The organism is Pseudoflavonifractor phocaeensis, assembly GCF_021531815.1.
GTDB lineage: Bacteria > Bacillota > Clostridia > Oscillospirales > Oscillospiraceae > Lawsonibacter > Lawsonibacter phocaeensis_A.
In genome coordinates, this window is record NZ_JADYUM010000001.1 from 1 (window position 1) to 57671 (window position 57671).

50 protein-coding genes (1 of these 50 running past the window's edge) are annotated in these 57671 nt (G+C 60.4%); 19 read left to right on the forward strand and 31 right to left on the reverse strand.

Translation table 11 applies throughout. The annotated features are described in order from the left end of the window. Positions 1–1396 (forward strand): LTA synthase family protein (locus I6E42_RS00005; RefSeq protein ID WP_235369651.1); only part of this gene is annotated, 1396 nt, incomplete at its 5' end. Positions 1397–2725: 1329 nt separating this feature from the next. On the opposite strand, the gene era is transcribed toward I6E42_RS00005, so the two are convergent. The 4 genes from era to I6E42_RS00025 are packed head-to-tail and all read right to left on the reverse strand — an operon-like array spanning position 2726 to position 5625. After that, positions 2726–3628 carry a GTPase Era gene (gene era, locus I6E42_RS00010; protein ID WP_235369652.1) on the reverse strand — a complete coding sequence of 301 codons (903 nt, stop codon included), beginning with the start codon at positions 3626–3628 and terminating at the stop codon, positions 2726–2728. Positions 3629–3665: 37 nt separating this feature from the next. After that, on the reverse strand, positions 3666–4133 hold the full coding sequence (locus I6E42_RS00015) for a VOC family protein (RefSeq protein ID WP_235369653.1): 468 nt from the start codon (positions 4131–4133) through the stop codon (positions 3666–3668). 8 nt (positions 4134–4141) lie between these two features. Next, positions 4142–4630: an rRNA maturation RNase YbeY gene (gene ybeY / locus I6E42_RS00020; protein ID WP_235369654.1), complete on the reverse strand. Its 489-nt coding sequence runs from the start codon at positions 4628–4630 to the stop codon at positions 4142–4144. After that, a complete protein-coding gene (locus I6E42_RS00025) occupies positions 4627–5625 on the reverse strand; it encodes an RluA family pseudouridine synthase (RefSeq protein WP_235369655.1) in 999 nt (332 codons plus the stop codon). The genes ybeY and I6E42_RS00025 overlap by 4 nt, the downstream gene beginning before the upstream one ends. Positions 5626–5783: 158 nt before the next feature. Between I6E42_RS00025 and I6E42_RS00030 the strand changes: the two genes are divergently transcribed. Together I6E42_RS00030 and rpmF are read left to right on the forward strand one after the other, a co-directional pair. Continuing rightward, positions 5784–6287, forward strand: a complete 504-nt coding sequence (locus I6E42_RS00030; protein WP_235369656.1) for a YceD family protein — start codon at positions 5784–5786, stop codon at positions 6285–6287. A gap of 48 nt (positions 6288–6335) precedes the next feature. Continuing rightward, positions 6336–6521, forward strand: coding sequence for a 50S ribosomal protein L32 (gene rpmF, locus I6E42_RS00035; RefSeq protein WP_235369657.1), 186 nt, complete (start codon positions 6336–6338; stop codon positions 6519–6521). A 118-nt stretch (positions 6522–6639) separates the two neighbouring features. Here the strand turns inward: rpmF and recO are convergent, their stop codons facing one another. The 8 genes from recO to yfmF form a co-directional block, all read right to left on the reverse strand. Continuing rightward, positions 6640–7404, reverse strand: coding sequence for a DNA repair protein RecO (gene recO / locus I6E42_RS00040; protein WP_235369658.1), 765 nt, complete (start codon positions 7402–7404; stop codon positions 6640–6642). A gap of 33 nt (positions 7405–7437) precedes the next feature. Then, complete coding sequence (locus tag I6E42_RS00045; protein WP_235369659.1) at positions 7438–7593, reverse strand: hypothetical protein; 156 nt, start codon at positions 7591–7593, stop codon at positions 7438–7440. Between the two features lie 733 nt (positions 7594–8326). After that, the gene (locus I6E42_RS00050) at positions 8327–9163 is read right to left on the reverse strand and encodes a putative RNA methyltransferase (protein ID WP_235369660.1); all 837 of its coding nucleotides are present in this window, start codon (positions 9161–9163) and stop codon (positions 8327–8329) included. A gap of 35 nt (positions 9164–9198) precedes the next feature. Continuing rightward, on the reverse strand, positions 9199–10827 hold the full coding sequence (locus tag I6E42_RS00055; RefSeq protein ID WP_235369661.1) for a gamma-glutamyltransferase family protein: 1629 nt from the start codon (positions 10825–10827) through the stop codon (positions 9199–9201). Positions 10828–11073: 246 nt separating this feature from the next. Next, on the reverse strand, positions 11074–11916 hold the full coding sequence (folD, locus tag I6E42_RS00060) for a bifunctional methylenetetrahydrofolate dehydrogenase/methenyltetrahydrofolate cyclohydrolase FolD (RefSeq protein WP_235369662.1): 843 nt from the start codon (positions 11914–11916) through the stop codon (positions 11074–11076). Positions 11917–11919: 3 nt separating this feature from the next. Then, entirely contained in the window at positions 11920–12945 is a 1026-nt protein-coding gene (gene lgt, locus I6E42_RS00065; protein WP_235369663.1) for a prolipoprotein diacylglyceryl transferase, read from the reverse strand. Further along, positions 12942–14225 carry an EF-P 5-aminopentanol modification-associated protein YfmH gene (gene yfmH / locus I6E42_RS00070; protein ID WP_235369664.1) on the reverse strand — a complete coding sequence of 428 codons (1284 nt, stop codon included), beginning with the start codon at positions 14223–14225 and terminating at the stop codon, positions 12942–12944. Before yfmH ends, lgt begins: the two co-directional genes overlap by 4 nt. A gap of 3 nt (positions 14226–14228) precedes the next feature. Continuing rightward, positions 14229–15512, reverse strand: coding sequence for an EF-P 5-aminopentanol modification-associated protein YfmF (gene yfmF / locus I6E42_RS00075; protein WP_235369665.1), 1284 nt, complete (start codon positions 15510–15512; stop codon positions 14229–14231). Positions 15513–15732: 220 nt separating this feature from the next. Between yfmF and I6E42_RS00080 the strand changes: the two genes are divergently transcribed. Continuing rightward, positions 15733–16359: a class I SAM-dependent methyltransferase gene (locus I6E42_RS00080; RefSeq protein WP_235369666.1), complete on the forward strand. Its 627-nt coding sequence runs from the start codon at positions 15733–15735 to the stop codon at positions 16357–16359. Positions 16360–16405: 46 nt separating this feature from the next. Here the strand turns inward: I6E42_RS00080 and I6E42_RS00085 are convergent, their stop codons facing one another. Further along, a complete protein-coding gene (locus I6E42_RS00085) occupies positions 16406–23575 on the reverse strand; it encodes a GH36-type glycosyl hydrolase domain-containing protein (protein WP_235369667.1) in 7170 nt (2389 codons plus the stop codon). Positions 23576–23759: 184 nt separating this feature from the next. On the opposite strand from I6E42_RS00085, the gene ylxM reads away from it, so the two are divergent. The 6 genes from ylxM to I6E42_RS00115 all read left to right on the forward strand — a co-directional run bounded on the left by ylxM (position 23760) and on the right by I6E42_RS00115 (position 28559). Continuing rightward, complete coding sequence (gene ylxM / locus I6E42_RS00090; RefSeq protein ID WP_235369668.1) at positions 23760–24125, forward strand: YlxM family DNA-binding protein; 366 nt, start codon at positions 23760–23762, stop codon at positions 24123–24125. Positions 24126–24128: 3 nt separating this feature from the next. Next, positions 24129–25514 (forward strand): signal recognition particle protein, encoded by a 1386-nt coding sequence (ffh, locus tag I6E42_RS00095; RefSeq protein ID WP_235369669.1) that lies wholly within the window; start codon positions 24129–24131, stop codon positions 25512–25514. A gap of 82 nt (positions 25515–25596) precedes the next feature. Next, positions 25597–25836: a 30S ribosomal protein S16 gene (gene rpsP, locus I6E42_RS00100; RefSeq protein ID WP_008980139.1), complete on the forward strand. Its 240-nt coding sequence runs from the start codon at positions 25597–25599 to the stop codon at positions 25834–25836. Between the two features lie 20 nt (positions 25837–25856). Further along, on the forward strand, positions 25857–26087 hold the full coding sequence (locus I6E42_RS00105; RefSeq protein WP_235369670.1) for a KH domain-containing protein: 231 nt from the start codon (positions 25857–25859) through the stop codon (positions 26085–26087). A 775-nt stretch (positions 26088–26862) separates the two neighbouring features. Further along, on the forward strand, positions 26863–27360 hold the full coding sequence (gene rimM, locus I6E42_RS00110; RefSeq protein WP_235369671.1) for a ribosome maturation factor RimM: 498 nt from the start codon (positions 26863–26865) through the stop codon (positions 27358–27360). Between the two features lie 41 nt (positions 27361–27401). Continuing rightward, positions 27402–28559, forward strand: a complete 1158-nt coding sequence (locus tag I6E42_RS00115) for an AI-2E family transporter (RefSeq protein ID WP_235369672.1) — start codon at positions 27402–27404, stop codon at positions 28557–28559. A 48-nt stretch (positions 28560–28607) separates the two neighbouring features. On the opposite strand, the gene I6E42_RS00120 is transcribed toward I6E42_RS00115, so the two are convergent. The 5 genes from I6E42_RS00120 to I6E42_RS12950 all read right to left on the reverse strand — a co-directional run bounded on the left by I6E42_RS00120 (position 28608) and on the right by I6E42_RS12950 (position 32801). Beyond that, entirely contained in the window at positions 28608–29531 is a 924-nt protein-coding gene (locus tag I6E42_RS00120) for a DMT family transporter (protein ID WP_235369673.1), read from the reverse strand. Between the two features lie 165 nt (positions 29532–29696). Then, complete coding sequence (locus I6E42_RS00125; protein WP_235369674.1) at positions 29697–30320, reverse strand: cytidylate kinase-like family protein; 624 nt, start codon at positions 30318–30320, stop codon at positions 29697–29699. 29 nt (positions 30321–30349) lie between these two features. After that, the gene (locus tag I6E42_RS00130) at positions 30350–30850 is read right to left on the reverse strand and encodes a CarD family transcriptional regulator (RefSeq protein ID WP_235369675.1); all 501 of its coding nucleotides are present in this window, start codon (positions 30848–30850) and stop codon (positions 30350–30352) included. 162 nt (positions 30851–31012) lie between these two features. Beyond that, positions 31013–32398, reverse strand: coding sequence for an MATE family efflux transporter (locus tag I6E42_RS00135; RefSeq protein WP_235369676.1), 1386 nt, complete (start codon positions 32396–32398; stop codon positions 31013–31015). Between the two features lie 244 nt (positions 32399–32642). Next, on the reverse strand, positions 32643–32801 hold the full coding sequence (locus tag I6E42_RS12950; RefSeq protein ID WP_328284064.1) for a helix-turn-helix transcriptional regulator: 159 nt from the start codon (positions 32799–32801) through the stop codon (positions 32643–32645). A 544-nt stretch (positions 32802–33345) separates the two neighbouring features. Here I6E42_RS12950 and I6E42_RS00145 point away from each other — a divergent pair. Both I6E42_RS00145 and I6E42_RS00150 read left to right on the forward strand, forming a co-directional pair. Beyond that, a complete protein-coding gene (locus I6E42_RS00145; RefSeq protein WP_235369677.1) occupies positions 33346–33789 on the forward strand; it encodes an HAD family hydrolase in 444 nt (147 codons plus the stop codon). A 120-nt stretch (positions 33790–33909) separates the two neighbouring features. Beyond that, on the forward strand, positions 33910–34875 hold the full coding sequence (locus tag I6E42_RS00150; RefSeq protein WP_235369678.1) for a P1 family peptidase: 966 nt from the start codon (positions 33910–33912) through the stop codon (positions 34873–34875). A gap of 114 nt (positions 34876–34989) precedes the next feature. On the opposite strand, the gene I6E42_RS00155 is transcribed toward I6E42_RS00150, so the two are convergent. The 6 genes from I6E42_RS00155 to I6E42_RS00180 all read right to left on the reverse strand — a co-directional run bounded on the left by I6E42_RS00155 (position 34990) and on the right by I6E42_RS00180 (position 42138). Continuing rightward, complete coding sequence (locus I6E42_RS00155) at positions 34990–36606, reverse strand: putative manganese-dependent inorganic diphosphatase (protein ID WP_235369679.1); 1617 nt, start codon at positions 36604–36606, stop codon at positions 34990–34992. Positions 36607–36784: 178 nt separating this feature from the next. Continuing rightward, positions 36785–37912 (reverse strand): 2-hydroxyacyl-CoA dehydratase subunit D, encoded by a 1128-nt coding sequence (locus I6E42_RS00160; RefSeq protein WP_235369680.1) that lies wholly within the window; start codon positions 37910–37912, stop codon positions 36785–36787. Further along, a complete protein-coding gene (locus I6E42_RS00165; protein WP_268841820.1) occupies positions 37905–39200 on the reverse strand; it encodes a 2-hydroxyacyl-CoA dehydratase subunit D in 1296 nt (431 codons plus the stop codon). The genes I6E42_RS00160 and I6E42_RS00165 overlap by 8 nt, the downstream gene beginning before the upstream one ends. A gap of 48 nt (positions 39201–39248) precedes the next feature. After that, positions 39249–40451 carry a CaiB/BaiF CoA transferase family protein gene (locus I6E42_RS00170; RefSeq protein WP_235369681.1) on the reverse strand — a complete coding sequence of 401 codons (1203 nt, stop codon included), beginning with the start codon at positions 40449–40451 and terminating at the stop codon, positions 39249–39251. A 56-nt stretch (positions 40452–40507) separates the two neighbouring features. After that, complete coding sequence (locus tag I6E42_RS00175) at positions 40508–41290, reverse strand: enoyl-CoA hydratase/isomerase family protein (RefSeq protein WP_235369682.1); 783 nt, start codon at positions 41288–41290, stop codon at positions 40508–40510. Positions 41291–41610: 320 nt separating this feature from the next. After that, the gene (locus I6E42_RS00180) at positions 41611–42138 is read right to left on the reverse strand and encodes a hypothetical protein (protein WP_235369683.1); all 528 of its coding nucleotides are present in this window, start codon (positions 42136–42138) and stop codon (positions 41611–41613) included. Between the two features lie 159 nt (positions 42139–42297). Here I6E42_RS00180 and I6E42_RS00185 point away from each other — a divergent pair, with 159 nt between their 5' ends. The 7 genes from I6E42_RS00185 (at position 42298) to nhaC (ending at position 50667) form a co-directional block, all read left to right on the forward strand. After that, positions 42298–43488 (forward strand): thiolase family protein, encoded by a 1191-nt coding sequence (locus I6E42_RS00185; RefSeq protein WP_235369684.1) that lies wholly within the window; start codon positions 42298–42300, stop codon positions 43486–43488. A 37-nt stretch (positions 43489–43525) separates the two neighbouring features. Continuing rightward, the gene (locus I6E42_RS00190) at positions 43526–44416 is read left to right on the forward strand and encodes a 3-hydroxyacyl-CoA dehydrogenase family protein (protein WP_235369685.1); all 891 of its coding nucleotides are present in this window, start codon (positions 43526–43528) and stop codon (positions 44414–44416) included. A gap of 44 nt (positions 44417–44460) precedes the next feature. Continuing rightward, a complete protein-coding gene (locus tag I6E42_RS00195; protein ID WP_235369686.1) occupies positions 44461–45435 on the forward strand; it encodes a hydroxyacid dehydrogenase in 975 nt (324 codons plus the stop codon). 49 nt (positions 45436–45484) lie between these two features. Next, on the forward strand, positions 45485–46690 hold the full coding sequence (locus I6E42_RS00200; RefSeq protein ID WP_235369687.1) for a pyridoxal phosphate-dependent aminotransferase: 1206 nt from the start codon (positions 45485–45487) through the stop codon (positions 46688–46690). A 310-nt stretch (positions 46691–47000) separates the two neighbouring features. After that, entirely contained in the window at positions 47001–47747 is a 747-nt protein-coding gene (locus I6E42_RS00205; protein ID WP_235369688.1) for a M20 metallopeptidase family protein, read from the forward strand. A gap of 78 nt (positions 47748–47825) precedes the next feature. Further along, positions 47826–48989: an alanine racemase gene (gene alr, locus I6E42_RS00210; protein ID WP_235369689.1), complete on the forward strand. Its 1164-nt coding sequence runs from the start codon at positions 47826–47828 to the stop codon at positions 48987–48989. A gap of 226 nt (positions 48990–49215) precedes the next feature. Continuing rightward, the gene (gene nhaC / locus I6E42_RS00215) at positions 49216–50667 is read left to right on the forward strand and encodes a Na+/H+ antiporter NhaC (protein WP_235369690.1); all 1452 of its coding nucleotides are present in this window, start codon (positions 49216–49218) and stop codon (positions 50665–50667) included. Positions 50668–51014: 347 nt separating this feature from the next. On the opposite strand, the gene I6E42_RS00220 is transcribed toward nhaC, so the two are convergent. The 7 genes from I6E42_RS00220 to I6E42_RS00250 all read right to left on the reverse strand — a co-directional run. Further along, positions 51015–51680 carry a GntR family transcriptional regulator gene (locus I6E42_RS00220; protein ID WP_235369691.1) on the reverse strand — a complete coding sequence of 222 codons (666 nt, stop codon included), beginning with the start codon at positions 51678–51680 and terminating at the stop codon, positions 51015–51017. A 60-nt stretch (positions 51681–51740) separates the two neighbouring features. Further along, positions 51741–52799 carry a 1-aminocyclopropane-1-carboxylate deaminase/D-cysteine desulfhydrase gene (locus I6E42_RS00225; RefSeq protein ID WP_235369692.1) on the reverse strand — a complete coding sequence of 353 codons (1059 nt, stop codon included), beginning with the start codon at positions 52797–52799 and terminating at the stop codon, positions 51741–51743. A 69-nt stretch (positions 52800–52868) separates the two neighbouring features. Further along, positions 52869–54047 carry a UxaA family hydrolase gene (locus I6E42_RS00230; RefSeq protein ID WP_235369693.1) on the reverse strand — a complete coding sequence of 393 codons (1179 nt, stop codon included), beginning with the start codon at positions 54045–54047 and terminating at the stop codon, positions 52869–52871. Positions 54048–54060: 13 nt separating this feature from the next. Beyond that, positions 54061–54360, reverse strand: coding sequence for a UxaA family hydrolase (locus I6E42_RS00235; protein WP_235369694.1), 300 nt, complete (start codon positions 54358–54360; stop codon positions 54061–54063). Positions 54361–54377: 17 nt separating this feature from the next. Beyond that, a complete protein-coding gene (gene larA, locus I6E42_RS00240) occupies positions 54378–55652 on the reverse strand; it encodes a nickel-dependent lactate racemase (RefSeq protein ID WP_235369695.1) in 1275 nt (424 codons plus the stop codon). Positions 55653–55887: 235 nt separating this feature from the next. Next, positions 55888–57318, reverse strand: a complete 1431-nt coding sequence (locus I6E42_RS00245; RefSeq protein ID WP_235369696.1) for a sigma-54 interaction domain-containing protein — start codon at positions 57316–57318, stop codon at positions 55888–55890. A 109-nt stretch (positions 57319–57427) separates the two neighbouring features. Then, positions 57428–57671: the 3' portion of a hypothetical protein gene (locus I6E42_RS00250; RefSeq protein ID WP_235369697.1), read on the reverse strand. The gene runs 35 nt beyond the window's last position; the window shows 244 of its 279 coding nt (coding positions 36–279); its start codon lies beyond the right edge, outside the window; the stop codon is at positions 57428–57430.

The window sequence follows — 57671 nt, forward strand, 5'->3', positions numbered from 1 at the left end:
CCCCTACATCCACTCTCCCGCCTCCCCCCGCTACTCCCCCGAGGAATACAATGTGATGGAGATCGATTTTGACGCTCTCATCCGCGGGGAGGAAAACGAGGAGCTGCTGGCCGCCCACCGCTGGTTCGCCCAGCGGCAGCCCAGTAAAAAGAACCGGTGGACCGGCCGCTTCGCGGGGAAAAATCTGGTTTGGGTGGTGGCGGAGGGCTTCTCCCCCCAGGCCATGGACCCGGTGCGTACCCCCACCCTCTGGCAGCTCTCCCATCAAGGCTTCGTGTTCCAGAATTTCTACACGCCCCTCTGGGGCGTCTCCACCTCCGACGGTGAGTATGTCACCACCACCGGGCTGATTCCCAAATCCGGCGTGTGGAGCTACTCCCAGTCTTCCTCCAACTACATGCCCTTTGCCCTGGGCACCCAGTTCCGCAAACAGGGCTACCGCACCATGGCCTTTCACGATTATCTCTACGACTATTATGACCGCAACCTCTCCCACCCCAATATGGGCTATGATTACGTGGCTCTTGGCCAGGGGTTGGAGGAGGAGGACATCATTCCCCAGCAGTTCCTGGAGGCGGAGAACGCCTTCCCTCCCTCTGACCGGATGATGATGGAGAAAATCGTCCCCATGTTCGTCAACGAGGACCGCTTTATGGTCTATTGCCTGACGGTGAGCGGACACCTGAATTATACCCTGGAGGAGAACGCCATGTCCGTCCTCCACTGGGATGAGGTGAAGGACCTGCCGTACAGCGACGCCGTCAAGTGCTACCTGGCCAGCCAGATGGAGCTGGAGCTGGCCATGGAGAGCCTGGTGTCCCAGCTGGAGGCGGCCGGTAAACTGGAGGACACAGTCATTGTCCTGTCCGCCGACCACTACCCCTACGGCCTCACCGACGAGGAGTACAGCGAACTGCTGGGCCACCCGGTGGACCCGGTGTTCGAGATCTACGAAAACACCTTGATCCTCTGGAGCGCCGATATGGAGGAGACGGTGTATGTGGACAAATACTGCTCCAGCCTGGACGTAATGCCCACTCTGTCCAACCTGTTCGGCCTGGAGTATGACTCCCGGCTGGTCATGGGCACAGACATTCTGTCCGACACCCCCGGGCTGGTCATATGCTCCAATTACAGCTTTCTCAACCAGGAGGGGACCTACAACTCCGTCACGGACCAGTTTACCCGCTGGGACGGACAGGACCCCGACCTGGAACGGGTGACCTCCCTGGTGGCTGATGTTCAGAACCGGGTAGCCTACTCGGCACTGATCCTAGACCAGGATTATTACCGCCTCGCTTTGGACGGGCCGCCCAAGGAAGACCACTCCGCCTTTTCCCTCCTGAATCCCCACCGGAACAGCTCCGACCGGCCCGAAGACAGCCGGCTGCCGTAATCAGACAGACAAAAGACCGCCCGCCGGCTGATTGCCGGCGGGCGGTCTTCATGAGAGGGAGAAAGAGAATATCATATCTATCATTACCGCCGGAGCGGGTATCTTTGGTCTGCCTCCCCGGGGCGCTGCCGGCAGGGAGGCAGTAACTGGTCCCTGGTCTATCATGTACCGGACCGCCCGCCCAGAGACACGGCGGGCGGCAGGTGCCGGTCTTCCCGGCCTTGGCAATTGGTTTTCTCTGTTCCCAGGACGCCTGCAGTATACCATCCTTTTTCCCACGATTCTTCACCAAAGGAAGAACGTTCCATGAACATTTTGTGAACCTTATCCCCACCCGCCGTTCGTTTTTCGGACAAAATGGCCAAATTCATCCAATGATGTAAATTTTAGTTTATTGTTCTATAGAACCTAAAACCTATGTGATGTAGGGCAAGGGCTCTGCCCTTGCCTTTCCAGGTGCACCAAATACTGGGAGAGATTTTTGCACTTGAACACTTCGCCTGCGGGCGGGACGGGGGATGGAGATATTTCGCCCCCGGGCGAGGTACTTTTGTAGAGATACAAAAGTACCCAAAAAATCTCCGGGGCTTCGGCCCCGGCCCCCAAGGGGCGTCCTACAAAAAAGCCTGCCTCACGTCCGGCGCCCATTCCCTGGTTTTGCTGCCTCACCTTCCGGGCCTTCGGCCCTGAGTGAAACGAATTTGGATAAGAACAGCCACCGGATGTCAGCGCCTGGGGCTCCGAATTGTGCGGCGTGGTTCCTGACTGCGCTGCCCCGCCCCGCTGTGCAAAACTAGATTCAGTGGCACGTCCCACCGGGCGGCCCCGGCGGGCCACGGAAGTAAGAAGCATCAAGAACAGGTTTTGCCTGTATCGAGGCGGGCTATATTGCTGATCCCCCGTAAAACCTCCGAATTTTGTGAAGCAAAAAGGCGGTGTGCTCCAAATCAAATTTTGCGGCTTGGGTTTCGCGCAGGGCAGCTGGGCTCCCGTAGTGGGGTCCGGGGTAAGGCCGTTGGCGGCGGAGGGCGCAGCCCGAAGCCGGCCTGGCCGTCCCCCGGCCATCTTTTGGTGACTTTTGGATGGCTCCAAAAGTCACTCGCCGCCGCAGCGGTGAAATCTCCTAACCCTATAAACTAAAATTTTATGGATTCATCAGCTTCCGAACCCCTTGATTTTACTCGCTTTTCTCCCATCCAAGGCATAGAAAAGAGAGCCCCGGGCTAAAATCCAAGACTCTCTCAGAGTACGATGTGATTGCTGATTTGAAGGTGAGCAGGGGGGGAATATTGAGAACAGGTTTCGTGGGATTATGCACCTGTTTTTCCATTAGTTGTCACAGCGGTAACCAAAATTCTGAATGGCCGCCGGATTATCCCGCCAGTTTTCCTTCACTTTCACCCAAGTCTGAAGGAACACTTTGGTCCCCATGAACCGCTCCATGTCCTGCCGAGCCAGGGTGGACACCTTTTTCAGCATGGCGCCCCCCTTGCCGATGATGATCCCCTTGTGGCTGTTCTTCTCGCAGTAGATGGTGGCATCCACCTCCACCACCTCATCGTCCCGCTCGGAAAACCGGGTGATCTCCACGGCGGTCCCGTGGGGGATCTCCTTGTCCAGACAGAGGAGCAGCTTCTCCCGCAGGATCTCGGCCATCATCTGCCGCTCTGGCTGGTCGGAGGTCATATCCTCCGGAAACAGCTGGGGGCCCTCGGGCAGGAAGCCCTCCAGCACGTTCAGCAGCTCCTCCACTCCCTCGCCGGTCTTGGCGGAGATGGGGACCACTGCGGTAAAGTCACAGGCCTGCTGGTACAGTGAAATGACCTCCAGCAGTTTTTCTTTCTGCTCCAGGGTGTCAACTTTATTGATGACCAGTACCGAGGGGCAGTTCAGCGTTCTGATCCGGTCCAGAAGCTGCTGCTCCGGAGCGCCGATGTTGGGGATGGGCTCCACCAGCAGCATGATCCCGTCCACGTCGGCCACGGACTCCTTGACCACGTTGACCATATAGTCCCCCAGCCGGGTACGGGCCTTGTGAAGACCCGGGGTATCCACAAAGACGAACTGGCACTCTCCCCGGTTCTTGATGCCGCAGATGCGGTTCCGGGTGGTCTGGGGCTTGTTGGTGACAATGGCCACCTTCTCCCCCACCAGGGCGTTGGTCAGAGTGGACTTGCCCACGTTGGGCCGCCCGCAGATGGTGATGATTCCGGATTTTTTGATGGTAGACATAACAGATGATCCTCAACTTTCTTTGAGCGTTCTTGATTCAGCGCATACAGGAGCGGACAAATTTCAGGGGGACGTCCATGCGGCACGCGGTCTGCTCAGGCGTCATGCCGCTGTCCAGAAAACGCCGGCACACAGTCTTCATGTTTTCCCCCACCTCGAGGATGTGCCCGTCCGGGTCGTACAGGCGGACCACCCGCTGGCCCCAGCGGTGCTCCTTGGGCGGATGGACATAGGAAATTCCCGGACATGCCGACAGTTTAGCCAGGAAGCCGTCAAAGTCATCCTCCTCAAAATACAGCTCTGCCGCCCGGCCGCCAAACCGGATGTCCCCGGGTCCGGCCCCAAGGAACTCCTGCCAGCTGTCCAGGGTCTGGAGGCAGACGCCGCCCGTCAGAGTGACGTTGGCCCCGAAGTCCTGGATCACCCGCAGACCCAGCACCTCCCGGTAAAACCGGATGGACCGCTTCAGGTCGGTCACCGCCAAAAGAGGATTCTGAAATTTCATTGCTCCTCCTATTCCCGGGTGATGCCCAGTGTCCCCAAAATAGCCTCTTCCCTAGCCCGCATCTGTGCCTTCATAGGGCCCTCGTCCAGGTGGTCATAGCCCAGCAGGTGGAGCACCGAGTGGACGGTGAGGTAGCACACCTCCCGCTCCAGGCTGTGGCCGAACTCCGCCGCCTGGGACTCCGCCCGCTCCAGGGAGATGCACATGTCCCCCAGGGGGCACAGCTCCGTGGCCGGGTCCAGATATTCCTCCCCCTGGGGAGGCGCCCCGGGCTCCAGCTCAAACATGGGGAAAGACAGCACGTCGGTGGGGCGGTCCACCTCCCGCATGTCCAGGTTGACCTGGTGAATGCCCTCGTCATCGGTGAGCAGGACGTTGATCTCACAGGGCAGCTCCACGCCCTCCGCCTCCAGGGCGGCGAAGATCACTTCCTCCATCCGGCCGGTCAGCCCCTCCGGGACCTCCACGTCCGCGTCAAACAGGATCTCATGGTTCATGGCTCTCTCTCCTCCCCCGGCCCGGTCACCCCCGGGACGGAACCGAAATATTCTTCCACAAAGTCCACGTTCTCCACCTGGAAGGTCCGGCCGTTGAGATGCTCCAAGGGGCCGGCGTCGGTGGTGAACCGGAAGGTCAGCTTATAGGAATACAGGGCCTGGCCGTGGCGGCCGTATTTCCGGTTGTCCCGCTCGCTGCCGTACTTACCGTCTCCGATAAGGGGGTGTCCGGCGGCGGCGAACTGGGCCCGGATCTGGTGGGTCCTGCCGGTAATCAGGTCACATTCCACCAGGGACAGGCCGTTTTTCACCGCCAAGGTCTTATATAAGGTGACGGCGGTCTTGGCCCCCGGCTCGGGCCGGGACCGGACGTAGACCTGTTTTTTCACCTCGTCCTTAAAAAGATAGCCCTCCAGCTTTCCCTCCCGGGGCTCCAGCTTCCCCCGGACAGCGCAGAGGTAGTATTTGTTCAGTTCCCGGTCCTTGATCTTCTGGTTCATCACCCGCAGGCCCTCGGCGGTCTTGGCGGCGATGACGATGCCCCCGGTGTTCCGGTCGATGCGGTTGCACAGGGCGGGGGCAAAGGAGTTCTCCCAGTAGGGGGACCACTCCTTCTTCTGGTACAAATAGGCCTGGATGTGGGTGAGCAGGGTGTTCACCCGCTCGTTCTCGTCGGGATGGACCACCAGCCCGGGCCGCTTGTCCAGGAGCATGATGTGTTCGTCCTCATAGAGGATGTTCAGCTTGGGCTGGTACAGGGACAGAAAGGCGTTTTCCGGGGTGGGCTTGTCAAAAAACTCGTCGTTGATATATAATTGCAGCACATCCCCCACATTGAGCCGCACGTCCCGCTTGGAGCCCTTTCCGTTCACCTTCACCCGCTTCAGGCGGATATACTTCTGGGCCAGTGGGGCGGGCAGCAGGGGCAGGGTCTTGGCAAGCCAGCGGTCCAGCCGCTGCCCGGCGTCGTTTTTTCCAATGGTGAATTCCTTCATTCCGCCAACCGTCCTTTGGTATGAGCTACCATAGATTGCAACACAAAAAAATGTTTTTGTCAATATATGAAAAAAAGGTTTGACAAGTCTGGGAAATGTCTTTATAATACTCTCCGTACCATTATGCGAGTACGGGGCAAACCCCGGGGAGGAAGGCCATGCGTCTGGAACTGAAAGACATTATCCACGTCCCGGACGCAAAGAAAACCTTCCAATTTCAGGTAGACCTGTCTGACCTGGAGTTCTATGGGCGCAAGCCCATCACCCGGCCCGTCCTGGCCGAGGGCAGCGTGACCAACCACGCCGGCGCTCTGGTTCTGGAGGGGGCGGCCCGTTCCGTGCTGGACTTGGCCTGCGACCGCTGCGGGAAGGAGTTTTCCCGGGAAAAGGCGGTCCAACTGGACAGTCTGGTGGCTCAGACCCTGGAGGATGAGGAAAACGACGAGATCATCCTGCTGGAAGGGACCGAGTTAGACCTGGACGACGTGGTGACCACGGCCTTCGTCCTCGCGATGGATACCAAAAACCTTTGCTCAGACGACTGCAAAGGGCTGTGCGCCGGGTGCGGAGTCAACCTCAACGAGGAACCCTGCCGGTGCAGACCTGAAGTAGATCCAAGACTGGCAGCCCTTGCGCAGCTGTTGGATAAAGATGCTGAGTGAGTAGTCGAAGTGCCTTGATGGGCACGAAAACCGAAGGAGGTGTCACCCATGGCGGTTCCTAAGAGAAAAGTGTCTAAGGCCCGGCGCGATAAGCGGCGCAGCTCCGTTTGGAAGCTGGAGACTCCCGGTATCGTGACCTGCCCCAAGTGCGGGGCTTACCGGCTGCCTCACCGGATGTGCAAAAATTGCCTGACCTACAATGGCCATACCTTTGGCCAGGCCGAGGCCCAGTAAGTGAATTTTGCGAAAAAGACTGCTGTACGCCGTACAGCAGTCTTTTTTATATGGTTCGCGGCCTTCTTTCTCCCGCGCAGGACGTGGGAAGGCGCACTTTATTCCGCCGAAACGGACTTCACGTCCCTCCCGGCGCCATCCGCATCTGCTTATAAAAATCCAGGGTGCGGAAACCCCGTTCCAACTGGGTGTAGAGGTAGGCCTCGGTCAGGTCGGCCAGCTGCCGCAGGATCTCCCCCTCCGCCCGGAAAGAGAACAGCCGCTTGGGGTCCCCGTAGGCGATATGCCGCATGGCCTCCAGGGCCTGGCTGTCCAAGGGCATGGAGATGCCCTCCCCCACTTCATCCCGGCACCGGGCGCAGTGGAGGACTCCCTCCTTCAAATGGAACCGGGGGTCCTCCGGCGGCTCGGTCCCGCAGACGGCACAGCCGTCCAGCAGAGGCTCATACCCCGCCAGACACATAGCCTTTAATTCAAAGGCCGCCTTCACCAGCTCCAGGGGCTTGGACAGCTTGTCCAGGGCATGAAGGCTGTTCAAAATCAGGGACAGCAGATCCGGGCTGGGCATATCCTCCACCGCCAGCAGCTCGGTGACCTCGGCGAAATAGCAGGCCAGGGCCAGTTTGTCCAGGTCGTCCCGGACGCCCCGGAACTGGCGCTCCGTGGCCGCCTCCTTCACCGTCCAGCGGCCCTGGTAGTCGTAAAGCACCATCTCCGACCAGCACAGCAGCTGGCAGCCGGCGGCGAGTGGGCTGCCCTTCTTCCGGCTGCCCCGGGCGGAGGCGGTGACCTTGCCCAGGTCCTGGGTCAAAAGGGTCAGGATCTTATCCGATTCTTTGTAGTCCACGGACCGGAGGACCAAGGCCTTTGTGGTGGTGTGCATGGGCACCCTCCTATGTATGGGGCCGCTGGCCCCTCAGATTTGACGCGGACTGCGCACGCCTCCGCTGAACGCCGTCTTGGACGGCAGATCCGGGAGGGCTTTTTTCGCGTCCCGCTCTCCCCGGATGGCCAGGTAGGCCTCCGGCAGTCCGGTGATAAAAAACAGTCTCCACAAACCCCGTTCATCCATGACCCAGCCTCCCGTTTTCTCTGTACCGTTAGGCTGGCTGCTGAAACGGCGCGTTATAAGCGGTAAATTTTAGTTTTCTGAGGATTTCGCCTGCGGGCGGGACGGGAGATAGGGGTGTTTCGCCCCCGGGCGAGGTTCTTTTGTAGAGATACAAAAGTACCCAAAAAATCTCCGGGGCTTCGGCCCCGGTCCCCAAGGGGCGTCCTTCAAAAAAGCCTGCCTCACGTCCGGCGCACATTCCCTGGTTTTGCTGCCCTGCCTTCCGGGCCTTCGGCCCTGAGCGGAGTGAATTTGAATACAGGCAACCGCTGAATACCGGCGCCTACGTTTCCGAATTGTGTGGCGTAGTGCTTGGCCGCGCTGCCCCGCCCCGTTGTGCAAAACTTGATTCAGTGGCACGTCCCACCGGGCGGCCCCGGCGGGCCACGGAAGTAAGACACAACAAGCACAGGTTTTGCCTGTATCGAGGCGGACTGTATTGCATATCCCCCGTAAAACCTCCGAATTTTGCGAAGCAAAAAGGCGGTGTGTTCCAAATCAATTTTGCGGCTTGAGTTTCACGCAGGGCCGCTGGGCTCCCGTAGTGGGGTCCGGGGGTAAGGCCGTTGGCGGCGGAGGGCGCAGCCCGAGGCCGGCCTGGCCGTCCCCCGGCCATCTTTTGGTGACTTTTGGATGGCTCCAAAAGTCACTCGCCGCCGCAGCGGCGAAATCTCCTAACCCTATAAACTAAAATTTAGTCATCCTTTCTGCGGTACCAATGAATGTCAAACCCGATCCCTGTCTCCAGCTGATGCAGTTCTTTCAGCCGTTCCACCCCTGCCTTTGGAGTCTTCCAGGCGTAGGGTGTCATTCCGAACAGGGCCATGATGTCCGCCCCATTCTCCAGCGTGATCCGCCCCCGCACCTGCTCCACCCCCTGCCAGAGGAAGCCGGGGTAGTCCTCCCGCTTGGCCGGGTTCTCATAGGGCTGCTCGTATAAAACTTCCTTCATCTCCCACAGGTGCCGCGGGGCCGGGACCACATAGCAGTACAGTCCCCCGGGTTTCAGGACCCGGGCGAACTCCTCCGCCGCCAGGGGAGAAAACACGTTGGTCAGGATGTCCACGCTCCGGTCCGCCAAGGGCAGGCGGTAGACCGAGGCCACGGCAAACTCCCCCTGGGGCAGCCGCCTGGCCGCCCGGCGCAGGGCAAATTTGGACAGGTCCACCCCGGCCATCCCGGGTTTCTTCCCCGCCCCGGTGAGGGCATGGAACAGTCCCTCGGTATAGTACCCCTGGCCGCAGCCGCTGTCCAGCAGCACCGGGCTCTGCTCCTCCCCCGACTCCCGGACCACCAGATGGCACAGGGCATCCCGCAGAGGGGCATAATACCCCTTCTCCAGAAAGGCCGACCGGGCGGCCACCATCTCCTTGTCGTCCCCCGGGTTCTGAGAGTGCTTCCGGTTGGCCGGGAGCAGATGGGTGTATCCGGCGGCGGCAATATCAAAACAGTGTCCGGCAGGACAGCGGTATTGATGCTCCTCCCTCTCCAGCGGCCCGGCGCACAGGGGACAGCAAAACAGGCTTTTCAAACACTTCACCTCATTGTCTCAGGTCAGCCGGGCCGTTACCAGGCCGCCACGGTGCCGTCACACCTGGGTTCGGTCCCGCCCACCAGCAGGCCGTTGTCCGTCCGCCAGATGATCTCGCCCCGGCCCATGTCGATGTTGCTGTTTACTACCTCCACCTCGTGGCCCATCTCCGCCAGCTTCTTTCCCACATGGGCGGGAACTTCCCGCTCCAGCTGGATGTGCTTGCCGCCTATCCACTGCATCCGCGGCGCGTCCAGGGCCTCCTGGGGGTTCATATGGTAATCAATGGTGTTCACCGCCACCAGAACGTGGCCCTGGGGCTGCATGAAGGCTCCCATGACGCCGAAGGGGCCCACCGCCTCCCCGTCCTCGAGCATAAAGCCGGGGATGATGGTGTGGTAGGACTTCTTGCCCCCGGCCAGACAGTTGTCGCTGTTGGGGTCCAGGGAGAAGTTGGCGCCCCGGTTTTGCAGGGAGATGCCGGTACCGGGAATGGCAACGCCCGCGCCGAAGGTGGTGTAGTTGCTCTGGATGAAGGACACCATGTTGCCGAAGGGGTCGGCGGTACACAGGTAAATGGTGCCGCCGCAGGAGGGGTCTCCCGCTTCGGGCATCAGGGCTTTGCCGGTGACCAGGGCACGGCGGCGGGCGGCGTACTCCTCGGAGAGCATATCCTCCACCCTAGTCCTCATGTAACGGGGGTCGGCCACATAGGTCTTGGTGTCGGCGAAGGCCAGCTTGATGGACTCCAGAATTTTGTGGTATGTATCAGCGCACTCCTTCTCCCCGGACAGCTCCAACCCCTTCAGGATGTTCAAGGCCATAAGGACTGTGATGCCGTGGCCGTTGGGCGGGATCTCACAAATGGTGTAGCCCTTGTAGTCGGCGGTGATGGGTTCCACCCACGCCGGATGGTAATTTCTGAAATCGTCCTCGCAGAAATATCCCCCGGTCTCCCGGCTGAAGGCGACGATCTTCTCCATCAACGGCCCCCGGTAGTAGCTCTCGCAGTCGGTGGCCGCCAGCTCCTCCAGGGTCTGGGCGTACTCCTCCCAGCGGAACAGGTCGCCCGCCCGGTAAGGGGAGCCGTCCTCCTTCATAAAGGACTTCCACCAGTAGGCGTGGGGAGCCGGGTCCTTCTCCATGGCCGCGGCGATGCGGGCGGAGTCCTTGACCCACTGGGGCTCCAGGTTGACAGACACCGGGCAGCCCTCCCGGGCGTAGGAGATGGCGGGGGCGAACAGCTCAGACAGGGGCTTGGTTCCGAAGCGGCGGTTCAGCTCCGCCCAGCCGGCGGGAGCGCCGGGGACCATGGTGGGCACCCAGCCCGCCCTGGGCATCTCCGTATAGCCCAGGTCCCGCACCGTCCGGGCGTCCAGCGCCATGGGGGCCACGCCGCTGGCGTTGAGGCCGTAGAGCTTCTTCTCCTTCTCCACCCACACCAGGGCGAAACAGTCGGACCCCAGGCCGTTTCCCGTGGGCTCCAGCAGGGGCATGGCAGAGGCCATGGCCACGGCGGCGTCCATGGCGTTGCCCCCGGCTTTCATCACGTCCAGGCCGATCTGGGCCCCCAGAGGCACCGACGTGCAGGCCATGGCATGGCGGGCGTAAACCACATTCCGGTGGGAGGGATAGGCGTATTTCTGGGGATCAAACTGAGGCATGGCGCATTTCTCCTTTTCCCTTTCACTGATTTTATTACGATTATCCATCCTGAACAAGGTTATATGTCTTTTGCTGGGATCGTGCGGCGGCCGCCGCACGAACAAACCGCAATGGGGTCGATCCAGCAGACATTATTATACTAAAAACCGATCTCTTTGAACAGCGGGACGGAGAAATTTTATCTCCGCCCGCCGGTGGAAACAGAAGCGCCCGCTCACTGGAGCGGGCGCTTTTTCGTATGTATCTTATTTCCCGTGACGCCGGGCAGCCCGGAGGGTATTCTCCATCAGCATGGCCCGGGTCACCGGGCCCACGCCGCCGGGGACAGGGGTGATATAGGAGACCTTTTCCAGCGCCTCCTCAAAGACCACGTCGCCGCAGAGCTTGCCTTCGGTGTTCCGGTTCACGGCCACGTCCACAACCACGGCCCCCGGCTTGATCATATCGCCGGTGACCAGGCCCGTATGGCCGGCGGCAGACACCAGAATATCCGCCTGACGGCACTCCGCCGCCAGGTCCGGCGTCTTGGTGTGGCAGACGGTGACGGTGGCGTCTCCCCACAGCATGAGCATTGCCTGAGGCTTGCCCACGATGTTGGACCGGCCCACCACCACGCAGCGTTTGCCGCTGGGGTCGATCTCATACTCGCTCAGCAGGCGCATCACCCCCGCTGGGGTGCAGGGCCAGAGGGTCTCCTCCCCCATCATCAGATAGCCCATGTTAGCCGGGTGGACGCAGTCCACGTCCTTGTCCGGTCGGATGGCCAGTTCCACCGCCTTGCCGTCCAGATGTCCCGGCAGGGGGAACTGCACCAGCAGGCCGTCGATGTCCTCCCGCTGGTTCAGCGCCCCGATCAGGTCCAGCAGTTCCTCCTGTGTGGTCTCGCCAGGGAGCACATACTCCTCACTGTAAATGCCGCACTGGCTGCAGTCCTTCTTCTTTCCGTTGACATAGACCTTGGAGGCGGGGTTCTCCCCCACCAGCACCACGGCGAGGCCTGGCTTCCGGTCCATTTTCTCCACCTGCTCCCGCACGTGGTCCTTGATCTTGGCCGCCAGGGCCTTTCCGTCCATGATCACAGCAGACATGGCTCATTCCTCCTTGCCGTCATCCGCAGGAGGCTTTCTGTTCTCGTCTGCCGGATGCTCGCTTTGATTGTCGGCCGTTTCCGGGGCGGCCTCCCCATTTTCCGCCTTCTGGCGGGCGGCCAGCCGGCCCACATAGAGCACCGACGGGCTGCGCAGGTTCCTCCGCCACATCCAGACCATGGCCACCGCCGCGGCCACCGCCGTGAGGACGGCAAACATCTGGGAGGTGCGGATGGGAGCGCCGAACAGTTCCAGGCCGAAGAAGTACAGGCTGTCGGTACGCAGGCCCTCGATCCAGGCCCGGCCCAGGCCGTACCAGAAGAAATAAAACAGGAAGCACTGGCCGTCAAATTTCCGCTTTTTCCCGATCCAGTAGACCGCAATCAAGCCCACCAGGTTCCAGGCCGACTCATAGAAAAAGGTGGGGTGCACGCCCAAATTGCCGGACAGGATGGCCTGGGCCCCCGCCTCGTCCACGTAGCCGTGGGCCAGCGTGTATTCCGCGATGGAGGGGGAACACATCCGCCAGGGCAGGGTAGTAACGTCGCCGAAGGCCTCCACATTCATGAAGTTGCCCCACCGGCCGATGAGCTGGCCGATGAACAGGCCGTGGACCCCCAGGTCGGCATAGGCCAGGAAGCTGATCTTCCGCACGCGGCAGAAGATCAGCAGCACAATGGCCGAGGAGATGATGGCCCCATAGATGGCCAAGCCGCCGTCACTGTACCGGAAAATAGCCCCCCAGTCCAGGGAGCCGTCCTCCAGCCGGTACAGGTCCAGGTTGAACACCACATAGTAGACCCGGATGGCCACCAGGGCGGCTGGGACGGCGAAGAGCATCATGTCGATGATCTGGTCCTCATTGATGCCGAAGCGGGGGGCCCACCTGATGCACAGGAAGACCGCCAGCAGCAGCCCGGAGGCGATGATGACTCCATACCAGTAGATGGGCCGGCCCAGAATGGTGAGGGCCACCCGGTTCAGGGTAAACTCCAGCCCCAGTCCGGGGAAGGAGACCACGTTCGTCATGCTTCCTTCCCCCTCTTGGGCGTCACCAGGGACAGGGCGGTCCGTTCGTCGGTCACCCAGTTCTCGATCAGCTTCTCCGCGTCCTCCTTGGTGACGGAGGCGAACAGGTCGGCGAAGCGCAGGTAGTCAAATCCGGCGAAGAAAGCCTGGGCCTGCCCCACACAGAGGTTCTCAAAAGAGTTCAAGCCCCGGACCTTGGCCCCGTAGAGGCCCTTTTTCAGCCGCTCCCACAGCTGGGGATCGATGCCCTCCCGGCCGATCCGGGCGGCCTCGCCGGCGATCGCCTTGCGGACGGCGTAGGGATCCTTTGACTCTCCTCCGGCGTACAGGAAGGAGCAGCCGGGGTAGCTCTCATAGCCGTAAGCGAAGTTCTGGTTGATGAGGCCCTCCCGGTACAGCTTGGCGTACAAGGGGCTGGAGTTGCCCGTCAGGGCCTCCATGGCCAGTTCGGCCACCAGCTGCTGCTTCAAGTCCCCCTCCCCCTTCTCGGGGGCGGCGCCCTTATAGCCCAGCTGGAAAATGGGGGTGGACACCTCCATGGCGGTCTCGATGACGCTCTGGGCCGCCCGATCACTCTCCTTCTCCCCGTAGTCCTTGAGGGCGATGGGGCCGGCCTCCCTGGGCAGGATCTCCCGGGCCACGTCACAGATGTGCTCCGGGTCCACATTGCCCGCCACGCACAGGGTCATGTTGGCCGGGTCGTAAAATGCCTTGTGGCAGGCGTAGAGGGTATCGGCGGTGATATGGGAGATGGACTCCACGCTGCCCGCCACGCTGACCCGGATGGGATGGCGCTTGTACAGGGCGGCCATCAGGTTCATAAACACCTTCCAGTCGGGGTTGTCCTGGATCATGCCGATCTCCTGGCCGATGATGCCCTGCTCCTTGTCCACGCTCTCCTGGGTGAACCAGGGAACGGAGACGAAGGACAGGAGGATACGCAGGTTTTCCTCAAACTTTTCGGTGGACTCAAAGTAGTAGCCGGTGATGGCGGAGCTGGTGAAGGCGTTGGGACTGGCCCCGTTGGCCGCCAGCTCCTGTAGGGCGTTGCCCTCCTTGGTATCGAACATCTTATGCTCCAGGTAGTGGGCCACTCCGGCGGGGGTATCGTGCCACTCCCCATCCAGGAAGAAGCGCATATCCATGCCGCCGTAGTTGGTGGCGAAGAAGGCATAGCCCTTCTGGAACTCAGGCTTGGGGAACACAAAGACATTCAGGCCGTTTTCCAGCACCTGGTGGTACATCTTCTCCCCCACCCGGGAAAAATTCACCTGTTCCATGGGTCAGTCCTCCTTTCCCTTCAGGAAGTAGATGGTGTCCAGCTCCAGCCGCTGGGCCGCCGCCATGACCTGCTCCCGGGTCACGGCCTCAAACCGGGCGGCCAATTCCTCCGGGGTGTCGTCCAGCCCGGCCGCCGCCTGACCCAGCCAGAATTCCTCCTGGCGGGCCTGGTCGTCCAGCGCGGCCAGGTGGCTGCTGACCACGGTACGGCGGGCCCCCTCCAGCTCCCAGTCCTCGATCTTGCCCGCACGGATGTTGTCCAGCTGGGTCATGATCTCATCCCGGGCCTGCTGGTACTTGTCAAACTCGATGCCGGAGGACACCAGCACCAGCCCCTTCATCTTCTCCAGCATGGAGCTGGCGTAGTAGCACAGGGACAGCTTCTCCCGCACGTTGAGGAACAGCTTGGACAGGGTTGTGCCGCCGAAGATGGCGTTGCACAGGACCAAGGCGGGATAGTCCTCCTCCCAGCAGGTCTGGCCGCCGGTGCGGAAGCCCATGGCCAGCTTGCCCTGGGTCACGTCCATGGCCTCCTCGATCACCCGGGGCTCAGGTCCGGCGGAGATGCGCACCTCGCAGTCCGGGTCCAGCCGGTCCTCATTCACCGGCAGGCCCGCCAGAGCGGAGCGCATGGCCTCCTCCACCCGGCCGGGCGCGGCGGAGCCGCAGTAGTAGACTTCCACAGCGGCCTCATGCATCAGCTCCTGATACCGCCGCCACAGGGAGGCGGGGGCGATGGCCTCCACATGGGCCTCGTCCCCCAGCTTGTCCACCCCAAAGGACTCCTCTCCGCACATGAGCTGGGTCAGGCGGTGGGTGGCGTAGGTCCTCTTGTCATTGATCTGGCCCCGGATGCGGTCCAGCAGATTGGCCTTTTCCCCCGCAGTGTAGTCGGGATCAAAGGCGCCGTCCCGGGTGTAGGGCTTCAGCAGCACCTCACCCAGAAGGTTGGCGGCGGGCTCCAGGATCTTTTCCCCCTCCAGGGCGTAGGCGTCGTCCAGGAAGCTGGCCACGAAGCCCACGCACTGGGTCTCCCCCTTCTTCCGGACCACCGGCTCGATGGCGCCGCCGTACAGCTGGTCCAGGGCGGCGGACAGGGACTCCATGTCCGGATGGACCCCGGTGCCCCGGCGCAGGACCGAGGGGACCAGGGCGTTGGCCGCCGCCGTCTTGGGGTCCAGGGGGGCCATCAGCGTAATGGACAGGTAAGCGCTTTTAAATTTATCCGTGTGGACTGTACGCAGCCACACGCCGGGGAACAGCTCCCGGCGTTCCGTTTGTGACATATAAGGATGTTCCTTTCTCCGGGAAAATGGCAAAATTCGCAGATGGACATATCATACCACGACTGGTGGCAAAAAGTAAAGTGTGATAGTTGGTTGATGTCACCGAAATAGGGTATACCCGGTCCAAAAAATTTTTAAAAAAGCCCCGCTTGGTATGGTTTTGAAGTCCGCCCCATTGTATAATGGTGCCAGCCGAATTTGGAAAGGAAGGACCAGCCCCATGACTGACCCCAGAGAGTTTTGGAATATGCGCTCCCGCAATTACGACGACCAGGTGGGCCCCCTCTATGAGGACGCCTATACCCGGACGGCAAACAACACATTAAAATACCTCAAGCCCGGGGACCAGGTGCTGGACTTCGCCTGCGGCACCGGGATCGTCACCCTGCAGCTTGCCCCCCATGTGGCCCACATCCGGGCCATCGACATCTCCGACGAGATGGTGGCCCAGGCCAGCAAGAAGCTGGAGGGCGGGCAGTTCCCCAACGTGGAAATTACCCAGACCGACCTGTTTGACCCCTGTCTGGAGCCGGAGACCTTTGACGCAGTCACCGCCTTCAACGTGTTGTGTTATGTGGACGACCCGGCCAGGGTCTTCGCCCGCATCCGGGAGCTGCTCAAGCCCGGCGGCATGTTCCTCTCCGCCACCGACTGTCTGGGCCAGAAGCCGACAAAAGCGGGCCTCAAGAAGTTCTGGAAGAGCCGCACCGGCTCCATGCCCTATGTGGCCTTCTACACCATGAAGGGGCTGGAGCGGACCATTGCCCAAAACGGCTTTGCTGTTCTAGACCGGGAAAACCTGTTTCCCGCTCCCCCCAACCTGTTCGTGGCCGCGCAAAAGGAATGATGTTCTGCCGCCCGCCGGTTTTCCGGCGGGCGGTTTTTTTCCGTCTTTACAGGGTGACCTCCAGCCCGTGTTCTCCTTTCAGCTCCGACAGGAGAACACCGTTTGGGACAGGGGCCCCGTCCAGCAGGACGGAGGAGCTGCCCGTCCGCCGCACCCGGATGCGGAGCAGCCCGGCGTGCAAAGTCCACTGGGCAGAATATCCGGGCCAATCCGGGGGCAGGTTTGGCTTCACAAACAGGCGGCCCTCCCGGACCTTCAGGCCCAGCAGCTCCCCCACCGCCACCTGCCAGTACCAGCCCGCCGCACCGGTGTACCAGCTCCAGCCCGCCCGGCCCTCCCGGCCGGGTGCAGAGGACACATCGGCGGCAATGACGTAGGGCTCTGCCCGGTATTCCCGGGTGGGATGGTGCTCAGGCAGCAGGGCCCGCAGCACCTCCCAGCCCTCCCCTGCCCGGTCCAGCCGGAAGCAGGCCAGGGCCAGCCAGAGGGCGGCATGGGTATACTGTCCCCCGTTCTCCCGGACCCCGGCGGGATAGCCCTTGATATAGCCCGGGTCCCGGTCCTCCCCGCCGTCAAAGGCCGGGTCAAAGAGCCGGACCACCTGGTGTTCCCGGTCGAACAGCCGGTCCAGGGCGGCGGACACCGCCCGGTCTGCCTGTTCCCGGTCCGCGCCTTGGGGCAGGGCGGCGAAGGATTGGGCGATGGAGTCGATCTGGCACCGGCGGCTTTGGGCGGAGCCCAGCGGGGTCCCATCATCATAGTAGCCCCGGCGGTACCATGCTCCGTCCCAGGCACGGTGGGCGGCGGACAGATATTCCGACGCCCGTTTCAGCAGCTCTTCCGCCCTCTTCTCCTCCCCCACGCGGCGGCAGAGGGGGGCGAATTCCTGCAGGACCACCACCAGAAACCAGGTGAGCCACACCGACTCCCCCTTTCCTCCGGCCCCCACCCGGTTCATGCCGTCGTTCCAGTCTCCGCCTCCCATGAGGGTCAGGCCGTGGGGGCCGGGTCCCCGTTCCAGGACACAGCGGACAGCGGCCAGGGCGTGGCGGTACAGGCTGTCCTCCTTTTCGCTGGCCCGGGGGACCTCGTACCGCTCCATCTCTCTGTCGGCCAAGGGAGGAGAGGCGAGATAGGGCGCCCGCTCATCCAGAACCGACCAATCCCCTGTGACGGCGCAGTAGCGGCTCAGGACCCAGGGCAGCCAAAGCAGGTCGTCGCTGATCCGGGTGCGGACTCCGGCTCCGTGGGGCGGGTGCCACCAGTGCTGGACGTCCCCCTCCTCAAACTGGCGGGACGCGGCCAGCAGAAGCTGTTCCCTCGTCCGCTCCGGCCAAGTCCAGAGCAGAGCGGCCGCGTCCTGGAGCTGGTCCCGGAAGCCGTAGGCTCCGCCGTTCTGGTACTGGGAGGTCCGGGCCATCAGGCGGCAGGCCGCCACCTGGTACAGGCACCAGCCGCCCAGATAGCGGTCCAGGGCGGGGTCCGGGGTATTCACCCGCAGTGCCGACACCTTGTTCTTCCACCAGTCCGCCGTCTCCTCCCGGGCACCGTCCAGCCGCCTGGGAGTAAAGCGGTACTCCGGCCCGTTCTTCCCGGGGGTGGCCAGCAGCGTCAGCGGCAAGTCTTGGGCCAAAGGATGGGACAGAAGCTCCCGTCCTTTCAGACATACTCTCAGCACGCCGGAGGTTCCGGTCAGGATAAAGGTCAGCGTGCGGTAATTCTCCCCCGTGGGGACAAAACCCCGGGTAAGCAGCGTGCCGTTTTTGAGCCGCTTCTCCCACCGGGCCGCGCCGGGAGCGTAGGTGACGGTACAGGGCAGGCCGTCTCCCGCCGCGAACACGGAGACCTCTCCCCCTTCCAGGTCCAGCAGGATACGCTCCGGGCCACCCACCGCCAGGGGATCGTTGGTCCAGGGCGTCAGCCTGCCCTCCCGGGCGTTGCCGCCGGTCCACAGGAAGCCCGCCCCCGTCTCGTCCGTGAGCCAGCCGAATTCCGGATTACATAATAGTTGGCTCCACCCCACCGGGGGCAGCCGGTCCCCTGTCTGAATGGAGACTGTGTCACCCTCCAGCCGCCAGGGGGCGGGACCGGGAGCCACCTCTACCGGAGTCGGCGGGACGATTTTCTCCTGCCGGGCAGGTTCCGTCTCCCGGGGCAGGGGCAGCACCGCCTTGGCCCAGGCCAGCACCGCAGGTGCCCCCTCCTTGCCCACCAGATGGACGCCTCCCTTGGCCCCCAGGGCCGACTCCGCTCCCAACTCCTTCAGCCCCTCCAGAATGGCGGTGCGCAGGGGACGGCGGTAGTCGCCTCCCTCCTCCACCACCAGGACCAGGTCAAAGGGATACCCGGACCGGGTCAGCAGCTGGTGCCAGCGGCACCACAGCAGGGCCTGTTCCTGCTCCTCTTGTCCCGCCACAGGACCGGCGGCGATGGGCAGGTCCCCGGAGATGCCAAAGGGCCACAGAGAGGACTGGGGCGGACGCTCCTTGTCCTCCTCCCGGGCCGCCAGCTTGTCCAGCAGGCGAAAGCCCTCCAGGGCCTGGAGTTCCGTCAGGGACAGCCGCCGTACCAGAGGGGCCAGACTTCCTGGCTCCCCACCCCTGAGGACCCGGCGGGCCTCCTCAGCGGCTACCTCGGGTCTGTCCCCCACCGCCAAGGCCAGGGCGAAGGCGGCCCGTTCTCCCGGCCCCAGGGTGACCGGGAACCGGACCATGAGACAGGGGTCGGTCCCCACTCCTTGGCCCAGGGGGCCCGGTTTGCGCCCGGGCAGAGCCCGCAGCCCGCCCCGGCCCAAAGCCGCCTCCCGGTCCAGAGCCAGGTCAGCCTCCTCACCGTCCCACAGAACGGCCAGCACCGGTTCCCGGCTCCCGCTCCGGGCACGCCGGCAGAACAGGACGCCTCCTTCCGTCCGCTGTCCCTCCAGGAACAGCCGGGAAAAAGCGGGGTGGGCCGCAAAATCCCGCAGGGGGCAGAGCACCGGCTCCAGGTACAGGAGCAGCTCTCCCACCAGCGGCTGCGTCCCCTCCCAGGTCAACTCCACCCTGCGTAATTCCCCGTTTTCCCGCCGCGGGACGGACAACGTGGTACGGGCGGTCAGGCCGCCCCGGCGGAGGGTCCATGCGGCCCCGGCGGCGTAAAACTCCCAGCGGTACTCTCCATCTTGATACAGGGGGGCGGGGGTCAGGCCGAAAAGCTCCCTTTCTCCCTGAAAGAAAAAGGACACGCCCGCCGGGGCGTAGTATTCCCCCGGTCCGGCCAGGGTGACTTGGTCGTCCCACAGTCTGGAGTCGGTCAGGCCGCTGTCCCGGACCAGGACGGACCAGCTGCCGTTGGATACCAAATGGCACCGGGGGTACAGCAGCCCCCAGTCCTCCCCCGTCCGCTCCAGGCCGGGACCGGAAACCGGCTTGGGTTTCTCCGGAATGTCCCGGTCCCGCTGGCGGGTCACCGGCTCCCCCACCGGCACCCGCTCCTGGAGCAGTTCCCGGTAGGCCGCCATGTCCCGGTCCGTCATGAACCGCTTCTGCATGATATTGTCCCGCAGCGCGTTGTCAATGGCCACCAGACTCATGCCCAAATGGTGAGACATATAGGAACGGACCACCTCATAGTCCTCCCGGCCGTGCAGGTGGGAGGGGGTGTAGTCCACCGCCTCGTACAGGCCATAGCGGCCCTCCAGCCCCATATCCCGCAGGCGGCGCAGGTTGGCCAGGGCGCTTCGTGGGGCCAGGAGGAGGGCCAGGAAAGAGGAGTAGGGAGACACCACCAGTTCGGAATCCAGCCCCCGCTTCAGTCCCAGAACCTGGACCCCGTGGGCCTTGTACTGGTAATTCATGGCCGGGTCAAAGGCGTAAAACCCCGACTCGGAGATGCCCCAGGGGGTCTTGGTCTTGACTCCCCGCCGTTTCTGGGCGTAGATGCAGAAGGCCAGCGTCTCATAGAGAAAGGAGTTGGGCTCACAGGGCAGGAGCAGGTTGGGCATGAAGTATTCGAACATGGTCCCCGTCCAGGAGGCCATGCCGCTGTAATCGTTGTCCCCCAGCAGCATCCGCCCCAGCCGCCGCCAGTGCCGGGGCTCCACCTCGCCCCGGGCGATGGCGATATAGCTGGTCTGCCGGGCCTCGCTGGCCATCAGGTCGTAATAGCCGCCGGTGAGCTTCTCCCGCTCCACCTCGTAGCCGATGGAAAACAGCTTCCGGTCCCGGTCATAAAGGGGGGCGCAGTCCATGGCCCCGGCCAAGGCCATGGACCGGCGGGACAGGTCCTCCTCTCCCCACTCCTGCAACCCTTCCCCCAGGGCAATGAGGCAGCCCCGGAGGTTGCCGCTGTCCACGGTGGACACATACCTGGGGTGGAGGGGACACAGGGAAGCCGTGTCGTACCAGTTGTACAGGTGTCCCCTCCATTTATCCAGCCCCTCCACCGTGTCCAGGATATGGGCAATGAGTTCCGCCGCCCGCTGCCGGGACAGCAGGTCCAGGTCAGCCGCCGCCATGGCGGACAGGAGGGCAAGGCCGATATTGGTGGGCGAGGTCCGCCGGGCCAGCACGGGTCCGGGCTGCTCCTGCCAGTTGTCCGGCGGCAGCCAGTGGTCCCCGGGCTGGAGGAAGTCGGCAAAATACCGCCAGATCAGGGTGGCCTCATGGAGCAGGAATGCCCGGTCGGAGGGAGACAGCTTTTTCCCTCCGGCAGAGGGCTGGCTGATGGCCCAGGCCAGTGCGGGGGCCATCAGCCAAAGGAAGCCCACCGCCATGCCCAGGCGCAGCCGGGCAGACACCAGGGTGAACAGCCCCACCGCCACGGAGAACCACAGCTTTTGATAGTAGGACCACAAGCTGTCCTTCCCCTTTTCCGCCTGGTCCGCCGTCACCCAGGCCAACATGTTTTTGTGGGACACCCCCATCCGCCACAGGGCGGTGCAGGCGGCAGAGGCGCAGATATAGGCGTGGTAGGGCAGGAACAGCAGCTGGAAGGCGGTCTGAAGGACCGCCCCCGCCAGTCCGGCGATGACGGTGGAGTGGTAACGGCGGTGCTTGCCGTTCCGCCGCCGGGCAGCCAGCTCCGCCCCGGACAGCAGCAGGTTGGAGGCGGCGGCCACCACAGCCACGCCCCCCGCCCAGGCAAAGGCCGCGTCCCACCGGCAGATGCCCAGCACCAGAGCGGCCAGGGTGAACACCGGAGACAGGGAGCGGCGGAGGTTATCAAAAATCTTCCACCGGGCCAGCAGGGTCAGCGGGTTGTCCTCCTCCCCTCCCTGGCCGTCCGGCACCCGGGAAAACAGCCACGGCAGCAGCTGCCAGTCCCCCCGGACCCAGCGGTGGAGCCGTGCGAAATAGCTGTACACCTTCCAGGGGCAGCCGTCGGTGAGCTCCACCTCCCCCAGCAGCCCCGCCCGGAGGTAGCTGCCCTCCAGCAGGTCGTGGGACAAAATGGCATTCTCCGGGAAACGGCGGTCCAGACAGGTGAAAAAGGCGTCCACCTGGAAAATTCCCTTGCCGGTGTAGGTCCCCTGGTCAAAGAGGTCGTGATATACGTCGCTGGCGGCAGAGCCGTAGGGGTCCACACCCCCCAGTCCCCCGAAGACCCGGGAGAACAAGGAGCGGTTGGCCGCTTCCAGGTCCACCGCCACCCGGGGCTGAAACAGGGCGTGGCCCGACGCCACCACCCGCCGCTTCCGGTCCACCTCCGGCTGGTTCAGCGGGTGGAGCATGGCCCCCACCAGTTCCCGGGCGGTGCCCACGTTCAGGCTGGTGTCTGAGTCCAGGGTGATGACAAACTTGGTTCCCCTCAGGCTCTCCCGGTCCCCGGCCTCCACCTCCAGACCGGTTGGCCGTTCCTTCAGCAGGCGGACCAGCTGGAGCAGGGCGCCCCGTTTCCGCTCCCAGCCCAGGTACTTTTCATCCCGGGGGCTAAATTGGGGGCGGCGGAAGAACAGGTAGAAGCCGCCGCCGTATTTCCGGTTCAGCTGTTCCACTGCCTCCCTGGCGCTTTCCACCCAAGCCCGGCCCGTTTCCCCCATGGGGGGCCCGCTGTCGGGCAGGTCGGCCAGGATCCCGAAGCGCAGTTCCGCCCCCGCGTCCCGGTTGGCCAGCCGGTACCGCTCCAGCAGGCCGGCCAGCTTTGGCCCGCTGTCCGGCCCGGTGAGCAGGGCCACCACCACGCACAGGGTCCGGCCATGGGCGGGGATCCCGCCCTCCAGCTCCATCCGGAACACCGGACGGGGCGGCACCAGCCGCACTAGGGCAAAGTCCAGCACATTTTTCACGATGTCGGACAGGGGCAGCAGCAGGAGCAGAGGGAGCATCCAGGACCTTGCCCATATGCCCATGGCCAGGGCCGCGCCCAGGGACAGGCCGCACACCGCCCACACATAACCCGCGCCGGAGGGCAGGCGCGCCTTTCTGCCCAGAGGCTGGCGGTAGAGGTACCAGCCGATGTGCTGTCGGACCCCAGTCCCCTTTTGGGCCAGGTCCAACGCACGGCGGGCCGCCTGACCCTCCTCCAGCCGGTACTTTCTGGCCAGGCGGCACACCTGCTGGCGGTAGCGGCGACGGCTGTCCTCATCCATGTGGGGATAGTGGCCTGAGGGGTCCTGGCGCAAAATGGCCTCCACCCGGCTGCCCCCCTCCAACACCGGCCCCCAATTGGCCGCGGACAGGGCCCGCAGCGAGGAGAACAGCGCCTCAAAACTCCCCGCGTCCCCCTTGCCCGCTTCCAGAGCTTCCACATCGCCGCACAGCTCTCCCAGCCGCTCCACTGCCGCCCCGGCCAATGCCGGCACGAACAGAGACAGTTCCCGCTCGCTCAAGGGCAGCACAGATTGGAAGGCGGACAGATACCGGGCCACCTGTCCGCTCTCCAGATTCGGCGCCGCCCACAGCAGCCCCTGGGCGCAGTGCCACAACAGACACATGCCATTCTCTGTCCCCCGGAGAGGACGGCCCTTTCGGAAGGAGCGCACGGCCTCCCAGCCCTCCCGCAACGCCAGATAGCGGTTGTCCAACAGCCACTCCACGGCCGGAGGAAGTGTGGTGCGCCCTGCGCTCCATTCGGTCAGGCAGCGGCAGGTACGCTCCATCTTCTCCAACGCGTCTCGAATGGCCCCTTCCAATTTTTTTACAGGGATGAATCCCGAAGGCTTCAATTCCCGGGCGGCATTGACCGCATAGTTGGCCAGATGGGCGTCATCCATTGGGACGTTGGGCGTATTGGACATAAGAATACCTCCAGGGATAAATTTCTGATTTCCATCCAGTTTGCCCCGGCTCTGGGTGAATATACCAAAGAAACCAGCTCTTGTTGTCAAGGAATTTGACTTGACAAACAGGGCAAACTGTGCTATCATTCCGTTTGTAAAGTTAATCAGCTTTACATTTCAGAATATAAGGAGGTCGGGACCCATGAAAAACCAGGCTTACCGCATGGCGATGCTGTTCGATTTTTACGGCGATGTGCTGACGGACCGGCAGAAGGAGTTCTACGACCTCTATTACAACGAGGACCTGTCCCTGGGGGAGATCGCGGAGAATTACAACATCACCCGCCAGGGCGTCCGGGACGTCATCGTCCGGGCCGAGGCCATCCTCACCGATTTGGAGGACAAGACCGGTCTCATCAAGCGTTTCCACACCATGACGGAACAACTCCGGCAGGTCCGGGACGACGCCCAGCGGCTGGCGGACCTGTCCGCCCGGCGGGATGACGAAGAGATGGAAGTCCTCTCCCTCCGCATCCGGGACGCCGCCGACACCCTTTTGAAGGAGTAACCCATGGCATTTGAAGGACTTTCAGAAAAACTGTCCGCAGCCTTCAAAAAGCTGCGGGGCAAGGGCCGGCTGTCCGAGGCCGACGTAAAGGAGGCCATGCGGGAGATCCGCCTGGCTCTGCTGGAGGCCGACGTCAGCTATAAGGTGGTCAAGCAGTTCATCGCCCGGGTCACCGAAAAAGCGGTGGGCGCCGACGTACTGGAGGCCCTCTCCCCTGCCCAGATGATCATCAAGATCGTCAACCAGGAACTGACCGAGCTCATGGGCGGCACCAGCACCAAGCTGACCATCGCCTCCAAGCCCCCCACGGTGGTCATGATGGTGGGCCTTCAGGGCGCCGGCAAAACCACCAACGGCGCCAAGCTGGCCGGCCTGATGAAAAAGCAGAACGGCAAGCGGCCCCTGTTGGCTGCCTGTGACATTTACCGCCCCGCCGCCATCAAGCAGTTGGAGGTAGTGGGCGAGCAGCTGGGGATCCCCGTCTTCCAGATGGGCCAGACCGACCCCGTGGACATCGCCAAAGCCGCTGTGGAGCATGCGATCAAACACGGCAACGACATGGTGTTTCTGGACACCGCAGGCCGGCTCCACGTGGATGAGGAGCTGATGGACGAGCTGCGGAACATCAAAGCCGCCGTCAATCCCACCGAGATCCTGCTGGTGGTGGACGCCATGATCGGTCAGGACGCGGTGAACGCGGCCAAGGCCTTTGACGACGCCCTGGACATCGACGGCGTGGTGCTCACCAAGCTGGACGGCGACGCCCGCGGCGGCGCGGCCCTTTCCATCAAGGCAGTCACCGGCAAGCCCATCAAGTTTGTGGGCATGGGCGAAAAGCTGGACCAGATCGAGGTCTTCCATCCCGACCGGATGGCCAGCCGCATTCTGGGCATGGGCGACATGCTCTCCCTCATTGAGAAGGCGGAGCAGTCCTTTGACCAGAAGAAAGCCCTGGAACTCCAGGAGAAGCTGCGAAAAAACAAATTCACCCTCAACGATTTTTACGACCAGATGACCCAGCTGAAAAACATGGGTTCTCTGTCTGAGATCGCCGGAATGATCCCCGGCGTGAAGGCCTCCGATCTGGAGGGGGCCACCATGGACGAAAAGCTCCTCCAGCGGATGGAGGCCATCATCCTGTCCATGACCCCCTACGAACGGGAAAACCCCGACGTTCTGAATGCCAGCCGCAAACGCCGTATCGCCGCCGGCTGCGGGCTCCAGGTGGTGGACGTCAACCGCCTGCTGAAGCAGTTTGAAATGCTCCAGGCCATGACCAAGCAGTTCTCCGGCGGCAAGATGCCCAAGAATCTGAGAAAGATGATGGGCAAAAAGGGCGGCCGGGGCATGATGCCCGGCATGGGCGGCGGAATGGGACTGCCCTTCTGACCACCGCCGCGCGCTTTGTTGGTAAAACACCCCCGTGTGTTTTCCATATATAACTTACAAATACATTTGGAGGTGAATATAAATGGTTAAAATCAGACTGCGTCGTATGGGCGCCAAGAAGGCTCCCTTCTACCGCATCGTGGTGGCTGACTCCCGCTATCCCCGTGACGGCCGTTTCATCGAGGAGATCGGCACTTACAATCCCGTTGTCAACCCCGCCGAGCTGAAGGTGGACGTGGACCGCGCTCAGGCTTGGATCAAGACCGGAGCTCAGCCCACCGAGACCGTCCGTGACCTGCTGAAAAAGGCCGGCGCGCTGTAAGGCTGGAGGTTTTACACGCAATGAAAGAGCTTCTGACCTACGTGGCCCAGAACCTGGTGGAGCACCCCGAACAGGTCTCCGTCAACGAGGTCGAGGGCGACGGAGAGACCGTTCTGGAGCTGCGGGTAGCCCCCGAGGACATGGGCAAGGTGATCGGCCGCCAGGGCCGTATTGCCAAGGAGATCCGTGTTCTGATCCGCTCTATGGCCCAGCGGTCCGGAAAACGCGTCTCTGTGGAGATCGTAGACTAAAACAAAGGCGCAGGGAGTTTTCCTGCGCCTTTGTTTTATCTGAAAAATGATATTCAGTGTGGTAAATTTTAGTTTATAGGGTTAGGAGATTTCGCCGCTGCGGTGGCGAGTGACTTTTGGAGCCATCCAAAAGTCACCAAAAGATGGCTGGGGGACGGCCAGGCCGGCCTCGGGCTGCGCCCTCCGCCGCCAACGGCCTTACCCCCGGACCCCACTACGGGAGCCCAGCGGCCCTGCGCGAAACCCAAGCCGCAAAATTTGATTTGGAACACACTGCCTTTTGCTTCGCAAAATTCGGAGGTTTTACGGGGGATCAGCAATACAGCCCGCCTCGATACAGGCAAAACCTGTTCTTGATGCTTCTTACTTCCGTGGCCCGCCGGGGCCGCCCGGTGGGCCGTGCCACTGAATCAAGTTTTGCACAACGGGGCGGGGCAGCGCAGCCAAGAATCACGCCGCACAATTCGGAAACTCAGGTGCCGGTATTCAGCGGTTGCCTGTATTCAAATTCACTCCGCTCAGGGCCGAAGGCCCGGATGGCGGGGCAGCAAAACCAGGGGATGGGCGCCGGACGTAAGGAAGGCTTTTTTGTAGGACGCCCCTTGGGGACCGGGGCCGAAGCCCCGGAGATTTTTTGGGTACTTTTGTATCTCTACAAAAGTACCTCGCCCGGGGGCGAAACATCCCTATCCCCCGTCCCGCCCGCAGGCGAAATCCTCAGAAAACTAAACTTTTCCTTTTCTCAATACAATTTACTACAACGGAGGATCACACAATGCCGGAACAATATCTGGAAGTGGGAAAAGTCACCAGCACCCACGGCGTGATGGGTGAGGTACGGGTCCAGCCTTGGGCGGACTCTCCGGAATTTCTGTGTCAATTCAAGACCCTGTACGTCGACCAGGCCCACTGGCCCATCAAGGTGGAGCGGGCCCGGGTCCACAAGAACATGGTCATCCTCAAGTTTGAGGGGATCACCGACGTGCCAAGCGCCCTGTCCATGCGCAACGCCATCCTCTATATTGACCGGGCCGACGCCAAGCTGCCCAAGGGCAGCTTCTTCCTGGCCGACCTGATGGGGCTGGAGGTCCGGGACGCCCAGTCCGGACAGGTGTTGGGCAAGATCGCCGACATCATGAACCTGCCCGCCAACAACGTCTATGTGGTCCGGGGCGGCGAACGGGAGCTGCTGATCCCCGCCGTTCCCCAATTCATTGCCGAAACCAATGTGGAGGACGGTTACCTGCGGGTCAACATGATGGAAGGACTGTAAAGCACTCGCTCGCCTGTTTTCCTATGCGCTTGGAGGTCGCCATGAGACAAGATTGGAAGCTCTTTCTCCGGCTGGGCGTCACCCTGTTTGGGCTGTTCCTGGCCATCCACTACTGGGATCCCCTCTGTCTGGCCCTCTCCCTCATGTCCGGGGCCGCTTTTCCCCTGCTGCTGGGCGGAGTCATCGCCTACGCCGTCAATATTCTGATGAGTTTTTATGAGCGGCACCTCTTTCCCGGAAATGCCGGACCCGCCGTCAAGCTTCGGCGGCCAGTCTGTCTGCTGCTGGCCTTTGCCAGCCTGGCCGCTCTGGTGGTGCTCATTGTCCGGATGATTTTGCCTGAACTGGTCCAGTGCGTGGGTCTGCTGTTTCAAAAGGCCGCTCCCCTGGCGGAGGAGCTGGGGATGCTGCTGAACAAGAATCTGGACCTGTCCCAGCTTCTCAACTCCTACGGCGCCGCTCTCACCGACGGCACCGTGGATTGGAAGGAGGCCCTGTCCACTGCCCTCAAATGGCTGGGCCAGGGGCTGGGAGGCGTCATGGGGTCCGTTCTGTCCCTGTTCTCCTCCCTGTTTTCCGCCGCCTTCACCGCCATCGTCAGCCTGATCTTCTCCATCTACCTGTTGACCGGAAAGGAACGGCTGAGCCGTCAAGCTTCTCTGCTCCTCCGGACCTACCTGAAGCCCCGCTGGTATGAGCGGATGATGTACTTTCTTCAGACACTGGACAACTGCTTCCGCCGGTTCCTGGTGGGCCAGTGCACCGAGGCGGTGATCCTGGGCCTGCTGTGCATGGGCGGCATGCTACTGTTCCGCTTCCCTTACGCCACCATGGTGGGCGCTCTTATCGGCTTTACCGCCCTCATCCCCGTAGCCGGAGCCTACATCGGCGCGGGAGTGGGTGCTTTCATGATCTTTACCGTCTCCCCTGTCCAAGCCCTGCTGTTTTTGGTGTTCATTGTGGTCCTCCAGCAGCTGGAGGGCAACCTAATCTATCCTAAGGTAGTAGGGTCCTCCATCGGCCTGCCCGGCATCTGGGTGCTGGCCGCCGTCACCGTGGGAGGCGGCATCCTGGGCATCTTTGGCATGCTGTTGGCTGTCCCCCTGGCCGCCGCCTGCTACCAGATGGTGCGCGAGGATGTAAAGCGCCGCACCCCTCCGGCGTCCGCCGGAGAGGCCGGCAGCCCGGACCAGGAATAAAAAACGTCCCTTCTCCCGCCGCATTGAGCGGAGGAGAAGGGACATGTTTTATGTATCCTCAGGCGCTTCATCTGGAATTTTTTTCTTCCCGCGCAGGGAATCCCACTGGGAGAGAAGCAGGCCCAGCATGGTAAGTGCCGCGCCGCCCAGGGAGGCCGGCGTCATGGACTCATGGAGGACAAGGGCTGAGCAGATCAGGGTAATGACCGGGGTGAGATAGAGATATACTGCGGTCTTGACCGCTCCCAGAGCGCCCACGGCAAAGCCCCAGGTAACAAAGCACAGGGCGCAGGCCCCAATGCCCAGATAGAGGAAGGTGCCTGTATAGAGGGGGTCCACGAAGCGCTCCAGCCCCCACCGGAAATCCATGAGGGCCGCGGCTGGGACCATGAATACCAGACCGTAGAGGAAGGTACGCCGGGTGGTTTGAAGCACGGAGTAGCCGAAGGTCCCGATATGCCGTACCAGCAGGGAATACACCCCCCACATGGCCGCCGCGCCCAGAGCCAACAGATCTCCCCGCCAGTCCAGGGACACCTCCGCCAGGCTGGGAAAGCTGATCAGGCAGATACCCGCCATGGCGGTCACAAAGCCCAGGAAAAACCAGCCGCTGGGACGGCCATCCTCCCGGCCCGTCCACCAGGCAAACAAGGCGGTGAACAGCGGGGCGGCGGTAACGATGACCCCCACATTGGCAGCTGTGGTATAGGACAGGGCCACATTCTCCATCAGGTAATAGAGGCAGGCTCCGGTCAAGCCGGCGGCGGCAAAGGCCAGTTCCTGCCGCCGGTTCCGCACCCGCAGCAGATGGGGACAGGCCACGAACAAGGCCGCCACCCCCAGCAGGAAACGGAACACCAGGATCTCCACCGGCGCAAAGGCCCGCAGCAGGATCTTGGTGGCAATAAAGGTGGTGCCCCAGTTTAAAACCGTAAACAGGGCGGCCAGATGGCCCAGAGCCCGTTTTTCCATATCGGGATCCTCTCCTAAAGCAAAAAATCAAGGTCCGGACCCGCTTACGCGGTCCGGACCTCCGGTCTCAGATGCGCTCTGTCAGCAGACAAAAGCCAGTATACACGCTTTTTCTGGAAAAAGCTAGGCCCTGTGGAAAAATTGCCCCACGGGCACAGCTCCTCCTCAGCCCTCCTGCTTCGGCGCGGACAGGCCCGCCGCCGCCAGGATCAGGTCGGGACACCGCTCCACCCCCAGGGCCCCGCTGTCCAGGGACAGGTGGTAGTTCTGGCACACGCCCCAGTCCCGCCCGGTGTAGTGCTTATAGTTCACCCGGCGCTTCTTGTCCTTCTCCTGGAGCCGCTGCTCCGGGCTGCGCTCCGACTCTCCGTACAGGCGGACAATGCGCTCCGCCCGGAACGCCATGGGGGCGTGAACAAAGACATGGAAGCTGTCCTCCCGCTCCCTCAGGATATAGTCTGCGCAGCGGCCCACGATCACACAGCTGCCCTTCTCCGCCAGTTCCAGGATCACATCCCGCTGCATGCACCACAAAAAGTCGGAAGCGGACATGCCCCGCATGACTCCCGGCGTCCCCTGCCCCGAAAGGGCATAGGAGAGGATGCTCTTGGTGGCGGCAAACTCACCCCGGTCCTCGATGAATGCGGGATCAAAGCCCGTCTTGGCCGCCACCTCCTTGACCAGTTCCTTGTCGTAATAGCTCCAGCCCAGGCGCTGGGCCAGTTCCTTGGCAATACTCCGGCCGCCGCTGCCAAATTCACGGCTGACGGTGATCACTTTTTTCTCCATAAAAATTCCTCCTTGCCGGCCTTTCCGGCTCAGACTTGCTCCATTGCCTCCACCCGGCGGCAGATATAGTCCTTCACCTGATCCGGCGGGATGTCCAGGGCGGCGGCCAGCTCCCCGTGGAGCATCTCCTCCGCCCGTTTAAAGGTCCGTTCATCTACCTGGCCCAGGCGGCGGCCCCGCCGTCCCTTGGCGTAGATAGCCCGGATCAGCCGTACCAAATCCACACAGTCGTAGCTTTTCAGCAGAGACTGATAGTGTTCGTTGAGCAGCCGGGGATTGTTGTTCTCATAGACCTCCTCCGGAATCTCAGGGATGCGGTCGATCAGCGCCTCCGCCTCCTCCCGGGTCATTACGGGACGAATGGAGACGTTGGTGTCCACCGGGATAAAGATCTTGCCCGCTCCGTACAGGGGCGTCAATGTGTAGTAATCCGTCCCCTTCTGAGCACCCCGCATCTCCAGCGGACCGATGGCCGCCACACGGCAGACGCCCTCCGCGCCATAGACCACCAGTTCTCCTACCTGATACATTCCTGACCGCACCTCCCGCAAGATTTCTCCAATCAATACAGCAGCGCACGGCTCACACAGTTCCCAAAAGAGGGTACGATCCTGCAAACCGCACGCTGTTCCCTCTTAAATATAGCACATTTTCCAGAAAAATGTAAGCAAAATTTTAAAGGTGCACTCCGGTCAGGCCTTTTCCCGGCCGGCTGCGATCTCCCGCTTCAGCTGCCGGTCCGTCTGGACGATGATAATGACCGAGGCGACAAAGGCCACCGCGTCGGACACCGGCATGGAATAGAGGACCCCCATCAGGCCGAATTTTCGGGGCAGCAGCATGACCAGGGGTACCGCCAAAATCACTTCCCGGAACAGAGACAGGAAGGTAGACTGGATCGGCTTACCGAGGGACTGAAGGAAGATAAACGCCGCCTTGTTCACACAGGCCAAAATAATCAGACACAGGTAGATGCGGAAGGTGAGAACGGCGAACTGCTCATACAGCTCGCTCTCGCTGCCGAACAGTCCGATCAGCTGCAGGGGGAAGAGTTCCACCACCGCGAAGGCTGCGACACCCAGGATAGTCTCAGCGGTCAGCAACTTCCACATCAGTTCCCGGACCCGCTCAAAACGCCGGGCACCGAAGTTGAAACCCACCACGGGGATACAGCCGGCTGCCATTCCGATGACGATGGAGATCACGATCTGGAACACCTTCATCACGATGCCCAACACCGTCAGGGGAATATCCTCTCCGTAGATGGACCGGCCTCCGTAGAGCCGCAGCATGTTGTTGGTTGTCGCCATGGCGACCACCAGAGAGATCTGACTGAGAAAGCTGCAGAACCCCAGTGGAATGAACTTGGCCATCAGCGAAGGACGGAGCGTGAAGCTGGGGCGGTCCAACTTTACCAACTTCATCCGGAACAGATACCACAGGGCCAGGGCCGCTGTGATGACCTGCCCCGCCACCGTGGCGATAGCCGCGCCCTTGACCCCCCAGCCCAGCACGAAGATGGCGATGGGGTCCAGGATCACGTTGGCCACTGCGCCCGCCAGGGTGGATGCCATGGCGAAGCGGGGACTGCCGTCAGAGCGGATGATCGGGTTCATGGTCTGGCCGAACATGTAAAAGGGGATGCCCATGCCGATCCAGGTAAAGTAATCCCAGGCGCAGGCGAAGTTACTCTCCGTGGCTCCAAAGAGCCACAAAATAGGCTCCCGGCCCGCCAGGTAGACGGCCGCCAGGATCAGTCCGCTGGCCAGTGCCAGCACCACCGCGTTGCCCACGGTACGGCGGGCGTGCTCCTGGTCTCCCCGTCCCAGGCTGATGCTGACGAAGGAACAGGCGCCGTCCCCGATCATGGTGGCCACGGCCAGCGCCGCCACTGTCAGGGGGAAGACCACGTTGGTGGCCCCGTTGCCCAGCATGCCCACGCCCCAGCCGATGAAGATCTGGTCCACAATGTTGTAAAGGGCAGCCACCAGCAGGGAGATGACGCAGGGGACCGCGAACTTCAGCATCAGCCGTCCCACCCGCTCGGTGGCTAAAAATTGACTGTTTTCTTGTTCCATACTTTGACTTTCCTCCTAAGAACAAAATGCCGCATAAAAAAAGAAATGCGTAAGTCCGGTCTGGACTTACGCATTTCTGCTACGCAACGGTTATATTTTAGGCTGAAAAGTTGGATTTGTCAAGTTTTCTTCTGAAAACTCTCCTTTCCCTTTGCACGGATGTATGTTATTTCTGCACGCCCCCGCCGAAACAGGCTATCTTCTCTGACAGCGCCTTTCCAGCCGTTTGACAAACCGGAATTTGTTATTGTCTCAATTCTCTTAATAACTCTTCTGCAGTTGTCCCAAAGAGTTTTGCCAGTGCAGAGAGATTTGAAGTACTGGGATCAGAAGCACCGCTTTCCCATTTCGAAATGGCCTGTCTGCTAACGCCAAGCGCTTCAGCTACAAACTCTTGAGTCATTTGGCACTCCATTCGGTGTCGCTTTATGACCTCCCCAAGGGATTTTGCAATCTCCGTCTTTTCCTTTCTTACAGTTTCTGATTTGAGATATTTCCGCAATGCCTTTATCAAAAGTAAATTAACGCCAAAATTATTGCAAGATAAACAGGAAACACAAGTAAAATAGGTAATCTAAAAAACATATTTTCAACCTCATTTTTACTGTGATTATACTAATTCTTCTTCAGTTGCTCTACCAACTATTGCGCAACTTTGGGTTACAGGGCAATTTCTACAGAAAAACAACTTTCGATTGATCGAGTTTATCATACCATGCCATGAAACTATGTGTAACAAAGATCGTTGATGAAACCGCCGAAGTTTCCGGCATCCGTTCAAAAGGGAAAAGGCAGTCTGAAGGATCCCGTTGCAAAAGCTTGATTTTTGCTTTCCCTCCCCATGGTCCAGATCCGCATTGTAATTTTCAGGGAATTTGGTATAATATAACCCACAGTTCCCTTGGAAGACCGGGCAACACAGGGTTCCCGGCCGAAGTGGAGGTATTATGAGACTGCAAGGCGCGATCTTTGATCTTGAAGGTGCCGTGTTGGACAGGGAAGGTTCTCCCCTGCCCGGGCTGGAGCCTTTCCTTTCCCTGATGAAGGTGGAGGATGTGTGGATGTACCTGGTCACCGGCGGGCCCTCCGCCCTGGCCCAGCAGACATTGGAGGCCAACGGCCTCTCCGCCTTTTTCCGCGGCATCCTGTCCGCCCCCGAGCAGGGCATCGGCCTCCAGCAGCCCGGCATCTATGAAAAGGCGGTGCGGCGGCTGCGGACCGCTCTGCCCGCCACAGCGGTTTTTACCGCCCGGGGAGACATGGCCGCCGTGTTGAAGGCCGCGGGTTTTCCCGTGGTCCTGGTGGGCACGGGCCACGCCCCAGAGGCCCGGGACCTTGCGGACGAGACGGTACCGGACTACGGCGCCATGGTCCGCAGCTCTGGTAATTGATTTCTCCCGCCAGATTGCCCCTGTCCCGGAGCATGTCAGGCGTCTGACCTTTATCCGCACTCAGGCAATTTTGTCAGCAAGGGAATATACTTTACATTGAAGCGAGGTGCGTTCCATTCTATGAACGAGATCGGTATTATGGAGGTGGGCGGCTTCCGGGTGGGCCACGCCCAGAACGTGGAGGCCGCCACCGGCTGCACTGTGATCCTATGCGACCGGATGAGTCCCGCCGGACTGGACGTCCGGGGCGGCGGCCCCGCTTCCCGGGAGTCCCAGATCCTGAATCCGGTGGCCAATGCCGAGGGCATCAACGCGGTGCTCCTCTCCGGAGGCAGCGCCTTCGGCCTGGACTCCGCCGGCGGAGTGCAGAAATATCTGGAGGAGCGGGACATCGGCTTTGACGTGGGAGTCACCAAGGTCCCTCTGGTCAGCCAGTCCTGCCTCTTTGACCTGTCGGTGGGCAGCAAAGACATCCGTCCCGACGCCGCCATGGCCTATGCCGCCTGCGAAAACGCCAGCGCGGCCGCCCCCGCTGAGGGCAACGTGGGGGCCGGCACCGGCTGCTCCGTGGGCAAGTACCGCGGAATTGACCGGGCCATGAAGTCCGGCTTCGGCACCTACGCCCTCCAGGCCGGGGCCCTGAAGGTGGGCGCCCTGGTGGCTGTCAACGCCCTGGGTGACATCTATGGACCCGACGGCCGGCAGGTGGCCGGACTGCTGGACCCGGAGCGGACCGGCCTGGCCAGCACCTTGGACGAGCTGTTCCGTGACGTCACCCTGGCGGAGAACCTCTTTACCGGGAACACCACCCTTGGCGTGATCGTCACCAACGCCAGGTTCCAGAAAACGCAGCTGACCAAGATCGCCGGCATGACCCACAACGGCTACGCCCGGGCCATCCGCCCGGTCCACACCACCGCCGACGGCGACAGCATCTACGCCCTGTCGGTGGGACAGGTCCCCGGTGACCTCAACGTGGTGGGAGCCATGGCCGCCCTGGCCATGGAGCGGGCCATTCTCCGTGCGGTGCAGTCCGCCCGTTCCGCCTACGGCCTGCCCGGTTGGGAAGCCATTCACGGCGATTGACCTTTTCAATCAACTTATCGCAGGGCCTGTGAGGGGGCAAACTTTCCGGCCCCCTTCCACGAAAACACCCCGGAGACGGCGCAAGCCGTTTCCGGGGTGTTTTTCGCTCTGTATTTAGCCCCACAAACTGGTCAGCATGGGGATGATCTGTTTCTTCCGGGAGAGGATCTTGGGCAGGAAAGCGCAATTGTCCTCCTTGCTGCGGATATTGAACGCCTGACGGACGTTATCCTCATCCCCCACGAACAGCAACTGCGTGCCGTCCAGCAGCACATCGGTGATCATCAGCAGCACCATATCCAGCTTGTTCCTCCGGCGGTTTTCCCGCATGGCCGCCAGGAACTCGTCCCGGCGCTTCAGCAGCCGCTCAGAGTCCATGCAGGTGATCTGGCTCACCGCAAGGTTGTGGCCGGCAATATGGAACTCCTTATAATCGGTGCCCAGCATGGCCTCTACCGTTTTGTCATCGCCGCAGGTGGCGGAGAAGATGGCCTGTCCCAGCTCCTCCAGGGAGACATTGGCGATCCGGGCCATCCGGTTGGCCACGTCGATGTCCCGCTGGGTGCAGGTGGGAGATTTGAACATGACGGTATCGGACACGATGGCCGCCGCCATGAGGCCTGCCATGGTCTCGCTGGGCATCAAGCCTTTCTCCTGATACATCCCGGCCACGATGGTGTTGGTACTGCCCACGGGCTCGTTACGGACGTAGATGGGGTTCTTGGTCTCGATGTCGGCCAGGCGGTGGTGGTCCACGATCTCCAGGATCTCCGCCTGGTCCAGGCCGGCCACCGACTGGGCCAGTTCGTTGTGGTCCATGAGGATGACACGCTTCCGGCGGGGCCGCAGCAGGTGGAACCGTGACAGCATGCCTACCACCCGCTCGTTTTCATCCAGAATGGGGTAGGCACGGAAACGGCTCTCCAACACCTTGTTCTTTACGTCGTCGATGTAATCCTCCAAGTGGAAGTACACTAGGTCCTGGCGCTTGCAGATGCCGCTGATGGGCATGGCCTGACAGATCAGGCGCACCACCCGGTAGGCATCAAAGGGAGTGGAGATGATGCAGGTTTCCGTCTCCATCTCCAACAGCTCCTGGCACACCTCCGCCTGGCAGACGATGACGCAGTTCACATTCAGCTCCAGCGCCCGGCGGATCATATCGGGCTGGTCGCCGCAGACCACGATGCTGTCCCGGCGGGAAAAAATCAGATTCTCCCGGCCGGTGGGCAGGGCAATGGTCACCTCGCCGGCGATGACGTCCCGCATCTCGCCGCTCTTGTTCAGGATCCTGCCCTCCAGCACGGACAGCAGGTTATAGACGGGGATCCCCTTGATGTAGGGGTCGCTCACGGAGGCCACGTCGCTGCTGGCAATGTCGCCCGCTGAGATCATGCCGTACAGGGTGCCGTCCTCGTTGCCTACGGGGAGAACAGAGATCTTATCCGCCTGCATGGTCTGCCAGGCACGGCTGATGGTGGCGCCCGGGGACAACAGCGGCGGCGTATCATAGTCCAGGTCCTGGACCTGGGTGCGCAGGTTGGTGATCAGCTGGGGAGGCTGCACCCCAAACCGTTCCAGAACGGCCTGGGTCTCGTCGCTGATCTGCCCCAACCGTGCCGCCTGGTACCGGCGGTCTCCCAGGGCATTTTTCAGCGCGGCGTAAGCCATGGCCGACACGATGGAATCGGTATCCGGGTTGCGGTGTCCGGTGATATAGATCGTATCCATCAATCTTCTCCTTCAAGTCGTCCGCCGCGGCGAAGCCGGGCCGGAAAAAGCGAACGTGTTTGCTTTAGTATAAATCCTTCTTCCGAACTTGGCAAGGAAAACCTGGAAACCTCTCCGGATTCCTGAAAAGTCTCCGGCAAATAGAAAAGGACCACCGGCAGGCCGGTGGTCCTTCTTTTTACAACATTTCGCAGAAGCTCTGGATGCGGGTGCGGATCTGCTCGAAGCTGCCGACCTGCTGGTCGATGCTGACGGCCACGGTGTGGTACCCGGCGTCATGCAGATCGTTCTCGTACCAGGGCTGGTCGTACTCCTCCGGGTCGCAGAACTTCATCATGCAGGAGATAACGCCCTGGGCGCCGGTCTCCTGGCACATCTTGACCAGCATGGCCCCTCTGGGCTTGCCCAGCTCATGGATCAGGCTGCAGCCGTAGCGCTCATTCCACTGCAGGGCCAGACGCTTCAGACCGCCGCCGCCCTTCTCAGGGGTATCGGCGCGGTACTGGCGGGACTCCTGAGCCAGGTCGTCGGCCACAACGGCCACCTGGTTCTCAGACAGAATGTCCAGGATCTGGTCAGGTTCACAGGTGATGCCGGCCAGCACCACCTTGGGCCCGGTCCAATGGCAGACAGGCAGCTTCTCCAGCTCCTCCACGATCTCGCGGACGATGGCGGTGTGCTCGCCCTTCTCATAGAAGAAGGCGCTCTTGAACACGGCGTGGCGGACCTTGGGGGTGATAACGTCCAGATGGTCGTTGGCCACCTGGGCGAACCGGCGCATGATGGCGTTATGCTCGTTATAGATGTTGATGGACCGGCACAGGGCGGCCTCATTCATCATGTTCCCGGTGATGGTGGTCAGCATGGTCAGCACAGTTTCAAACTCGCTGATCAGGTAGTCCACACTGGCGGGAGACTTGCGGTTCTGGGGGTAGACGATGGGGATCATAGGGATGGACTTCACGCCGAACCGCCAGTTCTGGGTCATGCACCGCAGGGTGTCACAGATGGCGGGAATGATCACAGCGGACAGACCCTCATAGGTCCCGTTCAGCCCGAACTCCATATCAGACTGCATGATGGGACAGGCGAAGGCAGGCAGATAGCTCTTGGCCAGCTTCGGCTCCACCTGGCCGCCCCAAAGCCCCATGGGGATCATGCCGGAAGCGTGGACCAACTCCTCCGGGGTATAGGGCGGGAAGCAGCCCACCACTTTCTTTCCCTGGGCCAGATAGTAGTCCAGACGGGCCTTCGGATTATCACAGGCCGCCTTCAGCAGCGCCAGATTTTCCTTCAGATCAGCCATTGTTCTTCGCCTCCTTGTTCTGCTTCATGACTTCCACCAGGCCCTGGATCCGCGTCTCAAACTGGGCCTCGCTGTAGTTGCGGTAGTCCGCCTGATCGCCGTCGAAGGAGGTGAAGGGTACGCCGGCCAGTTCAGACAGCTGGCGCTGGACCTCCATCATCTGGCAGTCCATGACCTTACAGCTGCGGTTGACGTGGTAGATGGTGCCGTCGCAGTCAAACTGCCGGAGGGCCTCCAGGCGGCGGGACAGCATGGTGGTCAGGTTATCGCCGTTGGTGGAGGCAAAGCAGTAGGCCCGGGCCATGCCGTCCAGGTCCTCGTAGTTGATGGCCCACGCCTTGCCGTAGCTGGAGGCCACCATGTTGATGCCGTACTTCTTCAGGGTGCGCAGGTTATGGCTCAGGAAGGGCCAGCAGGCGATGCCGTCCCAGGAGACACGGTACTCCTGCTCCACAGGGAAAGTGGAAGTCCCATTCTTGATGCTCTCCTCCATCTCGGCGTTCAGCTGCTCCATGATGGCGGTGGTGGATTCCTTGCCCCGGTTGCACACCATGGCGGACATGTAGTTGAACAGCTCGAAGCCGCCGATGGGGGCGGGCTTGTGGTCCAGCAGGCCGTTAGCCCGCTCCCACAGATAGCTGTTGCGCTGGGAGATCTCCATGATCTTCTTGAACCGCTCATCGTCCCAGGTCTTCCCGGTGAACTCACACAGATCCTTGATCAGCTGGTCGATCTGGGCCCGGACATAGCGCACCCGGGTCTCCGTGACGTAGTCGAAGGGGTTATAGCAGGTATCGATGAAGAAAACGGGGATGTCCAGCTGGCGGGCCAGGTTCTCATACCACTTGGTCAGCTGGTTGCAGATGTTGTTGGTCAGCAGCAGGAAGTCGGGCTTGACCATCTTGCCGCCGTCGGGCAGCTCCACCTCACTCTCGCCGTTGAGGACGGCGGCGTAGGCCAGATTCAACTTGGCGTAAGCGCACAGGTCGTTGGAATATCCCAGGGCGCCTTCGCACTCCTGGAGGAAGGGATCGGCCTGGTGGCGGGCGGCAATACCGGCGGCGTGGTTTTCAGGATACAGCACGTTCAGCCCCAGGGTCTCAGCGATCTCCTGGGGGAAGATGGAGGCGGACCAGCCTACCTTCTCTCCCCGCTCTTTGGCCAGACGGGCATTCTCAAACAGGGCGGCGGTCTGTTCCCCGATCATGATCATGGACTTGGGCTTGGGACGCTTGGGCTTTGGCGCGGGAGCGGCGGTGGCTTCCACGTTGGCAACAGGTTCACTCATCAGGTTCTGACCTTCTCTCAAAAAATTTTCAGAATACACGCGGGAGGATCAACGGATCTCCTGCTTTTCGTACATGTCGGCGATCTTCTCCTTGGAATACCCCAGCTCGGCCAGGACCTCGGCGGTGTCGGCGCCGATCTCCCGGGAAGGCTTGTACTCAAACTGCTCCGGGTCCACGGAAGCGAAGTGAACGGGACCATTCACAAACACCGTCTTGGTGCCGTCCGAATACTCATGCTTGTGGACATAGTGGTTGGCAATGGCCTGGGGATCGTCGGGCACGTCCTTGAAGTGCCGCAGCACCTCATGGGGCAGGTCATGCTCCTCCAGTACCTTGTCCCAGTAGGCCACGGGGTGCTGGGCAAACACCTTGTCAAAGATGTGGGTCAGCTCGGTCTTATTGGCGTAATAGGCCGCGGGAGTGGAGTACTTGGGGTCGGTGGCGATCTCTGGCATTCCAATGAGGGCGCAGAACTCGGGGAAGCGGCGGAAGTCGATGACGGCCAGGTAGAGCCACTCGCCGTCGGAGCCCTGGTATGTATTGCTGCCGGCGTGTCCGCAGTCATAGCGGTCACGGGGGAGCTTGCGGCCATTGAAGCCGTTCAGGATACCGGTGCTGCCGATAAAGGCGCCGATCTGGAGCAGGGACACGTCCACCTTATCGCCCACACCGGTCTTCTCCCGGCGGTACAGGGCGGCGGCGATACCGCCGGACATGGCCACGGCCACACTGTGGTCGCCTACGCCGCCGATGGGGACCAGAGGACCGGCGCCTGCGGGGGGCAGGTCGGCCATCAGTCCGGAGCGGGAGAAGAAGGCGGTATAGTCATAGCCGGGGCGGTCCTTATCCGGACCCTTGTCGCCGTATCCCAGCACATGGGCGTGGATCAGGCGGGGGAATCTTTCCTTCACCTGCTCATAGGCCAGGCCCATGCCCTCCAGAGCCTGGGTGCGGTAATTGGTAATCAGAACGTCGGCATTCTCCAGCAGCTTCATCATGGCGTCGTGTCCCTCTTTGGTGCGCAGATTCAGAGAGACAAAGCGCTTGTTCAGGTTCTGCATGTCGAAGTTGGGGTTGGCATCCTTGGTGCAGGGAGACATGGTGGTTCCGGCTTGCTTACGCCAGGCGTCTCCGTTCATGGACTCCACCTTGATGACGTCAGCGCCCCACTCGGCCAGAATACGGGCGGTCATGGGACCGGCCAGCATCGTGGACAGCTCGATGACACGAATACCTTCCATGGGTTTCATAATCAATAATCCTCCTCAAACCTTACAGTTTATTCAACAAATCCATATGGGCGGGATCAGCGGCCCTTGAACTGGGCGGGACGCTTCTCCAGGAAAGCCGCGGTGCCCTCTTTCCGGTCATCGGTGCTCAGGGCGATGGTCTGGGCCATGCGCTCCATCATCAGGCCGGTGGCCATGTCCGTGTTGCTGCCCATGTTGATACAGATCTTGGCCATGGAGACGGCCACGGGACCCTTGGTCATGATCTGTCTGGCCAAGGCCTCCGCCTCCGCCATCACGGCCTCGCGGGTATCCTCCGTCACCCGGTTCACCAGACCGATCTCCTTGGCCTCCTCGGCAGTGATGATGGCACCGGAGAAGATCAGTTCCTTCGCCTTGCCCGGGCCGACCAGGCGGACCAGGCGCTGGGTGCCACCGGCGCCGGGGATCAGGCCCAGGTTGACCTCAGGCTGTCCGAACTTGGATCGCCGGGTGGCAATGCGGATGTCACAGGCCAGGGCCAACTCACAGCCGCCGCCCAGGGCGTAGCCGTTGATGGCACAGATCACGGGCTTGGCCAGATCTTCCAGTTCCTTCAGCGCGATGGTAGCGGTGCCGACCATCTGGACCATGTGGTCCCGGTCGTGAAGTTCCCGGATATCCGCGCCGCTGGCCAGGGCCTTGTCCCCGGCTCCGGTCACGATCACCACTTTGACGGAATCGTCCTCCCGGGCGCAGCGGACCGCCGCGCTGATGTCCCGCCACATTTCAGGCGTCAACGCGTTCCGGGCCTCCGGCCTGTTCAGCGTCAAATACAGAATACCCTCCTTATTCTCATATAAAACATTTTCAAAGTTCATAGTAGCACCGTCTTTCTCCTTCTTGATTCAGCGTTTCATGGAGCTATATGCCAAATCTTCTCTTTCATCTAAGCAAGCAAAAATCATGCCAATTTCCCCTCGTTCCTCTCTCCCGCTCCCCTCTGCCGCGATTTCTTCCAGCCCTCTCTTTACAGCCCGAAACACCGCTTGTGCTTCTCCTGTCCCGGTCCGGAATCTTTCCGGCCGTGCCGCCCGCTTCTGCCTCCCTCCCCCGGGTCATTTCCTCATGGAAAACCATGGGAAATCACCCCGCCGCAGCTATATGCCACACCTGTTAAATAAAAACACTTATTTCGTTCTCATTGTTTATGCGGCCCGTTCCGATGTGAGATTTTTCTCTTGGAGCGCCGCTTTCCTGCTGTAAATTTCATTCCATCCCCCTTTTCGTGTTCAGCCGCCCGCTTTTTCTGCTCCTTTTCTTGCATTTTTCTTGCACAAACGTGCATTTGCACTTTTTGTTTTGCACTTTTGCACAGTTTTATGCACTTTTTCATGTTCATGTCCTCCTCTTTTTTACCCTCAACCATATTTTTTCTCTTGTTCAACATATTTTCAGAGCGGCAAAACAGCATGTTTCCGGAAGGGCCGCAGGACACCGGCGATCCCATCCACTGGCAGAAATACTGTGGATTTTCACCACAAAATCCAGCAGCCGCCCCAAGATATGGGGGGATTTGCCTTGGAAATCCGCTTGAAACTCCCAATTTTTTATAGTATAATCTTGCACGTGGACAACGGCGCCTCAACACAGGCGCCGTTGTCCTATTTCTATATCTAATAGGAGAATGGGCGCTCTGCCGCAAGACCGGCTTGTTCTCGGTCTTCATCCATTTCGCTCGTATACAGATTCCTCCCATGCAAAATAAAAAAACTTCAGTCTCTTCTTGACCCAGCTTCCATTTTGGCACGTTACATGCTTGATAAATTTTAAGAGTCAGTTCGCCATTTCACAAAACCTGACAAATATGAAAGGGAGTACCTGAGATATGAAGCAAGTGTATATCATGGGCGCCGTTCGTACTGCCATCGGCAAGTACGGAGGCTCACTGAAAAGCGTTCCCGCCCATCAGTTGGGCGCCCTGGTCATTAAGGAGTCTCTGAACCGTGCCGGCGTTGACGGCTCCATGGTGGATGAGGTGATCCTGGGCGAGGTGCGCCAGAGCACCGAAGCCTCCAACATCGCCCGCTGCGCCGCTTTGGAGGCCGGCCTCCCCGAGTCTGTCCCCGGTTTTACTGTCAACCGCCTGTGCGCCTCCGCCATGCAGGCCACCCTGTGCGGCTGCCAGGAGATCTGGCTGGATCAGGCCGATGTGATCGTCGCCGGCGGCACCGAGAACATGAGCCGCGCCCCCATCTATCTGCGCGGCACCCGCTGGGGCGGCAACAAGAACACCCTGGTGGACTCCAACATTGAGGCCGGCAGCACCGCCGCCCCCGCCTCCGTCTATGGTACCGGCCTGAGCATGACCCGCACCGCCGAGAACGTGGCCGAGCGGTTCAACATCACCCGGGAACAGCAGGACGCCTTCTCCGTGGAGAGCCAGCGCCGCGCCCTGGCCGCCATTGAGGCCGGCTACTTCAAGGACGAGATCGTCCCCGTGGAGGTCCAGGAGAAGAAGCGCTCCTTTATCTTTGACACCGACGAATTCCCCCGCCCCGGCACCACCATGGAGGTGCTGGCCAAGCTGCGTCCCATCGTGAAGGCTGACGGCACCGTGACCGCCGGCAACTCCTGCGGTCTGAACGACGGCGCCGCCGCTCTGGTTCTCATGTCCGAGGACAAGGTGCGGGAGACCGGCCTGAAGCCCATGGCCCGTATCGTGGACATCACCACCGCCGCTCTCGACCCCGCCATCATGGGCTACGGCCCCTACTATGCCACCAACAAGATCCTGAAGCGCACCGGCATGACCCTGGACCAGATCGATCTGGTGGAGCTGAACGAGGCCTTTGCCTCCCAGTCCGTGGCCTGCATCCGTGACCTGGGACTGGACCCCGCCAAGGTCAACATCAACGGCGGCGCCATCGCCCTGGGCCATCCCCTGGGCTGCACCGGCGCCCGCCTCATCGTCACCCTGATCCACAACCTGAAGCGCACCGGCGGCCGCTACGGACTGGCCACCCTGTGCATCGGCGGCGGACAGGCCATGGCCGCCATCGTGGAGCGCATGGACTAAATATTGAAAACCATCGAGTAAAGAAAGGTGCATTGTTATGAAGATCGAAGATATTAAAACTGTTCTCGTGGTAGGCGCCGGCGCCATGGGCCAGCAGATCGCCATGAACACCGCCCTCAATGGCCGCGCCCATGACTACAAGGTGATCCTGTGCGACTCCTTCCCCGCCGCCCTGGAAAAGGCCAAGAAGTGGGCCCCCGAGTATCTGGCCGGCCGCGTGGCCAAGGGCCGCATCACCCAGGAGGAGGCGGACAAGGTGGCCGCCAACTTGGTCTTCTCCGACAACGTGGAGGAGGCCGCCGCCCAGGCCGACCTGGTCATCGAGGCGATCATTGAGAATCTGGACGCCAAGCGGGACCTGTTCCAGAAGATCAGCAAGGTGTGCAAGCCCGACACCATTCTGGGTACCAACAGCTCCAACATCGTCAGCTCCAAGCTGGCCGACGTCACCGAGCACCCCGAGCGCCTGCTGAACATGCACTACTTCAACCCCGCCCTGGTGATGCAGCTGGTGGAGATCGTCCGCGGCCCCCACACCGCCGACGAGACCATCAAGACCGCTTACGCGTTCGCTGAAAACACCGGTAAGAAGCCCATCATCATCCAGAAGGAGATCGCCGGCTTCGTGGCCAACCGGATCAACGCCGCCGTCACCCGTGAGGCTTGCCTGCTGCTGGAGAAGGGTATCGCCTCTGTGGAGGACATCGACACCGCCTGCGAAAAGGGCCTGAACTACCCCATGGGTCCCTTCCGCCTCATGGATCTGACCGGCCTGGATGTCAACTACTATGTCCGCCGGGACCGCTTCGCCGAGAGCGGCGATCCCAACGACGCCCCCAGCCCCCTGGTCATCGACAAGGTCATCAAGGGCGAGTACGGCCGCAAGACCGGCAAGGGCTGGTACGACTATTCCGATTCCAAAAAGTAAGAGAGAAAGACGAGATTTGAGAAAGAAAGGTTAGGAGCTACGACATGAAATTTGTTTTGACCCATTCCTTGAGCCAGGCCGGCATGGACGTTCTTCATGCAAGCGGCGCGGAACTGTTCGTCGCCAACTCTGCCGAGCCCGCCACCTATCTGGACCAGCTGAAGGACGCCGACGGCTTCATCATCCGCGTCGGCCTCTGTCCCGCCTCCATCATCGACCAGTGCCCCAACCTGAAGGTCATCGGCCGGACCGGCGTGGGATATGACAACGTGGACGTGGCCCACGCCACCTCCCTGGGCATCCCCGTGGTCTTCACCCCCGGTGCCAACAACCGCTCCGTGGCGGAGCACGCCGTGGCCTCCATGTTCGCCCTGGCCAAAAACATGAAGGAAGCCGATGAAGAGCTGCGTCAGGGCAACTGGAAGATCCGCGACGCCAAGAAGGCCTTTGAGCTGTATGGCAAGAAGGTCGGTATTATCGGCGTAGGCGCCATCGGCAAGTATGTGGCTGAGATCTGCCAGGGCGTCGGTATGAAGACCGCCGGCTTCAGCCACTCCAAGAATCGGGCCAAGGTGGAAGCCGCCGGCTGCGAATACTATGAGGATATGGATCAGCTGCTGCGCGACTGCGACATCATCACCATCCACAACCCCCTCACCCCCGAGACCAAGAATATGATCTCCGCTCCCCAGTTGGCCATGATGAAGAAGACCGCTCTGCTCATCAATACCAGCCGTGGTCCCATTGTCAACGAGCAGGATCTGGCTGACGCTCTGAACAACGACGTCATCGCCGGCGCTGCTGTGGATGTGTACAGTGTGGAACCCGCCGAGTTGAGCAACCCCGTGTTCAACGCCAAGAACTTGATCGTCACTCCCCACTCCGCCGCTCTCACCCGCGAGGGCACCGACCGCATGGGCGCCTGGTGCGCTGAAGGCTGCGTGGCCATCTGCAACGGCCAGCGCTGGGAGAACGTGGTGGACAAGTCTGTCTACAACCACGAGAAGTTTGCCAAGTAAACAGTAAGAAGTAATTCCATCTGTTCATGAGAGAAAGGAGCAAATTATTATGGTCAGTTCTTATGATTTGAATGTCGGTGCTAAGCGGTTGGAGAAGGTAGAACCCTCCCTGATCCGTACCGTGCTGGACCGCACCGCCGTCCTGCGCGGCGAGGGCAAGCCCGTCATCGCTTTCAGTGCCGGCGAGCCCGACTTCAACACCCCCTCCGACATTAAGGAGGCCACGATCCGCGCCATCACCAACAACCAGACCAAGTACGGCTCCAACCAGGGTTATCCTCCCCTGCGTAAGCTGCTGCAGGGCTACATCAAGGAAGAGACCGGCATTGACTACGACCCCAACACCGAGATTCTGATCACCAGCAGCGCCGCCGAGGCTCTGAACAACTCCATCATGGCTTTTGTGGACGAGGGTGACGAGGTCATCGTTCTGACTCCTGCCTTTGTCTCCTACAAGAGCCTGATCAACATGTGCGGCGCCAAGTTTGTGGACATCCCTCTGAGTGCTGAAAACGGCTTCCAGGTGGACATCGAAGCTGTTAAAGCCGCCATCACTGACAAAACCAAGATGCTGGTCATGAACAGCCCCAGCAACCCCACTGGCGCCGTATTCAGCTACGACAATCTGAAGCAACTGTGCGAGTTGGCCGTGGAGCACAACTTCCTGATCCTCTCCGATGAGATCTACAGCCGTCTGGTCTATGACGGAGCTGAGTTCCACTCCATCGCCTCCTTCCCCGGCATGAAGGAGCGTTCCATCATCGTCAGCGGCTTCTCCAAGACCTTTGCCATGACCGGCTGGCGTCTTGGCTACATTGCCACCTCTGCCAAGCTGCGCGGTCACATCCTGCGCGTCCACCAGTATTCCACCACCTGCTCCCCCACCTTCATTCAGGTCGGTCTGGCTGAGTCCATGAACACCCCCAACACCAAGAAGCAGGTGGAAGAGATGCTGGCCGCCTTCGCAAACCGCCGCAAGCTCATCATGAAGCTGCTGGACGAGATCCCCGGCCTGACCTATGTCAAGCCCTACGGCGCTTTCTATATCATGGTGGATGTCTCCGCTCTCAACATCAGCAGCATGGACTTCTCCATGAAACTGCTGGAAGAGAAGTATGTTGCCACCGTTCCCGCCGTGGGTCTGGATGATCACACTGGCAAGTATGTCCGTTTCTCCTACGCTACCTCTGAGGAGAATATTGTGGAAGGTTTCCGCCGTATCAAGGAAATGGTTGAGGAAATGCGCAAGGCGTAACGCTTTTTCACAATCTGTTGTCCGATAGAGAGTTCAAGCCGGTGCATACGCAGATCGCAACACTTTAGTCATTTAATTCGGCTTCTCTATTGACAAACGCATATGGCTTGGGCCATAATGCTTTTGTATGATGTATACATTCGGCGGGGCGGAACCAGGCTGTTCCGTGTTCCGTCCCCGCCGGAGGAGTACATCAGGCACGATACTTCTTTCGCAGGCTGTCGTCTGAGGGAGAGAATGCGTTCTGCGAAGTGGTATAAATGATCAGAAAAAGAAAAGAGATATTCAGTATGTCCGAAAATGAGAACACATGATCGCCGACGGCGCCCTGGAGGGCGTAGACGCCATCTTCGGCCTTCGTGTGGACCCCGATTATCCCACCGGGATGGTCGTGTCCAAGAATGAAGCTGTTATGGCTGCCTCTGACTGGCTGATGATCGACATCTGTGGTACAGGCGCCCATGGCGCTTACCCTCACCGCGGCGTGGACGCTATCGTAATCGCCGGCCAATTTATTACGGCGGTTCAGGCTCTGATCTCCCGGGAGCTCAATCCCCTCGATTCCGCGGTCATCACATTCGGCGCGATCAGCGGCGGCAAGACCCGCAACGTGATCTGCGACAACGTCCATCTGGAGGGCATTCTCCGCACCCTGAAGCCCGAAGTCCGGGAACGCACCATTACCCGTATCGAGGCCATGCTGGACGGCATCACCAAGGCCTACGGCGGCTCTTACCAATTCAAGCGGAAAAAGAGCTACTCCGCCACCATCAACGACGGCCGCTTCGTGGACTTCATCCAGCAGAACGCGGTCTCCCTGTTCGGCGAAGGAGCCTTCACTCCCCTCCCCGGCTCCAGACTGGGCTGTGAGGACTTTGGCTATTATCTGGAAAAAGTTCCCGGCGCCTTCTGGTTCCTGGGCACCGGCAACGCCGAGAAAGACACCCAGCATCCCTGGCACAGCCCCCTGTTCAACATCGATGAGGACGCCCTGGTCAACGGCGTAGCGCTGCAGGCCGCTCTGGCTTACCGCTACCTGGAATCCCCGATCCGTTAAATTTTCTCTCTCAAGTGAGAGGATTAGCCCATATTCGCCATATTTGTATACATTATTCTCCATTCAGGACGTGTTGACATGGATATTAACTGTTACAACAGCCGTTTGGACATCGATTTGGATACCATCGGCGAAAACATCAACAAGATCCGGGCCTATACCGGCGGTCTGGAAGTGCTTCCCGTGGTCAAGAGCAACGCTTACGGCCTGGGAACTGTCCCCGTCGCCAACTATCTGGTCCGGGAGTGCGGCATCCGTTTTCTCGCCACTGCCCGCATCTTTGAAGCATGTCAGATCCTGGACTCCGGCTGTACGGATGCTGAGATCATGATCCTGGGGCCGGTCCCGTCTTATTCCATCCCCGTGGCAGTGGAGCGCGGCATCCAGATCCCCCTGTTTTTAAAGCAGGATGCCAAGCAGTTGAGCGAGGAGGCCGCAAAGCGCGGCATTTCCCAGGTCAAGGCGCACCTCAAGATCGAAACCGGGATGAACCGGATCGGTGTAAAACCCGGCGAGGAACTGGACGATTTTCTCCGCTATGTCAACAGCTTGGGCAACATCACCATTGATGGTGTGTTCACCCACTTTGCCACAGCGGATCAGGCCAACGAGGGTGCCGGCAATGATTTTACCCGGGAGCAGTTCGCCCGGTTCCAGCAGGGTCTGGATCAGGTCAAACAGGCGGGCATCTCCCCCCGCTTCATCCACTGCTGCAACACCGGCGCCACCACCTGGCTGAAAGAGGCCTATCCGCTCTGCACTCATGTGCGGGTGGGCAGCCTGTATCTGGGCTACTCCTCCATCCAGAACGACTGGAACCCCATCGGCGTGAAAGAGTCTGCCAGCTGGAAGACCCTGATCGTAAATCTGAGGACCATCCAGCCCGGAGAGAGCGTGGGCTATGGCCGGGCCTTCCGGCCTACCTCCCCCGCCAAGGTGGCCACCATCGGCATCGGCTACGGCGATGGTTACGTGCGCAGCTTTGCCATGAACCACGCGCCTGTTCTGGTTCACGGAACGCGCTGTCCCTTCGTGGGGACCGCCATGGACCAGAGCTTTGTGGACGTGACTGGAGTAGACTGCCAGATTGGCGACGAAGTCACGCTCTTCGGTGCGGACGGCTCCGGCAACCAAATCTCCGGTCTGGAGATCGGCCATTTAATGGGAGAGACCCGTCTGGCAATGTTCACCCACATCACAGAGCGGGTCGCCCGGGTATACCATACCAAAAAAGAAGGTTGACCTTCACAGTTTCCGATTAGATCAGCGGTTTCTTTTTAATAAACCTGGGAGCAGAGGGGGAATTGGGAGCCGCTCTTCTAATATAGCCGGCTGTGACAAGCCGACAGCATCGTTTGAAAGAGGAAAGGAAAATAGAGGAAACGAGGTGTCATCCCGGAGTATTCTGATTCATTCCGCATCATCCGCGAATCCGCATTTTAAGCGAGAAAATCGAGGAGGAAAAGTGATGGAAAATAAGAAACAAAAAGCCACGATGGGCGAAAGTATCGCTTTGATGTTAGTGATCATCGCCGAGATCGTGATCTGCGTCCGCGCAGGTTTGAACCTCGAGATTCCCCTGTTCCTGACGTGGCTGATCATCTGGATCTTCGCGAAGGTCAGAAAATTTGATTGGTCCGTTGTGGAAGGCTATCTGCTTGACGGTGTCCGTGCCGGTTTCCAATCGGTCATGATCGTCGGCGCGGTCGGCCTTCTGATCGGCACATGGATCCTCTGCGGCTGTATCCCCACCATGATCTATTATGGTTTGGAAATCATCAGCCCCAAGATTTTCCTGCCCGCTACCCTGATCCTGTGCTCTATCCTGTCCACCATGACCGGCACCTCCTATGGCTCGGCCGCTTCTGCCGGCCTGGCCTGCATGGGTATCGGTATCTCCATGGGCTTCCCTCCGGGACTGATCGCCGGCGCGGTCATCAGTGGTGCTCTGTTTGGCGACAAGATGTCTCCCTTCTCTGACACCACCAACCTGGCCCCCGCTATGGCTGGCGGCACCCTGTTCGGCCACATCAAGTCCATGTGCTTCACCACCCTGCCCGGCTGGCTGATCTGCTTGGTCATCTTCGGCGTTGTCGGCGGCAGATACAGCACCACCGGCTACGATCCCACCACCGTCAATGAGTACCTGGCCGGTCTGGCCGCCAACTTTAACCTGGGCCCCATCACCCTGATCCCCATCGTCCTGGTTATCGTTATGCTGCTGATCAAGGTCCCCGCTCTGCCCACCATTCTGTGCGGCGCTGTTGTGGGCGCCATCACCGCCATGATCGCTCAGGGCGCCACCTGGGTGCAGTGCTTCGGCGTCATGAAGACTGGCTTCTCCATTGACTCCGGCGTGTTCCTGGTTGACAAGCTGCTCAACCGCGGCGGTATCTCCAGCATGTACAACATCATGATGATCATGATCTTCGCCATGGGCATGGGCAATGCCCTGGACAAGATGGGCGTCCTGATGAACCTGGTCGGCGGCCTGATCCACAAGATCGACTCCGTCCTGAAGCTGGTCGGCGTCACCATGCTGGTCTCCTACATCTCCGGCATGATCGGCTGCACCATGTCCATGTCCCACGTCGTGACCGGCAAGCTCATGGCCCCCATCTACAAGGAAAAGGGTGTGGATCCCCACGTTCTGTCCCGTACCATGGAGGACTGCGGCACTCTGGGCGGCACTCTGATGCCCTGGCACACCAACGCCGTTTACTTTACCGGCACCCTGGGTGTTCTGTACAGTGAGTACATCCCCTGGGTCCTCCTCTGCTACATCGTCCCCATTCTGGCCCTTGTTGCTGCCGCCACCGGTTACGCCATCTGGTACGTGGATCCCGAAACTGGCAAGCGCATCCCCAAGGAACAGGCTCCGATCTATCAGGAGAAGATGGCCGGCAAGTCCGCCAAGTAATTCTTCTGATCTCGTTTCTCTATTCATCCTCTTCATACGAAAAGCGTCCGGGCCAAACGGCCCGGACGCTTTTTATTCGTTCACACATAAAATGGTCCGCCCCTCAGGGGCGGACCATTTTGTAGGCTGTCGAAAAAGCTTTTTCGACAGCCTGAGCAAATTTGCAAACATGAAAAAATGTTTCCAAATTTGTACTGATTGAAAAGAAAGGGAACCCTGACGGTTCCCTTTCAAACTATCCTTCCCTCCGAATCCTTGAAGGATCAGGGTTTATTGACAAGCTGGAAAATGGTCCGCCCCTCAGGGGCGGACCATTTTGTTTCCATACCGCAGGCAGACGGCGAACCTCAACTCTGCGCCGACCGGTTTTTCAATTGTTCCTTGATACAGAGACACGCCAACTCCAAATGCCTGGAATCGATCTCAACTGCCCGCTCGGCATCCCCCGACGCCAAAGCGCTGATCAACTCCCGGTGCTCAGAAATCGAGTCCTGAAACCGTTTGCTGCTGTTCAGGGATAAAACGCGGAACTGCTGGTTCATGGAGCGGACCCGGTAATACAGGTCCTCCACCAGATGGTTGCCGCCCAGGCAGACGATTTGGTTATGAAGCTCGTCATCGGCGGCGACGTAGACGTCGATCTCCCCCTGCTCATAGGCGTCTCCCAGTGCCCGGCCGATCTGGCTCAGGAGCACTCCCTTGCTGTCGGTCATGTTCTGGGCCGCGCGGCGGATGGCATAGGTCTCCAGCATCACCCGGACGTCGAAGATCTCCTCGATGTCCCGGGCGGTAAACTCCCTAACATAGACGCCCTTATTGGGCACTTCAATGACCAATCCGTCCCCCGCCAACTGATGCAGGGCCTCCCGGACCGGGCTGCGGCTGACATGGAGCTGGTTGGCCAGCTCCACTTCCTGAAGCCGCTGACCGGGAGCAAATTCGCCTTTCCAAAGTGCAGTGCGCAAAATCGTATAGATCTGGCTTCGTATGGTCTGGACTGGCTGGTTGGCCATGTTTCCTCCTCCTATCATACTGCGGCCGCACCGGCGGCACACCCCGGAGGAGGTGCCACCTCAGATCCGGGTCAGGTCGCCCACGATCTCCGCCTCGCTGAACAGCGCAGTGGTCCCTCCGGTGTGGAAGTAAACAACGGTGCTGCCCTTCGGGATGCGGCCATCCCGAATATACTCCATCAATCCATGGAACCCCTTTCCGGAATAGACGGGGTCGGTAAACAGGCCCTCGCTCCGGGCCAGGTAGCGGATGTCGTCATTGGCTGCTTTGCTGGGCATCTCATATCCGGGGGCAAAGTAATTGGGGTCGCACACAAATTGGGAGAGGTCCGTCCTCTCCTCGGCCCCGATCCGCTCCAGAGCCTGGTTGGCCAGACCGGCCACGTGCTTGGGATAGCCCTCGGGGTCCTTGGGGCTGACCTGGATCCCGATCAGCTTGACGTCGCTGCCCAGCAGCGCTTTTCCCGCGGACAGGCCAGCCAGTGTGCCGCCGGTCCCGGTGCTGGTGAAGAAATAATCCGGATGGATCCCCTGGTCCCGCAGCTGGCCCATGGTCTCCACGAAGGAGTCCGCATATCCCACGACGCCTACCGCCGTGGAACCGCCGGAGGGCATATCGTATACCTTGTGGCCTTCCCGCTCCAGCTCCGCGATCCGCTCCTCCACCTGGCCGCGGCAGCGCACAAAGGTATCCGCCATCAACTCGCCGGGCAGCGTGGGCAGAATATGGATCTCCGCCCCCAGAATGGTGTCCAGCAGCAGGTTGGCCCGGATATCTTCCTCCTTGGGCTCCACCAGCGCGGCCAGATACAGGATGGGCTTCATACCGCACTTCCGGGCTGCCGTGGCGGTCTCCATGGCGTGGTTGGACTGGGTGGCACCGTAGGTGATCACGGTGTCGCAGCCCTTGGCCTGGGCGTCACCCAGCAGATACTCCAACTTGCGCATCTTATTGCCGCCAAACAGCGTCATACCGGAAAAGTCTTCCCGCTTGATGTACAGTTCAACTCCTGTGTCCTGGCTGACCTTCTCCAGCTTGTGAATGGGCGTGGGGAAAAATCCCAGCTTGACCCGTACCTGGCGGTGGATCAGCTCCTGTGCCTGTTCAACCGTTTTCATGATGCTCCTCCTTTATAACATATCATCGCCCCGCCGGGATGTCAAATTTTTCCGCGGATCTTTTTCCAGTCAGATCACCGGTCCCAGACAGAAAATGTCCATGGAGCCGAAATAGGACAGCGCCTCATTCTTCGTCATCTGGCCGGACAGGACCTTGAGCAGCAGCGCAAAGGCCTCTTCTCCCACCTGCTCGATGGTCTTCTCGCCGGTGATGATGGTCCCCGCGTTCAAATCCATGTCGTGGCTCATGCGGGCATAGGTATTGGGATTGCCGCAGACTTTGATGACCGGCATGGAGGGGAAGCCCTGGGGCGCTCCGCGGCCGGTGGAAAACATCATGAACTGGGCGCCCGTGGCGGCCATGCCCGTCAGGATCTCCGGCTCACGGCCCGGCGCGTCCTTGATCCACAGCCCCTTCTGATCTGTGACGGCCTCCGTATACTCCAACACACCCTGGATCGGACGGTGCCCGGACTTCACAATGGCGCCCAGGCTTTTTTCCTCGATGGAGGACAGGCCGCCCGCGATATTGCCGGGAGTAGGCTGTCCGCCCCGCATATCTTCGCCGATGGATTTGGCCCGCCGCTCCATCCGGTCCACGATCTCAAAGATCTTCTTTCCCACCGGGCCGTCGGGTCCGCCCACGGCGCGGTTGGCCAGAATGTGCTCGCCGCCCAGAAATTCCGTGGTCTCCCCAAAGACTACCGTGGCGCCCAGGTCCACCAGTTTATCGGCCACATAGCCGATGACGCAGTTGGAAGCCATGCCCGACGTAGTATCGGAAGCCCCGCATTTGATGGCCATGACCACGTTGGAAATGTCCGCCTCCTCCCGCTGCTGGCCGGAGACCTGGAGAACCAGGGACTGGGCCGCGTCGATCCCCGCCTGGATGGCCCGGGAGGTCCCGCCCAGCTCCTGGATCCGGATGATCTCCACCGGCTTGCCTGTGGCGCGCAGCTCAGCGAGCATCCGCTCGTGGTCGGTGCCCTCACAGCCCAGGCTGACGATCAGCGCCGCGGCCACATTGGGGCTCTTGCCCAAATTGATGAGTACGTCCGTCACCCGGTGAAGGTCCAGGGGGAGCTGGCAGCAGCCCTGGTGGTGGAAATAGCCGATGGTCCCCTGGACCTGGCGGCAGATGGCCTGCGCCACATCGTTGGCACAGATCACGCTGGGGATCACCGCCACCAGGTTGCGGGAACCGTACCGTCCATCCGGCCGCTTATATCCCTGAAATGTATAGCCCACTGTCTTCTCCTCCTTACAAATCCCCACGGCCGCGCATGGCCTCCATATTGTGTACGTGCACATATTCCCCTTTTCGGATCCCGCGGCTGGCCGCACCGATGGACTCGCCATACTTCATGATGGCGCTGCCCTTGGGAATGTCAACGAGGGCGATCTTATGTCCATAAGGTACATCCCCGATGACCGGGATAATCTCGGAGTTCCCCCGCTTGTCCCGCACCTCCACGCAGGTCCCGTCTGTGATCTGTTCCGCAAAGATGGTGGCCACGTTGTCCTTGTCATCCACCTTCAGCGCCAGCTTCAATTCTTCCATGATGACCGCTCCTCTCCTTATTTGACCGCCAGAACAGACACGCCGTCCGGTATCACAACCACTTCAGCGCTGCCGCCCATCATCTGGTACGCCATCTCCAGCGCCTCATCCGGAGTGGAGGCGGGGATCATATTGGCCTTTCGGACCAGGTCATGATCCAGATAGGTGGTAACCAGGATCACCTTGAACTTTTTCAGGATGCGGGCGTAGGCCTGGGCGCACCACTGCTCAGCGATGGATTCCCTGGCCGGGATCGCGGACAAGTAACTGTCGATCTCCTCGGGGGTGCCGCGCAGCATCAGCTTTTCAAAATTGGTACCGCCCATCCCGTCCCGGCAGGCGCAGCACATAATGATGACTCCGCCCTCTCTGCAGCACACCTCAGCGGTAGAGGCCGCCTTGGGACTCTGATACAGGTTCTGGTCCAGGGGATAGCCGCCGTTTGAAGTGACAACGATATCTCCCTGTACCGCAGGCCGCTGGGCAAGGCTCCGAACAAAGGCCACGCCCTCTCCGTGGGCCTGTTCCAGATCGCCGCTGAAGGCGGCGATGACCTTTTTCTCCGCGTTGAGAGCCACATTTAAAATAAACTGAACGTTGACCTTCCTTGCGGCATACACCATGTCCTCATGGATGGGATTGTGCTCCAGCACGCCGGCAGCGGCATAAGGGCTGGCCACCGCCTTATAGGAGTGGTTCTCGTTCACCGTGGCGGCGTTGCAGCTGCCGGGCAGGATACTCTTTCTTCCGCCGGAAAAACCGGCGAAGAAATGGGGCTCGATAAAGCCCTCGCACAACAGCAGGTCACAGTGCAGGACCGTCTTATTGACCCACAGCTCCGCTCCCGACGGCAGCTCACACACATGCTCGAAATCCTCATCCTGGAACGCTTTGTTGATCACGATCTTCTCATGATCCACGATCTCATCGCCGAACATCCGGCGCTGCTCCTCCTCTGTGGTGGCCCGGTGCAGTCCGGTGGCAATGAAAATGGTGACGTCCGCATCCGGATTGCCGCTGCGGATCTCCTCCAGCAGCAGCGGCAGGGTGATCTTGCTGGGAACCGCTCTGGTATGGTCGCTGGTCACCAGGGTGATCTTTTTCTTACCCCGGGCCAGCTCCCGCAGCCGGGGCGTTCCGATGGGGTTGGCCAGCGCGCGCCGCACCAACTCTTCCTGTCCGGCCTCGGGGACGTACTCCTCCGTCTGGGCGGTGATGACCGCTTTCAGATTCTTTTCTTCCACATGAATCGGGATCGTGGACACGTCATAGGGGATCGCAATGTTAACCATGTGGTACCTCCTTCCAATTTTTCGCCGTATTGTATGATGTATACATTTCGATTGTATTATGGTCTCTTGACAATCTCTTGTCAAGAGACTTTCCACTCGTATTGAGTGCTGAACCAAGAAACCGTCTCTTCATCATCCGCATCGCCCCTAAAACGGGCATAAAAATGCACCTTTCCCTCTGGTTTTCGCCATGGCGCCGCGTATTCCCCCGGCCGACTCAAAGGATTTCTCCCCTTTACTCCTCCTCGTCTTTCTGGTAGCTGCACCGGGAAGGGATGTGGTATTCCTTGATCTTATATTGCAGCTGCCGGCGGGAAATGCCAAGGTACTCCGCTGTTTTGCCCCGGTGATTATTGCACACCTCCAGGGCTGCCAGAATTTTTTCCTTGCTCAGTTTTCCCGCAGGCTGTCTCGGTTTCTCTCTTTCTGGCCTGATGGTCTCCTGGGCAACGTTTTCTCCACCCAGCATGCCGGAGGGGATACTGGAGATCTCAATGGTGGCATATGGCGTCATGACCACCATGCGCTCCACAAAATTCCGGATCTCCCGCACATTGCCTGGCCACTGGTACTGGGTCACCTCATCCAGCACATGCTGGGAGAAGGTTTTTTTCAAATTATATTTCTTGCAGAAATACTCCAGGAAGTTCAGGCATAGGGGCACAATGTCCTCCTTCCGGCTCCGTACCGGCGGAATGATGAGGGGGATCACGTGGAGGCGGTAATACAGGTCCGCCCGGAAGGTCCCCTGCTTGACCATCTCCTTCAAATCCCGGTTGGTGGCGGCGATCAGCCGGAAATCCACCTTTTTGCTCCGAACCGCGCCCACCCGCTGGATGCTCTTTTCCTCGATCATCCGCAGAACTTTTCCCTGCACCTCCAAGGGCAGAGAATTGATCTCATCCAAAAACAGCGTTCCGCCGTCAGCAGCCTCCGCCAGACCGATCTTGCCCTCCCGGTTGGCCCCCGTAAAGCTGCCCTTTTCATAACCGAACAGCTCCGCTTCAATCAGGTTCTCCGGAAAAGCCGCGCAGTTTACCGTCACCAAGGGCTTGTCCTTCCGTTTACTGTGCTCGTGGATGTAGTGGGCAAAGACCTCCTTGCCCGTACCGGACTCGCCGTAGAGCAGGACCGTGGAGTCCAGGGGCGCGATGTTGTCAGCCACTGAGATCAACTGCACCATATCCGGACTTTTCGCCACAATACCCACTTTTTCCTTCCGCACACTCGGGGCTTGCGTGTACAGGATCTTATTTTCCTCCATCAGCATCTTATACAGATGCTGAAATTCATCCACATCCTGCAGCAGTGTAATAACATATTTAATGTTGCTGTTCCCGTCAAAAATCGGCGTTCCGGTGACGATCCGCATCCGGAAAGGGCCTCCCGCCTTCTGCAGGTCCTGGTAATACTGCAGGCGGCTGACCCGCCGCTTCTCCTGGCAGACCAAGTCAAATACACACACGTCAATGACGCTCATAAAGTCATGGACGTTCATTTTCAAATATTCCTTACGGGGAATATTTCTCCAGTTGATCATAACCGTGTTGGCAAACAGAACATTTCCCACGGAATCATATACCATGACGCCCGCGTCAATGTTGTCCAACACCATGCTGAACGGAAGCTGCTCATGCAGCTCATTGGATGACAGCACGCCTTCCATCGAAATCAACCTCCCGTACTATCATATTACAGCAGTATTCTACCACAATTTGCATCATAGGGAAAGATTTTCAGGCACATTTCAAAGTGCAAATTTTGCACTTCACTTTTCATTGCACTTTGCACTTTTTGTGCACCTGTAACGATGTGTTTTCCTTTGGGCCGGCAGGCTCTCTCCGTTTTCCCCGTTTGGGAGAAATTTTAACGCTATTTTCCGGCGTTTTTTTATCTATTTTTTCCCATCTGATCTGCGCCGAAAAAAGAGAGTTTTTCCGGAATAATTCACTTGTTTTTAAAGCACGATCTCTTTTTTGCTCTGCAACAAAGTCCTCAATTTTTCTGCCTGAATTTTCT

What these genes read in the sequence shown, in the direction of transcription:
- ffh (WP_235369669.1), top strand. Translation starts at nt 24,129, where the DNA reads ATGGCATTTGAAGGACTTTCAGAAAAACTGTCCGCAGCCTTCAAAAAG.
- recO (WP_235369658.1), bottom strand. Translation starts at nt 7,404, where the DNA reads ATGCACACCACCACAAAGGCCTTGGTCCTCCGGTCCGTGGACTACAAA.
- I6E42_RS00150 (WP_235369678.1), top strand. Translation starts at nt 33,910, where the DNA reads ATGAACGAGATCGGTATTATGGAGGTGGGCGGCTTCCGGGTGGGCCAC.
- lgt (WP_235369663.1), bottom strand. Translation starts at nt 12,945, where the DNA reads ATGACGAACGTGGTCTCCTTCCCCGGACTGGGGCTGGAGTTTACCCTG.
- I6E42_RS00175 (WP_235369682.1), bottom strand. Translation starts at nt 41,290, where the DNA reads ATGAACTTTGAAAATGTTTTATATGAGAATAAGGAGGGTATTCTGTAT.
- I6E42_RS00145 (WP_235369677.1), top strand. Translation starts at nt 33,346, where the DNA reads ATGAGACTGCAAGGCGCGATCTTTGATCTTGAAGGTGCCGTGTTGGAC.
- I6E42_RS00165 (WP_268841820.1), bottom strand. Translation starts at nt 39,200, where the DNA reads ATGAGTGAACCTGTTGCCAACGTGGAAGCCACCGCCGCTCCCGCGCCA.
- I6E42_RS00190 (WP_235369685.1), top strand. Translation starts at nt 43,526, where the DNA reads ATGAAGATCGAAGATATTAAAACTGTTCTCGTGGTAGGCGCCGGCGCC.
- I6E42_RS00200 (WP_235369687.1), top strand. Translation starts at nt 45,485, where the DNA reads ATGGTCAGTTCTTATGATTTGAATGTCGGTGCTAAGCGGTTGGAGAAG.
- I6E42_RS00105 (WP_235369670.1), top strand. Translation starts at nt 25,857, where the DNA reads ATGAAAGAGCTTCTGACCTACGTGGCCCAGAACCTGGTGGAGCACCCC.
- yfmF (WP_235369665.1), bottom strand. Translation starts at nt 15,512, where the DNA reads ATGTCACAAACGGAACGCCGGGAGCTGTTCCCCGGCGTGTGGCTGCGT.
- I6E42_RS00015 (WP_235369653.1), bottom strand. Translation starts at nt 4,133, where the DNA reads ATGAAATTTCAGAATCCTCTTTTGGCGGTGACCGACCTGAAGCGGTCC.
- I6E42_RS00125 (WP_235369674.1), bottom strand. Translation starts at nt 30,320, where the DNA reads ATGGAGAAAAAAGTGATCACCGTCAGCCGTGAATTTGGCAGCGGCGGC.
- I6E42_RS00135 (WP_235369676.1), bottom strand. Translation starts at nt 32,398, where the DNA reads ATGGAACAAGAAAACAGTCAATTTTTAGCCACCGAGCGGGTGGGACGG.
- ylxM (WP_235369668.1), top strand. Translation starts at nt 23,760, where the DNA reads ATGAAAAACCAGGCTTACCGCATGGCGATGCTGTTCGATTTTTACGGC.
- era (WP_235369652.1), bottom strand. Translation starts at nt 3,628, where the DNA reads ATGTCTACCATCAAAAAATCCGGAATCATCACCATCTGCGGGCGGCCC.
- I6E42_RS00220 (WP_235369691.1), bottom strand. Translation starts at nt 51,680, where the DNA reads ATGGCCAACCAGCCAGTCCAGACCATACGAAGCCAGATCTATACGATT.
- I6E42_RS00025 (WP_235369655.1), bottom strand. Translation starts at nt 5,625, where the DNA reads ATGAAGGAATTCACCATTGGAAAAAACGACGCCGGGCAGCGGCTGGAC.
- I6E42_RS00155 (WP_235369679.1), bottom strand. Translation starts at nt 36,606, where the DNA reads ATGGATACGATCTATATCACCGGACACCGCAACCCGGATACCGATTCC.
- larA (WP_235369695.1), bottom strand. Translation starts at nt 55,652, where the DNA reads ATGGTTAACATTGCGATCCCCTATGACGTGTCCACGATCCCGATTCAT.
- I6E42_RS00185 (WP_235369684.1), top strand. Translation starts at nt 42,298, where the DNA reads ATGAAGCAAGTGTATATCATGGGCGCCGTTCGTACTGCCATCGGCAAG.
- I6E42_RS12950 (WP_328284064.1), bottom strand. Translation starts at nt 32,801, where the DNA reads ATGACTCAAGAGTTTGTAGCTGAAGCGCTTGGCGTTAGCAGACAGGCC.
- rpsP (WP_008980139.1), top strand. Translation starts at nt 25,597, where the DNA reads ATGGTTAAAATCAGACTGCGTCGTATGGGCGCCAAGAAGGCTCCCTTC.
- I6E42_RS00205 (WP_235369688.1), top strand. Translation starts at nt 47,001, where the DNA reads ATGATCGCCGACGGCGCCCTGGAGGGCGTAGACGCCATCTTCGGCCTT.
- I6E42_RS00080 (WP_235369666.1), top strand. Translation starts at nt 15,733, where the DNA reads ATGACTGACCCCAGAGAGTTTTGGAATATGCGCTCCCGCAATTACGAC.
- I6E42_RS00030 (WP_235369656.1), top strand. Translation starts at nt 5,784, where the DNA reads ATGCGTCTGGAACTGAAAGACATTATCCACGTCCCGGACGCAAAGAAA.
- nhaC (WP_235369690.1), top strand. Translation starts at nt 49,216, where the DNA reads ATGGAAAATAAGAAACAAAAAGCCACGATGGGCGAAAGTATCGCTTTG.
- I6E42_RS00115 (WP_235369672.1), top strand. Translation starts at nt 27,402, where the DNA reads ATGAGACAAGATTGGAAGCTCTTTCTCCGGCTGGGCGTCACCCTGTTT.
- I6E42_RS00055 (WP_235369661.1), bottom strand. Translation starts at nt 10,827, where the DNA reads ATGCCTCAGTTTGATCCCCAGAAATACGCCTATCCCTCCCACCGGAAT.
- I6E42_RS00195 (WP_235369686.1), top strand. Translation starts at nt 44,461, where the DNA reads ATGAAATTTGTTTTGACCCATTCCTTGAGCCAGGCCGGCATGGACGTT.
- I6E42_RS00170 (WP_235369681.1), bottom strand. Translation starts at nt 40,451, where the DNA reads ATGAAACCCATGGAAGGTATTCGTGTCATCGAGCTGTCCACGATGCTG.
- I6E42_RS00235 (WP_235369694.1), bottom strand. Translation starts at nt 54,360, where the DNA reads ATGGAAGAATTGAAGCTGGCGCTGAAGGTGGATGACAAGGACAACGTG.
- I6E42_RS00045 (WP_235369659.1), bottom strand. Translation starts at nt 7,593, where the DNA reads ATGGATGAACGGGGTTTGTGGAGACTGTTTTTTATCACCGGACTGCCG.
- rpmF (WP_235369657.1), top strand. Translation starts at nt 6,336, where the DNA reads ATGGCGGTTCCTAAGAGAAAAGTGTCTAAGGCCCGGCGCGATAAGCGG.
- I6E42_RS00245 (WP_235369696.1), bottom strand. Translation starts at nt 57,318, where the DNA reads ATGGAAGGCGTGCTGTCATCCAATGAGCTGCATGAGCAGCTTCCGTTC.
- alr (WP_235369689.1), top strand. Translation starts at nt 47,826, where the DNA reads ATGGATATTAACTGTTACAACAGCCGTTTGGACATCGATTTGGATACC.
- I6E42_RS00085 (WP_235369667.1), bottom strand. Translation starts at nt 23,575, where the DNA reads ATGTCCAATACGCCCAACGTCCCAATGGATGACGCCCATCTGGCCAAC.
- I6E42_RS00130 (WP_235369675.1), bottom strand. Translation starts at nt 30,850, where the DNA reads ATGTATCAGGTAGGAGAACTGGTGGTCTATGGCGCGGAGGGCGTCTGC.
- yfmH (WP_235369664.1), bottom strand. Translation starts at nt 14,225, where the DNA reads ATGGAACAGGTGAATTTTTCCCGGGTGGGGGAGAAGATGTACCACCAG.
- I6E42_RS00120 (WP_235369673.1), bottom strand. Translation starts at nt 29,531, where the DNA reads ATGGAAAAACGGGCTCTGGGCCATCTGGCCGCCCTGTTTACGGTTTTA.
- I6E42_RS00160 (WP_235369680.1), bottom strand. Translation starts at nt 37,912, where the DNA reads ATGGCTGATCTGAAGGAAAATCTGGCGCTGCTGAAGGCGGCCTGTGAT.
- rimM (WP_235369671.1), top strand. Translation starts at nt 26,863, where the DNA reads ATGCCGGAACAATATCTGGAAGTGGGAAAAGTCACCAGCACCCACGGC.
- folD (WP_235369662.1), bottom strand. Translation starts at nt 11,916, where the DNA reads ATGTCTGCTGTGATCATGGACGGAAAGGCCCTGGCGGCCAAGATCAAG.
- I6E42_RS00225 (WP_235369692.1), bottom strand. Translation starts at nt 52,799, where the DNA reads ATGAAAACGGTTGAACAGGCACAGGAGCTGATCCACCGCCAGGTACGG.
- I6E42_RS00180 (WP_235369683.1), bottom strand. Translation starts at nt 42,138, where the DNA reads ATGAAGACCGAGAACAAGCCGGTCTTGCGGCAGAGCGCCCATTCTCCT.
- ybeY (WP_235369654.1), bottom strand. Translation starts at nt 4,630, where the DNA reads ATGAACCATGAGATCCTGTTTGACGCGGACGTGGAGGTCCCGGAGGGG.